Origin of the sequence: Rhizobium sp. P38BS-XIX (assembly GCF_012641435.1) — a bacterium.
GTDB lineage: Bacteria > Pseudomonadota > Alphaproteobacteria > Rhizobiales > Rhizobiaceae > Rhizobium.
Genome location: NZ_JABAIJ010000003.1, coordinates 456,882 through 514,552, shown reverse-complemented (window position 1 = coordinate 514,552; position 57,671 = coordinate 456,882). Strand labels below are relative to the sequence as shown.

General features: G+C 57.2%; 48 protein-coding genes and 2 pseudogenes (2 of these 50 cut by a window edge). 26 read left to right on the top strand and 24 right to left on the bottom strand.

What is annotated here, in order from left to right; all coding sequences use genetic code 11:
- From HGP17_RS14410 to HGP17_RS14385, 6 genes are all read left to right on the top strand, one after another.
- Positions 1 to 326, top strand: the final stretch of a protein-coding gene (locus tag HGP17_RS14410; RefSeq protein ID WP_168810012.1) for a hypothetical protein. Its footprint begins 571 nt before the window's first position; the window shows 326 of its 897 coding nt (coding positions 572-897); its start codon lies off the left edge, out of view; its stop codon occupies positions 324 to 326.
- A gap of 340 nt (positions 327 to 666) precedes the next feature.
- Positions 667 to 1,164 carry a spore coat U domain-containing protein gene (locus HGP17_RS14405; RefSeq protein WP_168810010.1) on the top strand — a complete coding sequence of 166 codons (498 nt, stop codon included), beginning with the start codon at positions 667 to 669 and terminating at the stop codon, positions 1,162 to 1,164.
- A gap of 25 nt (positions 1,165 to 1,189) precedes the next feature.
- Positions 1,190 to 1,909, top strand: coding sequence for a molecular chaperone (locus tag HGP17_RS14400; RefSeq protein WP_168810008.1), 720 nt, complete (start codon positions 1,190 to 1,192; stop codon positions 1,907 to 1,909).
- Positions 1,881 to 4,295, top strand: coding sequence for a fimbria/pilus outer membrane usher protein (locus tag HGP17_RS14395; protein WP_168810006.1), 2,415 nt, complete (start codon positions 1,881 to 1,883; stop codon positions 4,293 to 4,295). The genes HGP17_RS14400 and HGP17_RS14395 overlap by 29 nt, the downstream gene beginning before the upstream one ends.
- 15 nt (positions 4,296 to 4,310) lie before the next feature.
- Positions 4,311 to 5,276, top strand: coding sequence for a spore coat protein U domain-containing protein (locus HGP17_RS14390; protein WP_168810004.1), 966 nt, complete (start codon positions 4,311 to 4,313; stop codon positions 5,274 to 5,276).
- Between the two features lie 62 nt (positions 5,277 to 5,338).
- On the top strand, positions 5,339 to 5,644 hold the full coding sequence (locus HGP17_RS14385) for an Imm42 family immunity protein (RefSeq protein WP_168810002.1): 306 nt from the start codon (positions 5,339 to 5,341) through the stop codon (positions 5,642 to 5,644).
- A 286-nt stretch (positions 5,645 to 5,930) separates the two neighbouring features.
- Here HGP17_RS14385 and HGP17_RS14380 read toward each other — a convergent pair whose 3' ends face one another.
- A complete protein-coding gene (locus HGP17_RS14380; RefSeq protein ID WP_168810000.1) occupies positions 5,931 to 6,236 on the bottom strand; it encodes a hypothetical protein in 306 nt (101 codons plus the stop codon).
- A 423-nt stretch (positions 6,237 to 6,659) separates the two neighbouring features.
- Here HGP17_RS14380 and HGP17_RS14375 point away from each other — a divergent pair, with 423 nt between their 5' ends.
- The 4 genes and pseudogenes from HGP17_RS14375 to HGP17_RS14360 all read left to right on the top strand — a co-directional run bounded on the left by HGP17_RS14375 (position 6,660) and on the right by HGP17_RS14360 (position 11,933).
- Positions 6,660 to 7,271, top strand: a complete 612-nt coding sequence (locus tag HGP17_RS14375; RefSeq protein WP_246704087.1) for a GNAT family N-acetyltransferase — start codon at positions 6,660 to 6,662, stop codon at positions 7,269 to 7,271.
- A gap of 79 nt (positions 7,272 to 7,350) precedes the next feature.
- Positions 7,351 to 8,310, top strand: coding sequence for an acetylxylan esterase (locus HGP17_RS14370; protein ID WP_168809998.1), 960 nt, complete (start codon positions 7,351 to 7,353; stop codon positions 8,308 to 8,310).
- Positions 8,307 to 9,005, top strand: a pseudogene (locus HGP17_RS14365) (alpha/beta hydrolase-fold protein); the annotation flags it as partial. The gene HGP17_RS14370 and the pseudogene HGP17_RS14365, both read left to right, overlap by 4 nt.
- A gap of 591 nt (positions 9,006 to 9,596) precedes the next feature.
- On the top strand, positions 9,597 to 11,933 hold the full coding sequence (locus HGP17_RS14360) for a glucose/quinate/shikimate family membrane-bound PQQ-dependent dehydrogenase (protein ID WP_168809996.1): 2,337 nt from the start codon (positions 9,597 to 9,599) through the stop codon (positions 11,931 to 11,933).
- A 26-nt stretch (positions 11,934 to 11,959) separates the two neighbouring features.
- Here the strand turns inward: HGP17_RS14360 and HGP17_RS14355 are convergent, their stop codons facing one another.
- Entirely contained in the window at positions 11,960 to 13,219 is a 1,260-nt protein-coding gene (locus tag HGP17_RS14355) for a DUF763 domain-containing protein (protein WP_168809994.1), read from the bottom strand.
- 88 nt (positions 13,220 to 13,307) lie between these two features.
- The gene (locus HGP17_RS14350) at positions 13,308 to 14,444 is read right to left on the bottom strand and encodes an aminotransferase class I/II-fold pyridoxal phosphate-dependent enzyme (protein WP_168809992.1); all 1,137 of its coding nucleotides are present in this window, start codon (positions 14,442 to 14,444) and stop codon (positions 13,308 to 13,310) included.
- 120 nt (positions 14,445 to 14,564) lie between these two features.
- On the opposite strand from HGP17_RS14350, the gene HGP17_RS14345 reads away from it, so the two are divergent.
- Positions 14,565 to 15,239 (top strand): PAS domain-containing protein, encoded by a 675-nt coding sequence (locus tag HGP17_RS14345; RefSeq protein ID WP_168809990.1) that lies wholly within the window; start codon positions 14,565 to 14,567, stop codon positions 15,237 to 15,239.
- Between the two features lie 48 nt (positions 15,240 to 15,287).
- On the opposite strand, the gene HGP17_RS14340 is transcribed toward HGP17_RS14345, so the two are convergent.
- Complete coding sequence (locus tag HGP17_RS14340; protein WP_168809988.1) at positions 15,288 to 15,428, bottom strand: hypothetical protein; 141 nt, start codon at positions 15,426 to 15,428, stop codon at positions 15,288 to 15,290.
- Between the two features lie 888 nt (positions 15,429 to 16,316).
- On the opposite strand from HGP17_RS14340, the gene HGP17_RS14330 reads away from it, so the two are divergent.
- The 6 genes from HGP17_RS14330 to ugpC all read left to right on the top strand — a co-directional run bounded on the left by HGP17_RS14330 (position 16,317) and on the right by ugpC (position 22,397).
- A complete protein-coding gene (locus HGP17_RS14330; protein WP_168809984.1) occupies positions 16,317 to 17,012 on the top strand; it encodes a FadR/GntR family transcriptional regulator in 696 nt (231 codons plus the stop codon).
- On the top strand, positions 17,009 to 18,175 hold the full coding sequence (locus tag HGP17_RS14325) for a PLP-dependent transferase (RefSeq protein WP_168809982.1): 1,167 nt from the start codon (positions 17,009 to 17,011) through the stop codon (positions 18,173 to 18,175). The genes HGP17_RS14330 and HGP17_RS14325 overlap by 4 nt, the downstream gene beginning before the upstream one ends.
- 39 nt (positions 18,176 to 18,214) lie before the next feature.
- A complete protein-coding gene (locus HGP17_RS14320; RefSeq protein WP_168809980.1) occupies positions 18,215 to 19,474 on the top strand; it encodes a sugar ABC transporter substrate-binding protein in 1,260 nt (419 codons plus the stop codon).
- Between the two features lie 90 nt (positions 19,475 to 19,564).
- A complete protein-coding gene (locus HGP17_RS14315) occupies positions 19,565 to 20,500 on the top strand; it encodes a sugar ABC transporter permease (protein ID WP_168809978.1) in 936 nt (311 codons plus the stop codon).
- Between the two features lie 3 nt (positions 20,501 to 20,503).
- The gene (locus HGP17_RS14310; protein ID WP_168809976.1) at positions 20,504 to 21,334 is read left to right on the top strand and encodes a carbohydrate ABC transporter permease; all 831 of its coding nucleotides are present in this window, start codon (positions 20,504 to 20,506) and stop codon (positions 21,332 to 21,334) included.
- 4 nt (positions 21,335 to 21,338) lie between these two features.
- Positions 21,339 to 22,397 (top strand): sn-glycerol-3-phosphate ABC transporter ATP-binding protein UgpC, encoded by a 1,059-nt coding sequence (gene ugpC / locus HGP17_RS14305; protein ID WP_168809974.1) that lies wholly within the window; start codon positions 21,339 to 21,341, stop codon positions 22,395 to 22,397.
- A gap of 18 nt (positions 22,398 to 22,415) precedes the next feature.
- Here ugpC and HGP17_RS14300 read toward each other — a convergent pair whose 3' ends face one another.
- Positions 22,416 to 23,561: a Xaa-Pro peptidase family protein gene (locus HGP17_RS14300; RefSeq protein WP_168809972.1), complete on the bottom strand. Its 1,146-nt coding sequence runs from the start codon at positions 23,559 to 23,561 to the stop codon at positions 22,416 to 22,418.
- A gap of 292 nt (positions 23,562 to 23,853) precedes the next feature.
- On the opposite strand from HGP17_RS14300, the pseudogene HGP17_RS33720 reads away from it, so the two are divergent.
- The 4 genes and pseudogenes from HGP17_RS33720 to HGP17_RS14280 all read left to right on the top strand — a co-directional run.
- A pseudogene (locus tag HGP17_RS33720) lies at positions 23,854 to 23,988 on the top strand (DUF1127 domain-containing protein); the annotation flags it as partial.
- 69 nt (positions 23,989 to 24,057) lie between these two features.
- On the top strand, positions 24,058 to 24,909 hold the full coding sequence (locus HGP17_RS14290) for a helix-turn-helix transcriptional regulator (RefSeq protein WP_168809967.1): 852 nt from the start codon (positions 24,058 to 24,060) through the stop codon (positions 24,907 to 24,909).
- Between the two features lie 83 nt (positions 24,910 to 24,992).
- Entirely contained in the window at positions 24,993 to 25,154 is a 162-nt protein-coding gene (locus tag HGP17_RS14285; protein WP_168809965.1) for a hypothetical protein, read from the top strand.
- A gap of 242 nt (positions 25,155 to 25,396) precedes the next feature.
- Positions 25,397 to 26,017 (top strand): hypothetical protein, encoded by a 621-nt coding sequence (locus HGP17_RS14280; RefSeq protein WP_168809963.1) that lies wholly within the window; start codon positions 25,397 to 25,399, stop codon positions 26,015 to 26,017.
- 725 nt (positions 26,018 to 26,742) lie between these two features.
- Here the strand turns inward: HGP17_RS14280 and HGP17_RS14275 are convergent.
- The 9 genes from HGP17_RS14275 to HGP17_RS14235 all read right to left on the bottom strand — a co-directional run bounded on the left by HGP17_RS14275 (position 26,743) and on the right by HGP17_RS14235 (position 37,233).
- Entirely contained in the window at positions 26,743 to 28,017 is a 1,275-nt protein-coding gene (locus tag HGP17_RS14275) for an ATP-binding protein (protein WP_168809961.1), read from the bottom strand.
- Complete coding sequence (locus HGP17_RS14270) at positions 28,014 to 28,745, bottom strand: response regulator transcription factor (RefSeq protein ID WP_168810090.1); 732 nt, start codon at positions 28,743 to 28,745, stop codon at positions 28,014 to 28,016. Before HGP17_RS14270 ends, HGP17_RS14275 begins: the two co-directional genes overlap by 4 nt.
- A gap of 237 nt (positions 28,746 to 28,982) precedes the next feature.
- Entirely contained in the window at positions 28,983 to 30,038 is a 1,056-nt protein-coding gene (locus tag HGP17_RS14265) for a hypothetical protein (RefSeq protein ID WP_168809959.1), read from the bottom strand.
- 18 nt (positions 30,039 to 30,056) lie between these two features.
- Positions 30,057 to 31,382 carry a glycosyltransferase family 1 protein gene (locus HGP17_RS14260; RefSeq protein ID WP_168809957.1) on the bottom strand — a complete coding sequence of 442 codons (1,326 nt, stop codon included), beginning with the start codon at positions 31,380 to 31,382 and terminating at the stop codon, positions 30,057 to 30,059.
- A gap of 30 nt (positions 31,383 to 31,412) precedes the next feature.
- Positions 31,413 to 32,276, bottom strand: coding sequence for an FkbM family methyltransferase (locus HGP17_RS14255; protein ID WP_246704086.1), 864 nt, complete (start codon positions 32,274 to 32,276; stop codon positions 31,413 to 31,415).
- Between the two features lie 124 nt (positions 32,277 to 32,400).
- A complete protein-coding gene (locus HGP17_RS14250; RefSeq protein ID WP_168809955.1) occupies positions 32,401 to 33,573 on the bottom strand; it encodes a polysaccharide biosynthesis/export family protein in 1,173 nt (390 codons plus the stop codon).
- A gap of 57 nt (positions 33,574 to 33,630) precedes the next feature.
- Positions 33,631 to 34,560 (bottom strand): helix-turn-helix domain-containing protein, encoded by a 930-nt coding sequence (locus tag HGP17_RS14245; protein ID WP_348648935.1) that lies wholly within the window; start codon positions 34,558 to 34,560, stop codon positions 33,631 to 33,633.
- Between the two features lie 736 nt (positions 34,561 to 35,296).
- Positions 35,297 to 36,031 carry an ATP-binding cassette domain-containing protein gene (locus HGP17_RS14240; protein WP_205925963.1) on the bottom strand — a complete coding sequence of 245 codons (735 nt, stop codon included), beginning with the start codon at positions 36,029 to 36,031 and terminating at the stop codon, positions 35,297 to 35,299.
- Positions 36,028 to 37,233 (bottom strand): capsule biosynthesis protein, encoded by a 1,206-nt coding sequence (locus HGP17_RS14235; RefSeq protein WP_168809952.1) that lies wholly within the window; start codon positions 37,231 to 37,233, stop codon positions 36,028 to 36,030. The genes HGP17_RS14240 and HGP17_RS14235 overlap by 4 nt, the downstream gene beginning before the upstream one ends.
- Before the next feature lie 813 nt (positions 37,234 to 38,046).
- Between HGP17_RS14235 and HGP17_RS14230 the strand changes: the two genes are divergently transcribed.
- The 3 genes from HGP17_RS14230 (at position 38,047) to HGP17_RS14220 (ending at position 42,495) form a co-directional block, all read left to right on the top strand.
- On the top strand, positions 38,047 to 39,993 hold the full coding sequence (locus HGP17_RS14230) for a capsular polysaccharide biosynthesis protein (RefSeq protein WP_246704084.1): 1,947 nt from the start codon (positions 38,047 to 38,049) through the stop codon (positions 39,991 to 39,993).
- Positions 39,990 to 41,354, top strand: a complete 1,365-nt coding sequence (locus HGP17_RS14225) for a glycosyltransferase family 1 protein (RefSeq protein ID WP_168809947.1) — start codon at positions 39,990 to 39,992, stop codon at positions 41,352 to 41,354. Before HGP17_RS14230 ends, HGP17_RS14225 begins: the two co-directional genes overlap by 4 nt.
- A gap of 88 nt (positions 41,355 to 41,442) precedes the next feature.
- Positions 41,443 to 42,495 carry an FkbM family methyltransferase gene (locus HGP17_RS14220; RefSeq protein ID WP_168809945.1) on the top strand — a complete coding sequence of 351 codons (1,053 nt, stop codon included), beginning with the start codon at positions 41,443 to 41,445 and terminating at the stop codon, positions 42,493 to 42,495.
- A gap of 354 nt (positions 42,496 to 42,849) precedes the next feature.
- On the opposite strand, the gene HGP17_RS14215 is transcribed toward HGP17_RS14220, so the two are convergent.
- The gene (locus tag HGP17_RS14215) at positions 42,850 to 43,659 is read right to left on the bottom strand and encodes an ABC transporter permease (protein WP_348648934.1); all 810 of its coding nucleotides are present in this window, start codon (positions 43,657 to 43,659) and stop codon (positions 42,850 to 42,852) included.
- 151 nt (positions 43,660 to 43,810) lie between these two features.
- Between HGP17_RS14215 and HGP17_RS14210 the strand changes: the two genes are divergently transcribed.
- Entirely contained in the window at positions 43,811 to 45,013 is a 1,203-nt protein-coding gene (locus HGP17_RS14210; protein ID WP_168809943.1) for a capsule biosynthesis protein, read from the top strand.
- A 45-nt stretch (positions 45,014 to 45,058) separates the two neighbouring features.
- Here HGP17_RS14210 and HGP17_RS14205 read toward each other — a convergent pair whose 3' ends face one another.
- The 9 genes from HGP17_RS14205 to HGP17_RS14165 form a co-directional block, all read right to left on the bottom strand.
- The gene (locus HGP17_RS14205; RefSeq protein WP_348648933.1) at positions 45,059 to 45,829 is read right to left on the bottom strand and encodes a tetratricopeptide repeat protein; all 771 of its coding nucleotides are present in this window, start codon (positions 45,827 to 45,829) and stop codon (positions 45,059 to 45,061) included.
- Positions 45,830 to 45,900: 71 nt separating this feature from the next.
- Complete coding sequence (locus HGP17_RS14200) at positions 45,901 to 46,878, bottom strand: hypothetical protein (RefSeq protein WP_168809939.1); 978 nt, start codon at positions 46,876 to 46,878, stop codon at positions 45,901 to 45,903.
- The gene (locus HGP17_RS14195) at positions 46,856 to 49,174 is read right to left on the bottom strand and encodes a glycosyltransferase (protein ID WP_168809937.1); all 2,319 of its coding nucleotides are present in this window, start codon (positions 49,172 to 49,174) and stop codon (positions 46,856 to 46,858) included. Before HGP17_RS14195 ends, HGP17_RS14200 begins: the two co-directional genes overlap by 23 nt.
- Before the next feature lie 156 nt (positions 49,175 to 49,330).
- The gene (locus tag HGP17_RS14190) at positions 49,331 to 50,521 is read right to left on the bottom strand and encodes a Hint domain-containing protein (protein ID WP_168809935.1); all 1,191 of its coding nucleotides are present in this window, start codon (positions 50,519 to 50,521) and stop codon (positions 49,331 to 49,333) included.
- 48 nt (positions 50,522 to 50,569) lie between these two features.
- The gene (locus HGP17_RS14185; protein ID WP_168809933.1) at positions 50,570 to 51,265 is read right to left on the bottom strand and encodes an outer membrane protein; all 696 of its coding nucleotides are present in this window, start codon (positions 51,263 to 51,265) and stop codon (positions 50,570 to 50,572) included.
- An 865-nt stretch (positions 51,266 to 52,130) separates the two neighbouring features.
- Positions 52,131 to 52,628, bottom strand: coding sequence for a DUF982 domain-containing protein (locus HGP17_RS14180; RefSeq protein WP_246704083.1), 498 nt, complete (start codon positions 52,626 to 52,628; stop codon positions 52,131 to 52,133).
- 442 nt (positions 52,629 to 53,070) lie between these two features.
- A complete protein-coding gene (locus HGP17_RS14175; protein WP_168809931.1) occupies positions 53,071 to 53,316 on the bottom strand; it encodes a helix-turn-helix transcriptional regulator in 246 nt (81 codons plus the stop codon).
- Between the two features lie 247 nt (positions 53,317 to 53,563).
- A complete protein-coding gene (locus tag HGP17_RS14170) occupies positions 53,564 to 54,094 on the bottom strand; it encodes an NUDIX hydrolase (RefSeq protein ID WP_168809929.1) in 531 nt (176 codons plus the stop codon).
- 299 nt (positions 54,095 to 54,393) lie between these two features.
- Positions 54,394 to 55,722, bottom strand: a complete 1,329-nt coding sequence (locus tag HGP17_RS14165) for a dicarboxylate/amino acid:cation symporter (RefSeq protein WP_168809927.1) — start codon at positions 55,720 to 55,722, stop codon at positions 54,394 to 54,396.
- Between the two features lie 220 nt (positions 55,723 to 55,942).
- Between HGP17_RS14165 and HGP17_RS14160 the strand changes: the two genes are divergently transcribed.
- Positions 55,943 to 57,671, top strand: partial view of a sensor histidine kinase gene (locus tag HGP17_RS14160; protein WP_168809925.1) — the 5' portion only. The gene runs 149 nt beyond the window's last position; the window shows 1,729 of its 1,878 coding nt (coding positions 1-1,729); it begins with the start codon at positions 55,943 to 55,945; the stop codon falls past the right edge of the window.

Sequence of the window (57,671 nt, the reverse complement as noted above, 5' to 3'; positions counted from 1 at the left end):
ACTATCTGATTTCGCGCATAACCTCGATCGACTTCACCGCTGACAAGGTACTGATCGGCCCGCTTTCCATGAAGTTGATGCAAAGCCAGTTCATGATTTCCAGAACTCATTTGAAGCGCCTGTTCAAGCGCGCAGCCGAATTCGGCAGTGTCGGTTGGGTGGGCGCACCTGGGAAGAGCAGCTTCTGGCTTTCACATACATTCGTATCGGAATACTGGAATTATCAGGCGGAAAAATACGCCATGATCGACGCCATGAGCCATGAGGTTCTCCATGCCGCCGCCGATATTCGGATGCCATCGAACGCGTTATTTCTGAGCTCATGATCGCCTGCGAGCGCCACAGACGCTATTCTATCGATGCATGGACCTTTCGGATCTGCGGTTTATACAACTAAAAGCGGTTCTTTTTGCAAGTGGAACTGGCATTTCTGTTTGATTTTAATAATCAACAAGCGATTTTTTTAATTCGCCGTTAACCACGATTTCCAAAATATGCATTCCTACTCAAGTAAGGTTCGAATAATTCCGCCAGATAAACTTCAGTAATGCATTTGATACTGTCTCGGGGTGATCGACCGCCTTCTGCAGCATTGCCAGAATCAAGAACATATGATTATCTCCTTATATTCGTATGTTTTTAATAACCTGGTGAGGGGAAGTGCGAATGCTGAGAGTACTGCGCGGCGCCATTTTTTTCGGTGCTGCTATGATCATAGCGACACCGCCCTCCATGGCAGCCGTTGCAACCGGCAATATGACCGTTCGCATTACGATCCAGGCACAATGCCTGGTTCAAAGCGCCAGCGATCTTGACTTCGGCACCACGGGCATCATCACCGCAAATATCGACCAGACCAGTACCATCGGCGTGCAATGCACGGCGGGGCAAACATACAATGTCGGCTTGAGCGCGGGTGCTGGCACCGGCGCCACAACAACCACCCGCCTCATGACTGGGCCGGCGGCGGCAACGGTGAGCTACGGCCTCTATCGCGATACCAATCGGACGCAGACATGGGGCGTCACGATCGGCACCGACACCTTGGCTGGAACTGGCAACGGTACTGTGCAGAACATAACGGTCTATGGCCGCGTTCCACCGCAGTCGACACCGGCTGCCGGTGTCTACACCGACACAGTGGCGATCACCGTCACCTACTGACAATCGATAGGTCCAGGAGGCTGCTATGCAACGCAGGTTGCCACGCATTGCTGCGACTATACTTTTGCTTTTAAGTCCCTATGGCGCAAACGCTGCATCCCTACGTGTGGCACCGACCAGTCTTGATCTCGTTGCCCCATCCGGCACGGCCGTTCTCAACCTTGGCAATGACGGCGACCACCCCATCAATGTTCAGGTGCGCGTGTTCAAGTGGAGCCAGACCGGCGGAACGGAACGGCTTGAGCCGACCAGAGACGTCGTCGCCAGTCCCCCTTCGGCCAAGATGAACCCGAATGGCCAATATGTCGTCAGGGTGGTGCGTACGAGCAAGGCTCCCGTCAAGGCGGAGGAGACCTATCGCGTGATCGTTGACGAATTGCCGGACGCGTCGCGTTCGCGCGCGGGAACGGTCACGCTCATCATGCGTCACTCCATTCCGATCTTTTTCAAGAAAGCGGATGTCACGCCTGCTGATGTCGCATGGAATATCAGCAGGCAGGGCAACAGCTTGCTTCTGACCGGAAAGAACAATGGCGGCAGCCGTTTCCGGCTTTCGAACGTCACACTAGTACAGGGAGCTACGAAGATTGGTGGTCGCAACGGCCTGGTCGGATACGTCTTGAGTGGCGCAACGATGCAATGGCCGATCACGACCGCAAAATCCCTCTCCGGCGGTGCGGTTACTTTGCAGGGCCAGAGCGATCTTGGGCCATTTAATGCGAACATCGCCGTTACCAAGCGTTAGGACCGGCACCGTTGTTATAAGCATCCTTCTCTCGGTTTCGGTGCTGCGTGCTCAGGAAGTCCCCAATCTGCCGGCAGCCGTTGCTACCGCCGACCAGCCTGTTGGCACGCGCGACATTTATCTTGAGGTATTCATCAACAATGTCTCAATGAAGATGATCGGCAATTTCAAGCAGCGCCCGAATGGCTCGCTTGCGGCAACGGCGGAGGAACTGCGCGAAGTCGGGATAAAGCCGCCTTCGGATGCAGGTGACGCACAGCTGATTGAGCTGAGTGCCCTTGCGGACCTTTCTTACCAAGTCGATGAAGAGACTCAGCGAATCTATGTTCAGACGACAGACAAGGGCCGCGCGCCACGGGTCATCAATGTCCGGCAACAGGAGGAGAACAAGATCCCAACACCGCAGTCCGGTTATGGTGCGGTGCTCAACTATTCGCTTTATGCCAGCTCCAACAGCCTGTTCAAAGACGACACAAATCTGTTTCAGGGGATTTCCGGTTCCTTCGATGCACGCATATTCAGCCCCTACGGCACGCTCAGCCAATCCTTCATAGCCGGATATTCGAATGGAAGCCTCGACGGGCTGACCCGCCTCAACACGACGTGGAGCTATTCCGATCCGAAGAATCTGGTTACCTACCGCGCCGGAGACCTTACGACCGGCGGCTTGTCATGGACGCGACCCGTCTATTTCGGCGGGATACAGTTCCAACGTAACTTCACGCTGCGCTCCGACCTCGTGACCGAGCCGCTTCCTGCTTTTGCCGGAACGGCCGCGGTCCCCTCTACCCTTGAGATCTACACACAGAATGTCAGGACCTATTCCAGCGATGTTCCGGCCGGGCCGTTCGAAGTCACCAACCTGCCCGTCTTTTCCGGAGCCGGGCAGGCGACTGTCGTCCTGCGCGACAGCCTTGGACGGGAGACCACACAGACACTGCCCTTCTATTCCTCCAACCTCCTGCTACGGCGCGGTCTTCTGGATTTCTCAGCCGAGCTCGGTGTTCCTCGGCGCAACTTCGGAACGGAATCGAACGACTATGACGATCGCATCATGGGTGTCGCGACTGCTCGCTACGGCCTGACCGACTGGCTTACATTGGAGGGACATTTTGAGGGCGGCGCGGATCTCCTGAATGGCGGCGGTGGCGCGGCCTTCCCGCTTGGCTCCTGGGGTGTCGCTTCCGTTGCCGGCGCGGCAAGCAAAAGCGGCGACCGCTCCGGCGCCCTTTTTAACGCCTCAGTCGAAATGAGCCACGATAGATGGGCGATTTATGCGCGCATGCAGCGCGCCTTTGCCGACTATGATGACATTGCTTCCGTTACGGCCAAACCGACCAGCAACGGCACCGGGGAATTCACGATCTTCAGCGCCGGCGTGCCGCGCGCGCTCGACCAGGTGACGGTCAGCGTGCCAGCGCCGCTGGATCTCTCCAGTCTCAACCTCTCCTACACGAGGCTCGAAGCTTCCGATGGTACGAAAAGCAACATCGCCAGCGTCTCCTACAGCCAGACATTCAAGCATGCGACGCTTTATGCCACGGCCTTCACCGATCTCGACCACCGTAAGAATTTCGGGATTTTCGCCGGGCTCTCTATTCCATTCGGGGGTAACGTCAGCGCCAACACAGGCATTGAAAGCGGCCCGAACGGGCTCAATGTCGTCGCAGACGTCTCCAAGTCGCTACAGCAGGAAGATGGTAGCTTCGGCTGGCGGTTGCGCACATCGGAAGGCAAGGACGCAAACAGGGAAGCGGCCGTCAGCTATCGTGCGCCATTTGCTCAAGTCGAAGCCGGCGTTCAGCAACAGGGTGGAGACGCCCGCGCTACGGCTCGCATCGATGGAGCCATCGCAGTTGCCGGCGGTGGCGTCTTTGCCACCAATCGCATCGACGATGCCTTCGCCGTCGTGGATGTGGGCGCGCCGGATGTCGAAGTCCAGCAACAGAACAGACCGATCGGCAAGACCGGTCAAAGCGGTCGCATCCTTGTGCCGAATCTCAATTCCTATGAACCGAATACCGTCTCCATTGATCCCAAAAACCTGCCGGTCGATGCCGACGTGCCAGCGACAAGAGAAGTCGTCGTCCCTGCGGATCGCAGCGGCGTCGTCGTCAAGTTTGGCGTCGCGGAGGCGCCTCAGGCAGCTCTGGTGACGCTCTCTGACAAGAATGGCACGGTGCTCCGCGCTGGCTTGAGCGGCAAGCTACAGGGGTCAGACGAGGAATTCGTCATCGGCTACGACGGGCAGGCCTATATTCGCGGTCTGCATCAGCAAAACTCGGTCGAAGTGTCCCTGGAGGACGGGACGAAATGTCATGCCGAATTTGGATACAAACCTCGCCGGGGAGAGCAGGTCGTGATCGATAATGTCCGGTGTTTTTAAGAGGGAGCTGAAAACATGCTTCGTTCATTTACCTTTTTGTTGGTCTTTCTGCTGCCCTCCCTTGCTTTTGCGCAGTCGTGCAGTTTCAGCATGACCAACATGAACTTTAATGCCGTCGACACTTTGTCCAACAACCCGGTCAATACGACCGCGACGTTAAGCGTAACCTGTACCGCGGGATTGCTGGATCTTGGCAAACGTCTGCTGATCTGCCCGAATATCGGCGCCGGCACCGGCGGCGCATCGTCGGCAACAGCGCGGCAGATGCTGAACGGAACCAAACCATTGAACTATCAACTCTATTCCGACTCCGGCATGAGCGTTGTCTGGGGATCGAACACATGGGCCTATCCATCCCGAGCACCGGCCTATGCTTTGACCATGGCTTTGCTTGGCGGCGGCAATCTCGTCGGAGCCTCAGGCAGTCTCACCATGTATGGCTCTGTTCTCGGCTTCCAACCCACAGCGGCAACGGGAGCATTTACGTCGAGTTTTGCGGCCTCAGACACTACATTCCTTTATGGGTACAGCAGCGCCACCACCTGCGCCACTCCGTCAGGCACCTCGGGCTCGGCCCCTTTCAGCGTCAGTGCAAGCGTGGCGGCGAATTGCCTGATCAACATTCAGAATATCGATTTTGGAACACGAGGCGTTTTGACCACGAACACTAATGCGACGGGGTCAGTCACGGCAACCTGCACGCCGAATACGAGCTACACGATCTCGCTAGGCGGCGGCACGGCAAACGCCGCGCCAACAGCGCGAAAGATGTTTAAAGGGACCGAAAGCATCACTTATGGTCTATACAAGGATCTAAACCACCTGCAGCCATGGGGAGATGCGAGTACCCCTGGTAGCACGGTGGCTGGGACAGGCACTGGATTACCCCAAGTGCTGACGGTCTACGGACAGGTGAAACCTCAAACCACACCATCCCCGGGCGTGTACACGGATACCGTGGTCGTCACGCTCACATATTGACACGATCCAGGGTTGGCGTGCTTGATTGTCTTACCCGATACGCAACGAAATGGGGACACAGCATGATCGTGGGTGACTACCGCGTTTTCGCAGTTGAAAGTACGGTTGCCGACGTGATTGAAAGCCCTTCACAATTGGCTTTGGGTTCGTTTGTCATCCATGTTGGTGGACGATCGTTCGGACTTAGTCAACCGGACGCCACAATGCTTGGATGCTCATTCTATGAAGTCCAAAATAGGTTGCAGCGGCGGGGAACACATCTGCTTCCACTTCTCAATGAAGTTGTAGCGACTGAAGATGGAGCCTTCGTTTACGAGGAATGTCTAGAACACCCTCGGCGCTATAACGGCAAGTTCATCACCGACTGACGAGATCAGAGAATTTAGGCCATGGTATTTAATGTGCCACAAGGCCATTTTTCGGCATTCGGCGTCATGGTTGATCCGATGGCCACATAGTCGCCGCCAGCCGTCATGTGAAAGGGCAATCCTTTCGGCCATCAATAAATCTACAGCTGATATCGTGCGAATTTGCTTTATCAGCTCCGGCCAAGATACTTTCTCTTGAAAGAGCCTATCGACCAGAGCTTTGGTGACGCCTTGCATTTTTGGGTCGCCTATCAGTTCAAAACCAGCCGAAATGCTTCAACCGAGCCTAGTTTCCGACAAAAGCGGAAGGCACGTAGTGCGCGCGCACGGAATAATGCGGCTGGCCGACAACGTGGGAAATCACCAGAGCGTAAACAAGGATGGACCCCACGACGATAGCAATACCGTTAAATGGAATTCTGATTTTGGACGATGAGGCTGTCGCGTCGGTATCGGCCAGGTTCGCGTTTGGCCGGGGTCTATGTTTGGCATCCTGCACAAAAGGAAGCTGCAACTCCCTTTCGATACGTCCCTCCGGATCCATGTGCCTTGCATGCAGCTTAGCGGGCCTAAATTGAATAACTTCGCCCATTTTTCTTGCGGTCCCTTTACCGCTGGCGGCTATTGGCCATTTTGTGGGTTGGTATCGGTATAGTCTATCCGAATGACGACCTTCTCGGGTCGTTCCTCTCCGTGAGGAACAATCACGGTGACCGTGCAGCGATTCTCGCGCGGCCTCACCGAAAGCAGCCATCCTTTGGTTTTCGACAGAACCTCATCGGCCGCATCCGAGCAATCCTGGATTTTAGCGTGGACATGGGCAATCTGCTCCTGACCGGCAAATGCGGAGCCCGCAAGCAATAGTCCAACGGCGACTGTTGATATCCTTATCATCGGCGCAGTATACCCTAACCAAAGCTTAAACGCGACCTTGGGTGGCCAGAATGCCGGCCTATTTGCGTCATATTTTCATAGGGTGTGGCGGTGTCGCACGCTGTTTGCAGCACATAACCCGATGCACTGGATACCGCACGTAAACGTCGGTTTCCGCGGCCTCGAACGAATTGAAGATCAGACGACGATGCTTACTCTGGAGACGTCACGACTTGTTTTGAGGCCCTGGCAAGATAGGGACCGCGCGCCCTTTGCCGTCATCAATACCGATGAGCAAGTGAGGAGATATTATTATCCGAGCGTGCTGACAGCCATGGAAACGGATGAAATGATCGATGAGATCAACGAACAACTGGCGCGGGAGCCGTTTGGTTTTCTGGCGATCGAACGGAAGAGCGACGGCGCGTTGATCGGCGGCGGCGGCCTATCACGCCCAGGCCCGGAGGTTCCCGGTAATTTCCCCCTGGAGATCGGCTGGATTTTGGGGCGCGACTATTGGCGGCAGGGCTACGCCACCGAAGTCAGCCACCGCTGGCTTGAGTTCGCGTGGCGTAATTTGGAAGCCGAATGTGTGATCGGTTACACTTCAAGCATCAACGTCCCCTCGCGGTGCGCCATGGAAAAGATCGGGATGCGTCGGGTGGAGGACGGCGATTTTGACGACACGACCGTACCGGTGGGAAATGCGCTGAGGCCGCACGTGCTTTATCGCATCGACAACCCGATGCGATAGCCACAGGTCGCGTCAATGGCTCGCTGCGATCACAAAGGTTCGTCTTGCGTCGTCGATACTTTCACGCAACAACGCTGCCATGAGTATACCGACCGTTCATTCCTTCGCCTTCGATCCAACCTATGGCATGCATCTGCAGGAGTTGCAGGCCATTGCCGTGCCGGAAGCGCCTGCGGGTTTCGATGATTTCTGGCATGGGCGCTACCAGCGCGCCATTGCTGTCGACCCGCAGCCGCGGCTTCGCCACAGCAAATTGCGGCATGACAATTGGCATGTTTTCGGCATCAGCTACATCACGACGGATGCGCTGCAGATTAACGGCTGGCTGCTCATTCCCCGTGAGGGGCAGGTCCGCAGAGGTCTGGTCGTGGGACATGGTTATGGCGGGCGAGATCAACCGGATTTTGATTTGCCTCTCGAGGAAACGGCAATTCTGTTTCCTTGCTTTCGCGGGCTCTCTTTGAGCGCCTGCCCGGCAATACCACCGGATGCGCCCGGCCATGTGCTTTGTGGGATCGAGCATCGCGACAGCTATGTGATCGGCGGTTGCGTCGAGGACCTTTGGCTTGGTGTTTCCGCGCTCGAAACCCTCTACCCCTGGGTTGCCGGCCAGATTGGCTATAGCGGCATAAGCTTCGGCGGCGGCATCGGCGCTTTGGCTATCCCCTTCGATTCACGCATCGATCGCGGCCATTTGGTCGTCCCGACCTTCGGAGACCGTCAGCGATGGCTCACGTTGCCGACCGTCGGCAGCGCTCAATCCGTGCAGATGTATCAGGAGACGCACGGCAGCGTCCTCGAAACCCTGCGCTTTTTCGACGCCGCGATCGCCGCAAGCCGTATCGACGTGCCGATGCTGATCGCACCGGCCTTGTTCGATCCCGCCGTCGCTCCTCCTTGCCAGTTTGCCGTCGCAAATGCGACGCAGAAATTTAATGAAACCTTCATCCTCGACGCCGGTCATTTCGAATACGATGGGATGGATCAGCAGAATGCAATTCTGCGTGACAAGGTAGGGCAATTCTTCAAGGCATCATGAACCGCGAATACTTGCGTTGGTACAGCCCGCGGCTGGAGCGAGAAATGGAGTTGCTGGTGTTCGGCCATGCCGGCGCCAAGGTCTTGATGTTTCCAACGCGAGACGGCCGCTTCTGGCAATACGAGCAGATCGGGATCGTCGGTAGCCTTGCGGAAAAACTGAATGCCGGCCAGCTGCAACTCTACTGTATCGAAGGACTTGCCGGCGAAACATTCTACGGATGGGGTCGACATCCATCAGAGCGTATTCGCCGTCATAGAGCGTTCGAAGAATATATTCTGAATGAAGTCCTGCCGCTGATGGCGCAGAAAAACGGGCATGAATGCACCATAGTTCAGGGCTGCAGTCTGGGCGCGTTTCAAGCCGCCAGCCTTGCGTTTCGCCACCCTCACCTCTTTCGCAAGTTGGTCGCGTTTTCAGGCCGGTACGATCTGACGATGCGGGTCGAGGCGTTCAGCGACCTGTTTGACGGCTATTACGACGATGAGATTTACTTTCACACGCCAACGCACTTTTTACCGGGCCTCGCCTGCGAATGGCAGCTGGAAAAGCTGCGGCAGCTTGAGATCGTCCTAACGATCGGCGACGCCGATCCCTTTTTAGACAACAACCATTATCTGAGCCGGCTACTAGCCGACAAGCAAATCAATCACCGCCTGCATGTGTGGGATGGCCGCGCCCACAAGGCCGGCGCGTGCTCTACATCTGAGCGCCATCCTGTTCTTTCGAAACCCGTCTGTTTAAACGAGACCGAGCGGGATCGGCTTGATGGTCTTGTGCGCACCGTAATCGCGCTCATGCGAGCGACGATGCTGCTGTTCGTGGCTTGCGGAAAAGTCGATCAGCATGCGTTCCACCATGCCGTCGGGATAGGTTCCGGTGTCATCCGTCTCGACTTCCGACTGCGCAGTCACGATCTTCAAATTCATCTCTAGTCCTCCGGCTTGGCACGGAAACCCTTGATTCCATGGTTTGTTCCATTAGTATCCGGACAATTGTTAAAAAATTAACTACGTCCGTTAATCAATTCGGTCAGTGCCGCATCGAACTTGAACGAGCAAGCGGATTGGAACATTGTTTCAATCCTGGCGTTCAATCTCCAACAAGATTGGGGGGCTTGATGTATCGATCCAAATCGCCATCGGCATGCGGTCTACCGCTCGCTGCCATCCTCACTCCCCTCGCCTCCGACATGATGCGGCGCCACGCCGCTTTGGGAATTGCGTTCTAAGCCAGCATGCCTTCGATCAACCGCCGTCCGATCGACGGCCAGACTGGAGCAGATCATGGCCATCGTCATCACCTCAATCATTCTGGCGCTGATCGGCTTGGCGTTGGGCGGCGGCGGAGCCTGGCTTGTTTGGCTTGGCGGAAGTCCGTTCTATGTGCTTGCCGGCCTCGCCTTCCTGTTAACTGCAATCCTTCTCGTCATGCGCAAGCCTGCCGCCTTATGGCTTTACGCGCTGTTTGTGCTGGCTGCTCTCGCTTGGGCGATATGGGAGGTGGGCTTCGACTGGTGGCAGCTCGGGCCGCGTGGCGGGCTGATTATCATTATCGGGCTCTGGCTGCTGACGCCATGGATCAGACGGCCGCTCGGCTTTCGCAGCCTGGACGGTGTTCACTATGGCGCCAATCCCTGGCCCCTCGGCCTCGCAGTCCTCATCGGAGTTTTGGCGGCCGTCTATTCGATGACGACCGACCCTCACGATCTCGCGGGCGACCTGCCGACCACGGCGATAGCCAATGCGCCGATGGGCGGCAACGTTCCAGAGGGCGAATGGCACCAATACGGCCGAACCTCCTACGGCCAGCGCTATTCGCCCCTCGATCAGATCAACCCGCAAAATGTCGGCAATCTCAAAGAGGTCTGGCGCTATCAGACCGGTGACGTCAAGCGTCCGGACGATATCGGCGAAACCACCTATCAGGTCACGCCGCTGAAGGTAGGCGACACGCTATTTCTCTGCACACCGCATAGTCTGGCGATTGCTATCGGCGCGAAAGACGGCAAGGAAAAATGGCGTTACGACGCCAACGCCGGCATGAACCCCAACCGCCAGCATCAGACCTGCCGCGGCGTGTCCTATTACCACGACAACGCCGCTGCGGCAGGAGCTCCATGCGCCGACCGCGTCTACCTGCCGACATCGGATGCGCGCCTGATCGCGCTTGATGCAGGCAGCGGCAAGGTCTGCCCAACCTTTGCCGACCAGGGCACCCTGCACCTCGAAACGGGGATGAAATACAATCCCGCCGGCTATTATTACTCCACATCACCACCCGTCATCGTCGCCGACAAGATCATTATCGGCGGAGCCGTGAACGACAATTATTCGACCCAGGAACAATCCGGCGTGATCCGCGCTTTCGATGCGCGAACAGGAGCGCTGCTCTGGAACTGGGATTCCGGCAATCCCGACCAAACCGCGCCCATACCCGTTGGCCAGACCTACACCACCAATTCGCCGAACAGCTGGTCCGTCTCCAGCGCCGACCAAACTTTGGGGATGGTCTACGTTCCTCTCGGTAACCAGACACCCGATCAGCTTGGAATGGGGCGCGATGCCAATGTCGAGCGGTTTTCCGCCTCCGTTGTGGCGCTGGATATCAACACCGGCCAGCTGAAATGGGTCCAGCAGTTCGTCCATCACGATCTCTGGGATATGGATGTTCCGGCTCAGCCCGTGCTCTTCGATCTCACCAAAGCAGACGGAAGCGTCGTACCCGCCCTGGTCGCCTCGACCAAGCAAGGCGACGTTTACGTTCTCGATCGCCGTACCGGCGCTCCGATCATTCCCTTCAAGGAAATTCCGGCACCGGGAGGCACCATTCCGGAGGATCATGCATCTCCGACGCAGCCCATATCGGATCTGACGTTCTCGCCGCCGCCATTGCAGGAAAAGGACATGTGGGGCGTTTCGCTGTTCGATCAGCTCGCGTGCCGCATCTCTTTCCATCTTCATCAATATGAAGGCCGCTATACACCCCCATCGCTGCGTGGCTCCATCATCTATCCCGGTAATTTCGGCACATTCAATTGGGGCAGCGTTGCCGTCGATCCCGAACGCCAAATCATGTTCGGAATGCCGACCTATCTTGCGTTTACCTCACGGCTCGTACCTCGCGCCGAAATCCCGCCAAAGGGTGAGGGCGACAAAGGGAGCGAGCAAGGCCTGAACCGCAACGAAGGCTCGCCGTACGGCGTCTATATGGGGCCATTCCTCGGACCGCTCGGCGTTCCCTGCCAGGCGCCGCCGTGGGGTTACGTCACCGGCGTAGACCTCAAGACCGGAAAGATCGCCTACAAGCACAAAAACGGCACTGTCTACGACATGACGCCGCTGCCATTGCCCTTCAAAGTCGGCGTCCCCGGTATCGGCGGTCCGATCGTCACCAAAGGCGGGGTTGCGTTCCTGGCTGCCGCCGTGGACGATTATCTACGCGCCTATGACGTGACGACGGGCAAGCAGCTTTGGCAGGCACGTCTGCCCGCCGGGGGCCAGGCGACGCCGATGACCTACACCGCCAGCGACAACAAGCAGTATGTGGTGACGGTTGCCGGCGGCCATGGCTCCATCGGCACCAAACCCGGTGATTATGTGATCGGCTACACGTTGCCGTAACCAGCAACAGGCGGGACGTGCGAAGCCTAGCTCTTGCGAGTTTCGAAATTTGCTGGAGGTTCCCATCCGAAGACGCTCCGACCGCCATACGAGAAAGATTGGTCGAACTCGCCGGCAACGATCTCCTTGAGATCCGGTCCGGTGACGTATCGCTCCAGGATGCGTGATTGATCGTCCAGTCGCTTCAAGGCCGCGAGTTCCTCATCCCGGCCAAGGCGGCCTTTCCTGACGGCTGATTTCATGACGCTGATGGTCTCGTCATAGACTTTCAGCGGCACCGGAAAGGGATGACGATCCTTACCACCGTGGGCCAGCGAGAAGCGCGCCGGATCGGAAAAACGGCACGGCGTACCATGAACCACCTCTGCGACCATCGCCAACGCTTTTACGGTTCGCGCGCCAACGCCCGGAGTTAAAAGCAGATCTTCGAAATCCACCGGACCACGATCGGCAGCGGCCGCCAGGTTTCCGTGCAGACGGCGCATGTTGACATCCTCCTGGCGCACGTCATGATGAGCCGGCATGATGAGATGCGGCAACATGGGCTGTGCATCCAACTTGCTGGTTGCTGGGGGATGTCCTTCCAGCGCATTGAATTCGCGAATAATTCTGTCCGGCCCGAGCGAACCCAAGAGATCTAGCTGCCGGCTGCGGGAACGTTCGGCGCGCCGATCGGCAAGGTTGATGATCTCCCCTTGATCGCGCCCTTCTATGGCCGCGTGCGGCGAGTCCAGAAAGCTGGTCAAGCCCTCGGACAGCCAATGATATCGCCTGGCCTGACGCCGATCGCCGTTCATGCCCTGCTGGATCACAACCCATTTGCCATCATCGGCCACGATGAAACCATGCAGATAAAGATCAAACCCATCCTGGACAGCCGCGCTGTCCACCTTTGCGATCAGGCGACTGGTGCTGCCAAGCGATGCGCCGTCTATCCCGACCCGATCGCCGATCAAAAGCAGCTCTTCCGGTGTCTTGCGGGAATGCGAGCCTCGACCGCCGCAGACATGAATGCCGAGCTCACCGGAAAGCGGCGTCAGACCACGCTTCAAGGCTCCGAGCACGCTGGTGGTAATGCCGGAGGAATGCCAATCCATGCCCATCACGGCGCCGAACGACTGGAACCAGAAGGGATTTGCCAGGCGGCGGAACAGCTCATCGCGTCCATAATGTTGAACGATCGCCTCGGTGATCACCGCGCCCAATCGTGTCATGCGCTCGCCAAGCCACCGCGGCACGCGGCCGCCATGCAAAGGAAGATCAGCTTTACCGGTTCTCTGCGCCAAACAGGTCACTCTCGCTTATGAGGAATCCCATTGTAATGCGCAGCGCTTCATTACGCCAACTCATTCGGAACAGACAGCCGAACGGCTATCAAGAGCCGTTGCGCAACAGATAAGAGCGCATCGCCGCGATCCCTTCCTCTATATTCGCGCGACCGAAACCGATGCGGAATCGATCGAGTGGAGTGGGATTAAGGTCCGAATGGTAGAGACTCGCCGGCAATAGAAGCACACCGGACCGTTCGACGAGATTGCGCGCGAAAGCTTCAACGCCGTCCTTACCCTTGTAGCGCGGGTAGCAGACACAACCGCCATCAGGCGTATACCAATCGAAAAGATGGTCGAATTCCGCAAACAGCGTCTTCAGCTTTTCAAGATTGGAAGCAACCAACCGGTTGTTGCGATCAAGAATCCTGTCGGCATTGAGCAGCGCAATCTTTGCCAGGCTTTCGCCCGGCCCCGTATTGCAGATGGAGAGATAATGCTTCATCCGCTCCATCTTGGAAATAAGGTGATGATCGCGGCAAGCGATCCATCCGATGCGCAGGCCGGGCAGTCCGTAAGCTTTGGACATGACCCCGAGCGAAAGGCCGCGCTCGTAGAGGTCGGCCGCGGCAGGCAGGACCGGCTTCTTGTCGACCGTCAAGCCGCGATAGACTTCATCGCTGAAAAGCCAGATGCCATGCCGTCGGCAAAGATCCACCAACGCTTGAAACCGTTCCGCCTCAAGCACCTTGCCCGTCGGATTGTGTGGAAAATTGATCGAGATCAGCTTGGTGTTCGGGCGGATCGCCTTGCTGACAGCATCGATATCGAGCGACCAACCATCGTCAGGATCGAGCGCGACCGCGGACACATCGCAGATGCTGAGCGGAATGGTTTCGGAAGATTGATAGTTGGGCGTGACGACGATCGCGTGGTCACCCTTGTCGAGAAGCGCATGCATGGCGATATAGATCCCCTCCTCCGCACCGGCAAAGCACAGGATCTCAGGTTGCTTCATCTGGGTATAGAGGCCGGCGATGATATCGCGTAACTCGGGATCTCCGAAAGTTTCCGTGTAGCCAAGCCAGAGATTGTCATGAGCATTTCGCTGCTCGGGCGTTGCCATGGCAAGCAGCTCGGCCATCGTCATGCTCTGCGCGTCCGATGCCGTCATGTGATAGCGCGCAGTGAACTCCCATTTTGAAAAATAGGTTTCGAGCTTGAAATCTGGCAGGACCGGCATGGCACACTTCTCCAAAGGGGCGGCGCTTATTCACGCCAGCTGAATAGCTCGAACTTAGAGAGAATTTGACAAACTGTCAAATATAGACACAATGTAAATTAATGCGGTGGATGTGAAGCGATGCCAAATAAAACGAACGCGAGACAAGAAATATCGGGTGCGAGGGAGGAGCTGCTTCGGTTCGCTCCCGTCGCCGAAGCCGTTGCGATCCTGCTGAAACCACATGCGGAAGTCGTCATCCACGACCTGACGACACAGACCATTGCCTACATCGCCAACAATTTGTCACGGCGCGAAGTCGGCAACTCGTCGCTTGCCGACTTGAAGGATATCGGAGCGCTCGATACGGATGTTATCGGGCCCTACCGGAAAACGAACTTCGATGGGCGGCAGCTCAAGTCGATAACCTCGGTGCTGCGTGATCCAGCGGGTGATCCGCTCGGCCTGCTCTGTATCAATTTCGATATTGCGCCGATCGAGGCGGCTCGCGACGCATTAAGCCTTCTTGCCGCGTTCCAGGATGGCGGTGCGCAGCCGGCTGCCCTTTTCCGAGCCGATTGGCAGGAAACCGTCAATGCAGCGATAGCGGATTTTCTTGGTGAACGGGGGCTTGCAGCATCAGCCCTGGCCAAGGACGATCATGCTGCACTCATCGAGATGCTCGAGCAGGAAGGCTATTTCTCCATCCGCAATCTGGTGCCCTATCTCTCGCGCCTTCTCGGCATTTCACGAGCGACCGTTTACAAGCACCTGCGCGAGGCACGGCAGACCAAGATCCGCAAAACGATGTCCTGATGATAGCAGCAAGCAATGGTAGTGACTTGAACGCCACCCGTTGCGTCTCTATCGCTTCAGCTCGCGCTCGAATTTCTCGATCTGCTGCAGGACCCAAGGATCATCAGCCGAATATTGGATCGTCTCGCTCTCCAGCCGCTTTTGACGGCGACGCCGAATCCAGTCGATGAAGGCGAGAAGCAAACGCATGCGAATATCCAAATTCTCTAAGTATCTGCGAGGTCCGGCAACCTGACGGGAAAGCCAATCGGCAACCGGACCTCGAGGACCGCAAGGCGTTGCGGCGGTTGTCTTTCTGCCCGCGCAAAAATGAACGGTAGCTGAACACATATGCACGTTATAATGGATTTATAAGGCGGCGCAATGCCACATTGAGGACGTGCATTTCCTCTTCAATTGCCCGCAAAATGGTCATCCAACACGATTTTCATCAGTATCGACGCGCAACACTTCCAACTTGCCGGGCTTTTTTGTGCAAGCGTACCGTTATCGCCAAAACTGACCTAGTCTGATTGGGCGACGAATATTAAACAACGCCGCGTCGCTTCCGATTTCCCCGGAGTGGCACAAGCTTAGCCTCGCCCATGCGAGGCTTTTTTCTTTTTGGAGCTCAACCACCACGACGGCGCGGTTCTCCGCCCGGCGCATAGACAGTGTCTTGCTCGAAGGCAAACACGGCGCCGCACCGGCAGCGCATCATGTGCTTGCGTGGATCCGTCGAGGGCCTTTCGGTCGAAAACCCCTTGGCCATCTCGTCGATCTTGAAGTCGCGGCTTGGCGCCCGACGATTATCGGTCTCGGAAACCTCTGCAAAACCGGCGTGCCCGCATCTCGCACATTCCAGCTTCCGTGAATATCGATCTCGTGCAGCCATTCTCTTCCAACTCGGGGACTCAGATTTGAGCCCTTTCTATCAGCGCCACCCGAACTCTTGAAGGCCAGGACGCGCGATCTCGGGTTTCCGTGCTCCCGAAACCTCTCCAACCTGACGTCAACCACAGAAAAAAGCGCGGCCCTCGAAAAAGAGATTGACCTGATGGCAGATGTCAGACCAATTTAGGTCTCATGAGGAGACCAATGCTTACCCCCCTTCCGTCCATCGACCGGACGCAGCAGGTGATCGATGCGCTGACGACGTTTATCGAATCGTCGAAGCTGCAGGCTGGCGAAAGACTGCCGACCGAACGCGAGCTGATGGCGGCGCTTTCCGTGGGGCGCTCGACCATCCGCGAGGTCATCACCTATTTCCAGGCACTCGGCGTCATGGAAACGCGCAAGGGCAGCGGCACCTATCTGCTGAAGCCAGTTTCCAAAAGCACCATCCACATGCCCCTGTCGCTCGACCCGTCGCACTTGCGCGATGCGTTGCTGCAGACGCTGGAGGTTCGCAGAGGCATCGAATGCGAGGCCGGCATGGTCGCGGCCCAAAAGCGAACCGACGAGGACATGGTCATCATTGAGCAGAAGCTCAACGAGATGGAGCGCGTCCATATCGCCAAGGGCACGTCGGGACCGGAAGATCTGGCGTTTCATCTCGCCGTCTACGACGCCACCCACAACCCTTTGTTCCGCCAGCTCCTCGAACAGATGCGCGAAACCTTCGAGCGCTTCTGGTCACACCCTTTCGACCGGCAGGATTTTGCACGCCGGTCCTTCCCCTATCACCGCACGTTGTTCAACGCGATCGTTGACCGAGACCCCGAAGCAGCGCGCGCCGAAACACTGAAAATTCTCGACGTTGTCGAGGAAGACATCAAGGAAATGTCCAAATGACTGACGGGCTAGAGCCGTTCGAACTTGCCTCGCTTATCACGGCCCATGACGAAGGCAACTTCGCCGAAGCCGTCGTGCCGCCGATCTTCCAGACGTCGCTGTTCACCTTTTCCAGCTATGACGAGATGATCGCTTCCTACCGTGGCGAAAAGGTGCGGCCGATCTATACGCGCGGCCTCAATCCGACGGTGCGCATGTTCGAGGAAATGCTCGCCAAGCTCGAGGGTGGCGAAGACGCGCTCGGATTTGCCAGCGGCATGGCGGCCATCTCATCCGCCGTCCTGAGCTTCGTCGAGCCCGGCGATCGGATCGTCGCGGTCAAGCATGTCTATCCCGATGCCTTCCGCCTGTTCGGCACCCTGTTGAAGCGCATGAAGGTCGAGGTGACTTATGTCGACGGTCGCGATGAAGAGGCCGTTGCCAAGGCACTTCCCGGCGCCAAGGTCTTCTACATGGAAAGCCCGACCAGCTGGGTCATGGAAGCGCATGATGTCGGCGCGCTTGCGGCGCTTGCCAAGCAGCATGGCGCCATCTCGATGATCGACAACAGCTGGGCGACCCCCTATTTCCAGCAACCGCTGAAACTCGGCGTCGATCTCGTCATTCATTCGGCCTCCAAATATCTCGGCGGCCACAGCGACGTTGTTGCCGGCGTCGTCGCAGGCTCGAAGGAGATGATCGCGCGCCTGAAGGCGGAGGCCTACCCCTATCTCGGCGGCAAGCTTTCGCCCTTCGACGCATGGCTTCTGATCCGCGGCCTTCGCACGCTCCCGATCCGCATGAAGGCACATGAAGCTGCGGCGATGACGATCGCCAAACGGCTGCAGGAACTCGATGTCGTCGAGCAGGTTTGCCACCCCGGTCTCGCAAATCGGCTGCCGGCGGGTCTCAACGGAACCTCGGGCCTGTTCTCCTTCATCTTCCGCGAGGGCGTTGACGTCAGGGCTTTTGCCGATCGTCTCAAGCTGTTTAAACTCGGCGTGAGCTGGGGCGGCCATGAAAGCTTGATCGTGCCCGGCGAAGTCGTGCTGCAGCAGAAGGCGCAGCCGAACTCCGCGCACACATTCGGCATCAATCCGCGCTCGGTCCGTTTGCATATCGGCCTCGAGGGTGTCGAGGCGCAATGGAAGGAACTCGAGGAGGCGATCGCCGCCGCCTCGTAAAATCATCAACTTAAGAGGAAAACCTAAAGGGGAACCAACATGAAAAGACTGATAACAGCAGCACTCTTTACCGCCCTGATGGGCGGCACCGCCTTTGCCGATACGACACTCAAGCTCGTCGAAGTGATCACGAGCCCGGAGCGCACCGAGACGCTGAAGTCGATCGTCGCCAAGTTCGAAGCCGCCAACCCCGGCACCAAGGTCGACATCATCTCCCTGCCCTGGAACGAAGCCTTCCAGAAGTTCGCCACCATGGTCTCGGCCGGCGATACGCCCGACGTGATGGAAATGCCCGACACCTGGGTATCGCTTTACGGCAACAACGGCATGCTCGAAAGCCTGGAGCCGTATCTGGCGAAGTGGGAGCACACCAAAGAGCTGACGCCACGCGCGCTCGAGCTCGGCCGTTATGTGAAGAACACCGCCTATATGCTGCCTTACGGCTTCTATCTGCGCGCCATGTTCTACAACAAGAAAATCCTGAAGGATGCAGGCGTTTCCGAACCACCGAAGACGATGGACGAATTCGTCAAGGCATCGGAAGCCATTTCGAAACTGCCCGGCAAGTCCGGCTATTGCATGCGCGGCGGCCCGGGCGGCCTCAATGGTTGGATGATCTTCGGCGCCTCGATGGCAGGCGACAACAAATACTTCAAGGATGACGGCACCTCTACGATGAACAGCCCTGGCTGGGCCAAGGGCATCGAGTGGATGGTCGATCTCTACAAGAAGGGCTATGCGCCGAAGGATAGCGTCAACTGGGGCTTCAACGAAGTCGTCGCCGGCTTCTATTCCGGCACCTGCGCCTTCCTCGACCAGGACCCGGACGCTCTGATCGCGGTTGCCGAGCGCATGAACAAGGATGATTTCGGCGTGGCCCCACTGCCAAAGGGACCGGACGGCAAATCCTTCCCGACCATCGGTTACGCCGGTTGGTCGATGTTCTCGACAAGCCAGAACAAGGATCTCTCCTGGAAGCTGATTGCGACCCTTGAAGGCCAGGAAGGCAATCTGGAATGGAACAAGAAGATCGGCGCCCTGCCGGCTTATACGGCCGCGGAAAAAGACCCCTTCTATGCGGGCGATCAGTTCAAGGGCTGGTTCCAGGAACTCGCCGACAAGGATACCGTTCCTACGGTCATGCCGACCTATCTTGAAGAATTCGCTTTCTTCAAGGATTCGCTCGCCATCAAGACATCCCAGCAAGCATTGCTCGGCGATATCTCTGCGAAGGATCTGGCGGACCAATGGGCCGATTACCTGACGAAGGCCCAGCAGAAATACCTGGCCAAGAAGTAAGTAGCTTCTGCGGCGGCGGAGCGCTCCGCCGCCGCGTCTGCCCATTTGAAACATATGGCGGTCCAGCGCCGCGAACGGGAACACTTGCAGATGACTTCGATCCCCGACACGCTCGACAGGCGTCATGACCGCAGGTCATGGCTGAAGCGCCTCGCCGACGCCTCGGAGCCCTATCTCTATAGCGCGCCTGCCCTCATCCTCATCATTGCCGTGATGCTGGTGCCGCTGGCCATCGGTATCTCCTACGCGTTTCGCGATATCCAGTTGCTCAATCCGTTTTCGGGCGGCTTCATTGGCCTCGAGCACTTTCGAGATCTTTCCAAGGATACCGCCTTCTATTGGGCGCTGAAGAATACGCTTTGGTGGACCGGCGCTTCCGTGGCGCTGCAATTCGTCTTCGGTTTGATCCTCGCGCTTTTGCTGGACAAGCCGTTTTACGGTCGCGGACTTGTACAGGCGCTGGTGTTCCTGCCCTGGGCCGTCCCGTCCTTCCTTGCCGGTCTCAACTGGTCCTGGTTGTTCAATCCGGTGATCGGTCCGATCCCGCATTGGCTTTATGCCATCGGCCTGATGAGCCAGCCGAGCAATATTCTCTCCGATCCGAATTATGCGATGTGGGGACCGATCGTCGCCAATGTCTGGTGGGGAATTCCCTTCTTTGCGATCACGCTTCTGGCAGCCCTTCAGGCGATCCCGCGTGACCTTTACGAAGCCGCCTCCATTGACGGCGCCGGCTGGTTCGAGCGCTTCCGTTCCATCACGCTGCCCTTCCTCGCTCCGACCATCGCCATCACCGTTCTCCTGCGTACCGTCTGGGTTTCCAACTTCGCCGATCTGATCGTTGTCATGACCGGCGGCGGCCCTGCCGATCGCACACAGATCGTCGCCAGCTATATCTTCACGCAGGCGTTCAAACGGCTGGATTTCGGCTATGCCTCAGCCATCGCTCTGGTGCTGCTTGTGCTGCTGCTTGCCTACTCGATGTTGATCATCCTGCTGCGGCAGACCCTGCTGAACAAGGATTGAGCCATGAGACGATCCATTCTTCCGACAATCGCGCATCGCCTGGCAATCCTTTGCTACATCGTCTTTGCGCTGTTTCCGCTCTTCTGGCTGCTCAAGGTTTCGGTGACGCCGAACGATCTCCTTTACACGGAAGGCGTCAGGATGTGGCCGTCCCGCACCACATGGGAGCATTATGCTTTCGTGTTGCAGCACAGCGACTTTCCGACCTTTTTCGAGAACAGCTTGATTGTGTCGGGGTCGACTGCCATCGCCGTGACCATCTGCTCGTCACTCTCGGGCTATGCGCTATCGCGCTTCAACTTCCGCGCCAAATACTGGATCGTGGCGTTGATGCTGCTCACCCAGATGTTTCCGCTGGTCATGCTCGTGGCGCCGATCTTCAAGATCCTGACGCCGCTGCATCTCACCAACAGCCTGACGGGTCTTGTCATCGTCTACACGGCCTTCAACGTGCCCTTCGCGACCTTCCTGATGCAGTCATTCTTCGACGGCATTCCGAAGGATCTGGAAGAGGCCGCGATGATCGACGGTGCGACGCAGTTTACCGCCTTCCGGCAGATCATCTTGCCGTTGACCTTGCCCGGCATCGCCGCGACGCTCGGTTTCGTCTTCACGGCGGCATGGAGCGAACTGCTATTTGCTCTGATGCTCATCAACGGTAATCAGGCCGCGACCTTCCCCGTCGGCCTTCTCACCTTCGTCTCCAAATTCTCGGTGGATTTCGGACAGATGATGGCGGCTGGCGTCATGGCGCTCATTCCGGCCGCGCTCTTCTTCCTGCTCATCCAACGCTATCTCGTGCAGGGCCTGACGGCCGGCGCGGTCAAGGGTTAAGCCAATGGCATCGATCGATATCCAGAACGTGAAAAAGGCCTATGGCCACGTGCAGGTGCTGCACGACATCGACCTGCGGATCAAGGACGGCGAATTCGTCGTTCTCGTCGGCCCATCCGGATGCGGCAAGTCCACGTTGCTGAGGATGATTGCCGGTCTCGAGGACATCAGCGGCGGCGAAATCCGCATTGCCGAGAACCGCGTCAACGAGTTGCATCCGAAAGACCGCGACATCGCCATGGTCTTCCAGTCCTACGCGCTCTACCCGCATATGAATGTGGCCGGCAACATGAGCTATAGCCTGCGGCTGCGGAAGATGGCGAAGGATACGATTTCCAAGGCGGTCTCAAATGCGGCGGCCAAGCTCGGCCTCGATCCGCTGCTCGAACGTCGCCCGAAGGCGCTCTCCGGCGGTCAACGTCAGCGTGTCGCCATGGGCCGCGCCATCGTGCGACAGCCGAAAGCCTTCCTGTTCGACGAGCCGCTTTCGAACCTCGATGCACGCCTGCGCGAGCAGATGCGCGCCGAAATCAAGAAGTTGCATGGCGACCTTAAAGCGACATCCATCTACGTAACCCACGACCAGATCGAGGCGATGACGCTGGCTGACCGTATCGTTGCCATGCATGGCGGCGTGGTGCAGCAGGTGGGTAGCCCACTCGAACTCTATGATCGCCCCGCCAATCTCTTCGTTGCCGGCTTCATCGGCTCACCGGGCATGAACTTCCTGGACGCGACCTATGAAGGCAATGCCGTCAAGCTGAACGACGGCACAGCTATCGCGCTGCCCGGAACGCTGAATTTGGCCGCTGGAGCCAAGATCACGCTCGGCATTCGCCCGGAGCATGTCGTGCTGTCGTCAAATCCGTCCGATATGGCCGCCAGGGTCGAACTGATCGAACCCACCGGTTTCGGCATCATTCTGCATCTTTCGCTGCATGGTCTGCCGTTCAAGGTGTTCACCTTGGATCGCAATGCACTCGGCTCCGGAACGCAGGTAAACGTCTCCTTCCCGCCTCAGCATCTGCATGTCTTCGACGAGAATGGAAAAAGGGCGGCCTGACGGCCGCCCCATAAATTCCTAGCTTGCAAAGGGCTCCGTCGGCCCCTTGGATGGCCGCGTGAACCAGTGCGCGCCATCAGCGCCCATATAGATGTGATCCTCGAGCCGGATGCCGAATTTCTGCGGAATGACGATCATCGGTTCGTTGGAGAAGCACATTCCGGCAGCAAGTGGCGTCAAGTTGCCGCGAACGATATAGGGTTCTTCGTGGATCGCCAGCCCCAGGCCATGACCGGCTCTATGCGGCAGTCCCGGCAATTTGTAGTCTGGTCCCAACGCGTGCTTGGCAAGAACCGCACGTGCTGCATCATCAAGACTTGAGCAGGAAGCCCCGAGCTTGGCCGCATCGAACACCGCCTGCTGCGCTTCGCGCTCAATCGCCCAGGCATTTTCAAAGGCGTTGTCGCCCGACTTGAGCTTATAGGTCCGTGTCAGATCCGAATGATAGCCGTCGATGCGGGCGCCGGTATCCACCAGAATGACATCGTCTTCACCGAGTATCTGATCGCCATCGGCGCCATGCGGCAACGACGTCGCCTCGCCGAACGACACGATGCAGAAGCTGGAGCCGCCATGCGCGCCGGCCTCACGGTGCCGCCGATCGATGAAATCAACCACTTCGGAGGCGCGAATGCCCGGCTTGAGCATGGCATGTGCCTGCTTGTGAATATCGAGCGTCAGGTTCATGGCATATTGAATGAGCGCGATTTCGGCAGATGATTTGATCCGCCGCAGCCGGTTGATGATCGGGCCGCCGTTAGTCAGCCGTTCCGCTCCAAGCTCAGCGGCAAGCGCATGATAGAAGAAAAGCGGCATGTTGTCGTCGATTGCCAGAGTACCGCGCTCACCCAGCAAACTGGATACCAGCGCCGCACTGCTTTCCTCTTCCTGCCATTCCAGGATCTCTGCTTCCAGGTGCGGCAAAGTCTCGACTCGACTGCGCTCGAAGCCAGGCACGATGTAATAGAGTGCCGAGGGCGTGACCAAAGCACCGAGAAAACGCTCACTTGCATGCCAGACGAGGCCCGTGAAGTAACGCAGGCTTTCGCTCGGCCCGAGCAGGATACCCGCCAAACCCTCAGCATCTAGCAACCGGCGGAGCGACGCGAGGCGCTCCTGACGTTCCGTTTCCGTGATCCGAGGAACTGGATGTTGCCACGACATGATTGCTTCTCCTCAAGTCTTTGTCAGATGCGGTCAACGCCGCGTCGCACGATAATGGCGACACTAATAGCCTTGTAGGCAAAATGTCGACAAGGGAAAACAGGCGCACTGCCAACCCACGATCGCTAAATTATCTGACAGCGAAAACGCGCGGCCAGTGATTGATTGTCGTCATCGAAATCACAGATCGAGGACGACAATGCAAATGCAAAACGGCATAATTCCATTCCAGCGATTTCGTCTTGCCGAGCCCCGGCGGATGAGGCTGTTTTCGGTGCTTTTCAGAACAATCCAATTGCTTGGACGCAAGATGGCGGAACGGCGCAATCGTAATGCGCTGATGGAACTCTCGGACGATCAGCTTAAGGATATCGGCCTTTCTCGCAGCAAGTCCAGCAGCGGCGCGCATTTTTACAGTCGCTACTAAAAACCTCACGCAAAGCGTGTTACGGTTCAATGGCGCGGCTTGCCTCCGCGGGGGGATGGGGATAGCGGCATGTCAATGATCTCAACGGCTCTGCTGCTGAAAACGAATACCGTTATCATTCGTGATGTCGTGTGCACTGGCGAATGCAGGCACAAGAGCGATGAGGAATGCGCACACAGGACAAGCCTCGTCTATCCCTATCGCGGCGTCTTCAAACGCCATGTCGGCCAGAATGACGCGGTTGCCGAGGCCAACCAGGTCCTCTTTTTCAACGCCGGACAGGGATATCGGATCAGCCATCCCATCGATGGAGGCGATGCTTGCCTCGATCTTTCGATCGACGAGGCTATCCTGCAGGAGCTTGTGCCACGGGAGCAGATGCAGGCCGGTGAGAACACTATATTTCACCGCCAGCGTCGCCGTATCGATCCACGGGCACAGGCGCTCGTTGCACTTCTTCGGCATGGGTTAAGCCGCAACATAGCCGAGAGCCTGGAGGGAGAAACGTTGGCTCTGACGCTGGTGCGCCGTTCGCTTGGCGAGCGTACATCGCATGCCGCCGGGGCAAGTTTTGGCCGACAGAAACTCGTCGACCGCGCCAAGCTTGTCCTCTCGTCCGATCTTGCCCGACGATGGACGCTGGCTGAGATCGCCAAGGATGTCGGCGTCTCCCCCGTTTATTTGACCCAGGTTTTCCAGCAGGTCGAGGCAATACCGCTGTACCGCTATCAGTTGCGCTTGAGGCTCGCTCGCGCCCTCGATCTTCTCGGCCAATATGACGATCTTACGATGCTCGGTCTCGATCTCGGTTTTTCCAGCCACAGCCACTTTAGCGCCAGTTTCAAGCAGACTTATGGACTGACGCCTGCCGAATTCCAGCGCTCGGTTCAATTGAAATCGAAGCGCTACGCCGTTCGCTAAAGATTCCGACAGCGACAGCGGAGAGATCGGTGCTCTGATGATCCCGCGCTCAATTGAAGAGCGCTTTAGAAGAGGATCAAGCGATGAAGAAAACCACATGTGCTGCCTGCGATTGCGAACTGGGCGCCGACGTCATCAAGGTCAATCTCGGTGGCAAATCGGTCGAGGTCTGCTGTGAAGAATGCGCCACGGCTCTGCGCGAGGCGGATCAATCGACGTCCGCATCTTCGGCAAGTAAGGACTAAAGACGCAACTACTCACGCATCAGGCGTACCGAAACGATCCATCAAAGAAGCCGCGTACAATGCGTGGCTTCTTTCTGTGACGAGATCTATGTCCGGAGATTGTAATGAAGTGTTGCCGGAGCGCGCTCAGCAAACTTGGTTCGCAACATTCTCCCGCCAGGAAATATTCGGAAATATCGGGACGTACCTCATTCATAAGGCCTTACTAGGCTCGCCATCGGTGAACTTGAAAGGCACTGATCATGAGTAAACGTCACATCGTCACTACATTGCTGGTCACAGCTATTGGAGGAATTGCCGTTTCGGCCTTTGCCGCCCAAACGCCTCCGACACCTGACGCGCAACAGCCCGCGCCCGTCGAAGCGACCCAACACATGCCGGGCCCGATGCCGCAGGACGGCTGGCCATACCCCGGTCCTCATCCGGAAGGCCCGATGATGGGCTTTGGTGAAGGCAGGCCCATGCCGCCTTTTGGGCCGCCCGGCCGCTTTCCTCACGGGCCGAACCCGGCTCTTGAGATCGCAGGTAAACTTTCAGCCTTGGAAACCCTGATCGGCATCCGCAGTGCACAGCTCGATGCCTGGAGAGACTATACCGGCGCGCTCACTGACTTCCTTGCATTTCCAATGCATCAACCGCATCAGACGGGGGCTGCGACACCGCCGCAGCCCGATCAGGCGCCCGACGGTCAGAACGAGCTCTTTGGCGAGCGCATTGCCGATCGAGCGCTTGAACGCGCGGCCAAGGCAACGGTCCTGAAGGAGAAAGCCGCCGCACTTCGCAACGTCCTCACAAGCGACCAGTTGGCCAAGCTTGAGGATGTCGAACATTCTCTGATGCCCGGCCCTCATCCGTTTCGCTGATGGCCTGCTAGACGTTAAATCGGCGTCGTTTGACGCCTGATCAAACGTGATCACTTCCTCTCCGCCTCAAGCAGATCGAGATTCCCTCCGGATGCCCTCATCTGCTTGAAGGAGCGGCCCACAGGGGTCGAATGGTCCGGAAACGCCCCGCCCGGCGCTTCCGGACCAATAGTTTATGCGTCAACCGTCAGTCTTCCATCGTGAATGGGTGCCGACTGCTCGCAACAGCCCTTTCGTCACCTGGCGAGGCAACGGCAGACCGCGATCGCCGGAAATAAATGTTCTGAAGAGATGAGAACCTGTGATGGCGGAAACCAGTCGCGTTCAATCTGCTTGATTGTGACCGCTCGATTGTGATTGCCAATCCCGCTTTGGAGAATGCGATGTCATGCATCCGATAATCCGGCTTCGCCAGTCGTGTTGGGGGCGTCATGGCGAAGCCGGGTATGCGGGGCGATCAAAGCCTGCTCGAGTCAAGCATGAGATCGGCTGTAATTTTACATCAGCGGGCCGCCAGAGCATTTCCAAACATTGCTGGAAAGGGGCATTTTGGCGAAATTTAATGTCTCGGTTTTTCTGCCTCAAACGCCATTTAATTCGTAAGTTTCATGAACTTAACACTACGTCGACATTCGGCTGCTTTTTGCAACGGACTGTCGAGAGCCGATCCAATTCTGGCGTAAAATCAGGGATCCAGTTGAGGTGTTAAGCAGCCAATTCATTGCTTATGCCGGCTCGACGGATTGCGACACCGCTGGCGTTCTGAACGATACGACTTGCTCCAACCCCTTCGGTTGGCGATTGCGCACAATGATCTCGCCATCGAAGCGGGTGACGATTTCATGCGCGATGGCCATACCGAGCCCCGCGCCCGGAAAGGATTTCTGCCTGGCAATATCGATCCTGAAGAAAGGTTCGAACACCTGATTGAGCCGCTCCTCGGGAATGCCGGGGCCTGTGTCGATAATCCGCACTACGGCCCTGTTGCCAAGATGCGTGACCGTCACGGTCGCGGAATGGCCATGCGTAGCCGCGTTGATGAGCAGATTGCGCAGCGCGCGCGTGACGGCGAGAGGCCCGGCGCAAATCGTCGTCGGCTCCAGCTCGCCGCTCTTCACGTCCATGTCGATGGCTTTCAGCTCCGCGACGATATCCTTGACAATCTCGTCGAGCCTGACGCGCTCGAGGCTATCTTTTGAAATCTCTTCGCGGACCAGCCCGATGGCGCTGTCGGCGATCCGGTCCAGTTCCTCAAGGTCGGACAGCCATTTGTGCCGCTCCTCATCGTCCTTGATGAATTCTGCGCGCAGACGCATGCGCGTCATCGGCGTTCTGAGATCATGCCCTGCGGCTGCCACGAGCCGCATCCGGCTCTCCGTCGCAGCTTTCACTCGGGTCGACAGGCCATTTAGCGCCTGCGCCGTTACGCGAATTTCGCCGGGACCGCTTTCCGGTATATGCGGCAGCGTGCCATCGGCATTGACCGCGGCCACCGCCTGTTCGAGGAGACGCAAGGGCTTCATGATCTTCGACGCGGCAAAAATGGAAACAAGCACACTGCCGATGATGATCAGCCCGAGCCATCCGGCAAGGATCTTCCAGCCTCCCGGCGGAGGCCCGTGCTGCGGCATTGGCATGATGAGCCAGCTGCCGTCGCTGAGCTTCAGGGATGCGACAATCTCGCCGGCCGGCAGCCGGGAAATGATGGCTTCGTGCATGCCGGAAATCCGCAGCATTCTTTCCATCAGAAAACGGGACAGTTCCTCGTCTCGCAGACCGTCGGCAGGCATCGGCGCAAACATCAGTCCGGCGGATGCAGCAGCGCCTTTGTCCTTCTCAGCAAAGCTTGCCATGATCGACAGCTCTCGCGCCATTGGCTCGATCATCATGTGAGGGCGAGGCCCGCGCATGACGAGGCTTGCCACGAAGGATGAGGAGATGACGACCAGAACGATGGCTGTCAGCAGCAGCAACGCCAGACGTGCACCCAGCGATCTCATGCGTCGCCCTTTATCGCGACGACAGGCACGACAAGCTGATAGCCGCCATTGCGGATCGTTCTGAAGATCGGCTCTTCGGCGGTCTCACCAAGCTTGCGGCGCAAGCGGCTCATCAGGACATCGATGGAGCGGTCGGCCGGATCGCGGTCACGCCCCTGGGTCAGATCGAGCAGTTGATCGCGGGACAGCAAACGCCCGGCGCGCTCCAGAAAAGCCTTGAGCAAGTCGAATTCGGCGCCGGTCAGCGAGATGACCTCGCCATTGTCCCTCGCGACGCGGCGAAGCTGGGGATCGAGTGTCATGTCCGCGAACTGGTAGCGCTTTTGCTCCGGTTCGGGCGAAATATCTTCATTGGTCCGGCGCAGAACGGCGCGGATACGGGCGGCAAGCTCACGCGGATTGAACGGCTTACCGAGATAGTCGTCTGCGCCGATTTCGAGGCCGAGAATCCGGTCGATATCCTCCTTGAGCGCGGTCAACAGAATAACGGGAACGCGTGGCCGGCGATTGCGCAGGTCGCGGCAGAGATCGAGACCCGATCCATCCGGCAACATCACGTCCAGCACAAGCAGATCTGGCTGGCGTCGGTTGAGCACCTCGTTGCAGCCGCGAAGATCGCTGGCCGTGGACACCCGGAAGCCCTGCTCCTCGAGATAACGGCTCAATAGCGAGCGGATCTCGTGGTCATCGTCGACGATCAGAATATCGGGCGCAGCGGTCGCGTTCATGGGCTTCATTCCGTTTTCCCAATCCTTATACAAACTATCAATTCTCTGAAAAGAAGGCTTTTGCGGCACTAATACGGAAATACCCGCAAGGGAAATGTTGATTTACAAAATTCCCGGCACTGGAAATGTTAAGCAATAAAATTACGTCATCGAACCAGGGTCATGCCGACGCTCAGGCATGATAGTGACGTCTGACGTCGAAGCCAGGTCAGCCAAAGGCGCAGAAGCGTCCGCTGATCAGGCGGCCCGAAGCCATTCGACGCTCCAGGATGAAAGTCGGCCTTCGATAGCGCCACTATCCATCATCAGTCGGATTTCGATGGGAGCGCGTGGGTCGATGACCTCAACGGGAACATCCGTCTCGAAAGAGCCGACGCCCTGCGGGCAGACGCGCAGCTTTCCAAGCAATTCGGCCGCATGGATCTCCAGCGTGAATATCTGGCCATAGCAGTCCTCCTCGACATCGAAGAGAAATCTGGCGTTCCATCGGCCGGTCGGCAGATGGAGATAGGGGCCGTAAATGAGGCAGCGGGCGCCACCGGTCAGATCGAGACTGCTATCCAGCCCCTCGCCCAATCTGTCGCCCGAGAGAAAGGCTTCGCGCGGCCAGAAGATCTCCGACAGCGAGGGCCTGCCACGGGCAAACTCCAGAGGCCTCAAAACCTTTCTGGCCGTCTCGCGCAGAGTGCCGCTGAGTTCCGGCACCTCTTCCTCAGGCGTCAAATACCCCGCAATCACCGCAGCGGCGGCGTCTTCCAGCTTGGGAATATCTGTTGTCGGCGTTTCTATGGAAGGCGTCATGCCGACATGCAGCAGCGCGCTCGTAATCTGATCCAATGTCAGATCGATGCTGAAATGCTCGTCTATCTTCTTCAAGAGAAGGTCGATGCTGCTTCGGTGCCCGACATCGTTGCGACGCAGGACGAGAGCGCCGGATGCCTTTGCCAGAGGTTCAAGACAGGCAAGGCTGGCGGACACGGCCCGAACCAGACCAAAATCCCGTTGCTCCGTGGCGCGCGCCAGATAGGAGACGGCATCGACGGGATCTTCCAGGCATAGCAGAAACGGCACGTTGATCTTGAGAATGAGGTCCGAAAGCCGCGTTTCGGGGAACTGGGAAACAAGGACGGCGTGGGCGTCCGAGCCACTGCGAACGTGCTGTTTGAGATCGTCGACGGTATCCGTTGCGATGACGGTGTAATCTCCGAAAGCTTCACGCGCCAGGGCATGAACGGCAGCCACGCCCCAGGAGGACATGACGCCCGGCATTCCGAAAGCAAAAAGGATGGTCATGGCAAACCCCTCCCATTTTCAGCCGTTGAAGAGAGTATCATAAAAGGCACTCACCTTCTGCTCGTACCGTTCCGGCGAAAAGCGCGCGGCCTGTCGCGGTCCAGCCTTGGAATATGACGAGCAGAGATCGTCATCCTGATCGAGACTGACAATCGCCTTGCGCATATCCTCGGTATTATAGGGATCGACCAGAAGCGCCGCCTGCCCGGCAATCTCGGGGATCGACCCTTCGGTCGAGCTTAGAACCGGCGTTCCCAGTTGCATGGATTCCAGCACCGGGAGGCCAAAGCCTTCATAGAGCGATGGAAATAGCACCGCCCGCGCCCCGCGGATCAGGCTGATCAGCAGCGGATAAGATACGAAGTCGAAGCGCTGGATCTGGCGTTGCGGCAAGATCCGGTCTTCGGATTGGAGATAGAAGCGGAAGCGATCGTCATCGATCAGTAGCTGGGTCTCCGCGCCTTTCCAACCGGGGGCGCCGACGATGATCAGCGGCTTTGTCGTCTTCGAAGAGAGGTAGGCCTCAATCAGTCGCGATATGTTTTTCTTTGGCTCGAAGGCGCCAAAGAACAGGAAATAGCCCTTCCAATCGAGATGAAAGATCCCGGCGATCTCGTCTGCGACGATATCCTCCGTCTTGTTACGAAGCGTCTCAGGCACATGCACCGCCTGGTAGGTGTTGGTGATCTTCGTCTCGTCCACACCCAACACCTTGATGATGTCGGCGCGCGACGTCTCGGACACCGTGACGATATGATCCGCACGCCTCACCAGCGAGCGCAACATCTTGTAATGATAACGTTTATCGTCTTCCGTCAGGTAAGGCAGGCGCAGGGGAACCAGATCATGGATCGTGTAGACGTTCAATGCCCTCTTCGCGGCGACCGGCATCGGATAGGTGCAGTGCAGCAGGTCCGGCTGCGCCTCGAACTTCATCGGCAAACTGTTGCCGTAGCGTTTGAAGTGATGACGAGCGAGCTGAAAAAGGTCGTTGGACGCGTAGACAAGATCGGAATCGCCGAACTGGGACTGCAGCGATTTCATGATAACCGTCCCGTTCAACGGTATCGGCACCGGCTTTATGCCGAAAGGTGCTGCAATCCGCCGGCGCAGCCAGCGCTTTGTGGTGAACATCGCGCTCGGCGTGCGGTTGCTGGCGTCATCGAACAGCACCACCTCGCGCAATATCGGATCACGCGGAACATTTCCCGTGATCCCATGGACCACACCGGTCTCGTATCCAAGTGAACGAGCCGTCGACATCAGACCTCTGGTGTAGGTGGCAACGCCTGTGCCCTTTTTCAGCGAGAGATTGAGACCGTCGTAAAGGATCGTTCTGCTCACCTATTCCCCCTTGCTTTCTATTTTTAGATCTCAGGCAGGTCGGTTGCGTGAAAGAACCAGCAGCGAGTCGTCGCCTGCATATTTCGAAAGCAGATCTTCGCGACTCACCGACACAGCCTCGCTAGTGAAATCGAGGCGCCGCAATGAACCGTAGATGGCGGCAAGTCGGTCGAGAAAGCCGCCGGCATCGGTATAACGGGCGGGATTGAACTCAACGACGATCATGGGCTGATGGCGGTTGATGGTCTCGCTCATTCCGTCGAAGATGGCTTCCTCGGCGCCTTCGGCATCGATCTTGATGAAATCGACGCGCTCGCAGGACGCGCTCAAACGATCGAGGCTCGTCACCGGAACGCGCACGATGCTGCCATCCTGTGCAGAGGGCAAAAAGCCTTCGTCGACGATCAGAGCGTTTTTCGGTTCGTTGTGAGGAACGTAAAGCGATGCTTCACCCGAAGCGCTTCCGCCAAGCGCCACTCTTTCGATGCGTGTCCGCCCGATCATGCCATTCAGCTCCGCACTGTAACGCAGGAAATCCGCGGCATGCGGGTTAGGCTCGACGGCAATCAGCGCGCCCCTATCGCCGACAAGCTCGGCAAGCAGGACAGAATAATAGCCGAAGTTCGCTCCGACATCGACGGCGGTCATGCCGCGCTTGACATTGCGGATGCAAAACAGGGTCAGCCAGATTTCCCAGAATCCATCGAGCATGACGTGAGATCCAAAACCTCTGTCACGCGTGTCGACATAGAGCTTGTAACGTCCAAGGATGCGAACCAATGCCGTATGATTTCCGAGATAGGCACTGTTCACACGCTGCAGGATAGCCGCTTCGGCCTGATATCGATCAAAGGCCATCAACTCGTGGAGATGCAGCAGCTGCGACATACCCATATCATCCTTCCCAAACCAGCCTGTATTGAGCGCAGTCCGCAAGCCGGACAACATCATGAAGGCCCTCGATCTTTTGCTTTACCGCTTCCGATGCCAACCGGTTGCCTGGCATCGGATATGATCGTCAGTTTGCCGTGGAGGCCGCGATGCCGACGGAGGCCGCGGACAACGCCGTTCCGGTCAGACCCTGGAAGAGGCCCATGAACTTCTGGATATCGATCGAAGAAGCATTGGAGATATAGATGATATCCCGAGGCTGAACCTCGAAGGTCTGCATGGCAAGCAGCGTGGCCCCGCTCTTCATGTCGAAGCGATAGACGATCGGCACCAGGCCGCCACGCCGCAAGAGCGGATTATTCGGTGCGACTATGCGTCGGGCAACATCAAGCGGCTCGTAGCGGAAGAGAAAGACGCCGGACACATCGGCGCGGCTGTCCTGCAAGCCACCCGCACGCGCAACCGCATTCGCCATCGTCAGATGCTGCACATTGAACGGTACTTCGCCATTCTGACCCGAGGCGCCGAGGATCGTATACGTATTCGGCTCGCGGACCACGGTAACGACGTCTTCAGGCCGCAACCTGATATTTTCGCGCGGATTCTGAACGATCGCCGTGAAAGGCAGATGCATCGTTCTGCCACGTCTGGTCAGATAGACCACGCTGTCATTGACGCCGGCGCGCAACCCACCGGCCGCGGCAATCGCATCCAGAACGCGATCACCGGCGGGCGAAAGTGCGACACGCGCACCGCCAGCCACTTCACCGGTAACGGTGACGGTGTTTGCGGCACTCTGCTGGACGGTCACCAGCGCCTGCGGTTGCACCGCTTTGCCCGTTAAAGCCGTGATGACGGCCCGCTCGACTGCGGCCGGGGTCTGGCCGGCAGCCGTGATGCGGCCGACATAGGGAATGCCGATGGTTCTATCGCTGTTGACCGTCTGCGGCGGAATGCTCACCGAGCTACCGGTTGGCTGCTGCTGGCCGGAGGCAGCCGACGCCGATCCGAACAGGCTGCCGGGCGGCGCCTCCCACAGGCTGACGGAAACCACGTCACCCACGGCGATCCTCAATCCGGGATCCCTTTTGCCTTCGCCGAAATAAGCAGCCAGGCTCGCTTCGGGTCGCTCAGCGGTCCTCGCCATCGCCGCCGACCGCACGTCGACCAGGGCAAATGGCGGCACGGACCGCGACGCCGCTTCATCCAGAATACGGGAGGCCTTGGGTCCGGCCTCCGGTAACGCACAGCCCGTAAGAACGCAGGCGAGAACGCACAATAATCCGAATTTCAATTGCATCGATGATCCTGAGAGGCATGGAGAGAGTTTTGACTGGGCGTGGACATGCCCAGTGCGCTATGCCGTTCCGGCATCGTCGCCATGCTCCCGGGTGAAACGAAGGATGGATGAAGGACTGAAACCGTAGGCGTGTTTGTAAAGAACCGAAAAACGCCCGGGATTGGAAAACTGAAGGCTCATCGCCAGGTCGGTTATGCTCTCGGCCTGACCGCCCTTGATGGCGCCATGCGCGGCCGCAAGGCGATAATTGCACAATATCCCCATCGGCGTGTCGCCGCGGTAAGTCTTGAACATGCGTTGCAGCGCTCTCGGGCTGCAGCTTGCTGCGTTGGCAAGATCCTCCAGCATGACCGAATTGTGCAGATTGTCCCGCATGAACGCTTCGGCCCTCAAAAGCTGCCGCGGCGCATCTTCCAAGGCACCCCGGTTGAAGGCATCAGCCAGATTGTGAGGCAGCTTCGCGAACAATTTGACCAGCAAGAGTTCGCTGTAGGCCTTTGCGAGCATCATCCGTTCGGCAGGCCGTGCGGTCATCAGGTCCTTTTCGGCCTGTCGAAGTGTCTGGTAGAGGCCTTGAGCACCCCCTTGCCGGAAGCTGACGGGTAGAAGGCTGAACTCCTGGACGTACGGCTTGCCCGTCAACTCCTCGAAATGCTGTCGGATCACCGGTTCGGGAATCTGAAAGACCAGCCAGGAGCTGCGCGGCTTGATATCCAGCCGCTTGCCGCTGCGGTCGGTGATGCTGGCAACGCTGTTGGCGGGAATACGCAGTGTTTTCTGCGTGCGTCTGTGGCTGACTTCGATCTCGCCAGCGAGCACGAACACGATGCTGACGCGCGGCAGATCATGCTTGGCTACGGCTTCGAGACCACCAGAATGTTCCGCGCTGACGATGGATGCAGATTGGAGGGGTTGCTTGCTGAATTTGAACGAATAATCGCCACTGGATTCTGAGGGAACCGACCATTTCCAATTGGGCTCAAGCACGTCAAGATTGCGAATTATTGCATCGCGAGAATATACCTCGAAAGTGCCCACGCACTGTTCGACAACTCTTCCTAGCATCGCCATCCGCCACCCTACTCAAAATCTCAAGTTGCACATTAGAAAATCCTCATAAGGAATTTCTATCAAGGTCAGATTTTTTCGTGTCCGTTAGGATGACGACATGATATCGCCCCTTCGTTCATCCTAATGGGGTATAATCATTCAGCTTAATGTACATTACCTATTATTAAATTAGCATATCAATTTTCAGCGGGGCAGTACAGATCGTGACGATGTTATACAGAATCTTATTGCCTCCGGCTCCCGCAGAAGGCGAAATCGCGATGACGACAATGTCGGACAAAATGCATGCCTATCTCAGGTCATGCGAAGAAGAGATACTTCCGATAGTTGAATACTATAGAACTAATTTAGATATTGTAACTATCTCGCTAAGATAGTTAAGACCCGAGTTGGCGAACAACCAACGACGTGGCAGGGCGCCATCGCGCGTCTGCGGAGATAACTTTGAACGACGATGGCTTTTCCACAATTTTAGAAACTGCGCCCGATAGAATCGGCTGATACTGCCGGGTTGAAGCCGTTGGTCCGCCTTCAAACCTTGGTTGAATTCCGACACTGAAGCGAGAATTGTCACGCGATACCGCGCGTTCCAGGCGCGTTACGGATCGCGCCAACAGTGATTCGATCGGCCATTGGTTGATTGATATCAAAATTACAATGTAGAGTAGATTCTAAACGCCGCTTCGATGTCGTCAAACACGCGACCGCGGCCATTTTTCAGCACCAATGCTGTCTTGCAGAGGTCGCCAATCATATTGAGATTGTGTCCCACAATGATCATCGCGCGATCCTTGCGCTTGACGAAAAGCTCCTGGAACGACCGCTCCTGGAAGCGTTTATCCCCAACTGCGAGCACTTCGTCGATCAGATAGCAGTCGAAATCAACGGCAAGCGACATGCCAAAAGCGAGTCGCGCGCGCATGCCCGACGAATACGTCCTCAGCGGCATCCGCAGATATCTGCCAAGCTCGCTGAAATCCTCCACCTGTTGCAGGATCTCGGCAAATGGCTTGTCGTAGATTCGCGAGAGGAACCGCATGCAGTCATAGCCGGTCATCGAGCCGCCAAAGCCGCCGCTCAATGCGATCGGCCATGACATGGACATATTGCGCACGACCCTGCCCGACGTTGGCTCTTCAATACCGGCGATCATGCGGACAAGCGTCGATTTGCCGGCGCCGTTATGTCCGAGCACGGCAACCTTCTCACCGCGACCGACCTTGAAGGAGACTCCATCGAGCACCCGACGCATTTTGCCATTCACCTCGTACTCTTTGACGAGATCGAACACGCCGACAATACCATCCTCCTGCCAAGGCTCGACAGGTGTCGGCGCCGGCGTTTCCGGCGATACATATTGCGTGATGCTGGGAGGGAGACCGCTCATTGATGCGCCGCGTGCTCGTAAACCTGGTTGATGAAGAAGCGCGTAATCCAGAAGCAGGCAATGCAGATGGCGACCAGCATGAGGAACGAAATGATCCGTTTCGGATAGAGCGCATGATCGGGAAGGTTTGGATCAGCGATGCGCTCCAGATACAGCTGCTGCCGTTGCGCGTCGATCTTTGCGTTTTCGAGAGAGACCGTGGCCGAGGTCAACATTTTGGCAGCCATTTCGCGCTCGAGGAGAAGCTGCTCGTATTGCGCAATGCGCGGGGCCATCGATCCATCATTGCCAACAATGCGTGCCCTCTCATCGCTGATCTGACGTTCCATGGCTGTAACCCGCGCCCGCAAGGCCTCGACCTGTGGGCTCTGGGGAGCCTGCTCCTCGAGCGCGGCAAGACGCGCCTTGCCATCTACGAGATTGTCGGAAAGCCGGGCGATCATATCGAGCGCCGCCGATGATTGCTTTGTCGGATCGACAAGCGCCTCACGATTGCGGAACTCCGTCAGTGTCTTCTGCATATTCGACAGCCTGACCTGACTGTCTGCCACCTCGACCTGCGTGTAGCGAATAGCATCCTGGCGTGCACGATCGTTGAGGCGGTTGATCAGTTCCTCCGCGTGCTGAACGAGTGCGTGCGCGAGACGATAGGAATCTTCCGGTCGGAAAGCACGAACCGAAAGCGTTGTGACACCGCTGCCGCTATCGGTATGAACATCGATGATGCGAAGATAATGCTTGAACATGTCTTCGCTGTTGGCTTCACGCCAGGGCATCGGGTAGCGGCTGAGGAAATCTGCCTCGGGGCGCGAAAGCATCGCTTTCAGATCGTCGTTCTCGACGAGCTTGTCCACGGCTGCGCGCGACTTGATGAATTCCGTGACGATATAGCTATCGTCCTGAGCACGAACGAAGCCGGTGCTTTGAAGGAAACCACTGAGCAGGCCGGCGGCATTTCTGTTGGGGCTGCGCACGACGAATTGCGTTTCGGAGATGTACTGATCGCTGCAGACATAGCCGTAGTAAATGCCGCCGAGCAGGGTGGGAATGATCACCATCAGGATCAGCAGCAATTGCGAGCGCAGCCAGCGTGCGATCGATCGAGGCCTGGAAACCGGCCGGCCGATAACGACACTCGGGGCTCTCGCCGTCACGAGCGTGACGAAATCAGCAAACTCTCTGTTGTTCTCAATGCGGCTCATTCAAAAACCATAAACCTCTTCTTTCCGAGAACAGCGAACGCCATTTCCAGTCTTTCCGAGACGTTGGGAAGATCACAAAAAATCATGTTCCCAACACAGTCCAAACCGCCGTTTCACGCATGCGTACAACGATTGCGGAATGCTTATTTTTGATAGAGAATTTACAAATATCCTTTTATTGTCAAATATAATTCTCTGACATAGAAAATTTAATCTAACACTTACAGAATAATTGCACCGCTGTCGCATTTAATACTTTAGCGACGTGATCCGTATGGCGACGGGAAATCGCGGCGGCGATAACTGCCATTGAATTCGCCATTTCTCCCTCATTGCTGGTTCAAGGAATTCGGAATGGGAAAATCTGGAGGCACCTCTAGCCTTGATAGCAAGATCACCAGGCAGGACTGCGATACGACCATATCGCTGACCGTCCAGGCCAATTGCTGCTATCGCTTGTCACGAGAGTTCCTCCAATCCGTTTTTCAGGCCCTTTCGACCCAGTTTGCGGCCTTCTTTCCTGCCCCCAAGAAAGCGATTCCTCTCGTTCTTCCAGTCGAAGCGACGCGTCGGCAGATGCATCGCCTTCGTTGCTACGATCATTCGTAACGAGGACGCGTTCGGGGGGCACATATGTATTCGGATTCGACAATCTTTCCCCAAGACATGCGATCCTCGCAAGGAGAGCCGGGTGCACGCGCCTCGTGGTTGCCGCCGGTAAATTCGAGCCTTCTTGCCTTTCTGTCGACACGCCAGCGCTTCCCACTCATAGGCCCGGCAATTTCAGCATCGCTGCGACCGATAGAGTTGACGATGGGGACGGCCGATGGCGTGGTCGGATGGGGCGATCGCCCTCTGTCCCGCCTTGCCCGCCTTTATGCCCGCATGCACCGGCTCCCATTCTGGACGGTTACGGACGGCTTTCTCCGGTCCGTCGGCGGCACGTCGGCGCCGTCTGTCTCGATCGTTGCGGATGACATCGGCATCCATTTTTCGGCTGAAGGTCCATCCCGGCTTGAATCGCTGCTCCAGAACGGATCTGGTGAAGACAATCAGGATCGCGCCCGAAATCTACGGCAATGGATCGTTAGTGAGCGGCTTTCAAAATATAATTACCTGCCCGAAACCACCGTGCGGCTGCGCCGAAGCAGTCACAAGCGCATATTGCTCGTGGATCAGGTCGTGGGCGATCGATCGGTCGTGTGTGCAGGCGCCGATGAGGCCAGCTTCGAGAGAATGTGGAATGCTGCACTAGCCGAGAAGAACGCCGACATCGTCATCAAAGGCCATCCCGATGTCGTGGCCGGTCCTGCGAGAGGTTTCCTGACCGCACATGCCGACGACAGCCGAGCGCAATTCCTCGACAATGCGGTTTGCGCCCAGTCCGTGCTTGATGTCGTGGATGAGGTTTGGACGGTGTCCAGTCAACTCGGCCTGGAGGCGCTGCTGCGCAATATGCCCGTGGTGACATTCGGCATGCCTGCCTATGCCGGCTGGGGGCTGACACAGGATCGAGCCGAAGGTTCGATCGCGGTCGCAGCAAGAGCTCGCCGCAGCCGACGCGTGACAATCGACGAGTTTGCGGACGCTGCTCTTCTTCAGTATTCCCGTTACGTAGACCCCATCTCACGCAAGCCGATTACGGCGGAGCGAGCAATCGAGCGTCTCGTCGAATGGCGTAACCGCGAACAGTCACTGTCGGGCCGCTATCTCTGCGTCAATTTCTCGCTTCACAAGCGCTCCGTGATGCGCCGCTATCTGAGCAGCCCGCGATCGGAGGTGCGGTTTGCGACCAATCCGACGGTCGAGCAAATAGAGGACGCGGATACGATCGTTCTATGGGGTAATTCGGCAGCGCCGGACGAAAGTCTGCTTAGAAAGCAGGACAGGACATTACAGGTTATCCGTGTCGAGGATGGCTTCATTCGGTCTGCCGGCCTCGGCACCTCCCTCGTCCCGCCATCGTCGCTCTGCTTCGATTCCGAAGGCATCTATTTTAATGCCACGGCCCCGAGCCAACTTGAGACAATTCTCAACGAGACGGACTTCGATGCTAGCCTTCTGGAGCGGGCGCGGCGCCTGCGGCAGGCCGTCGTTTCGATGGAGATCACAAAATACAATCTGCCGCCGCAACCCGCTCCCGATTATAGAAATCTGGCAGCCGGACGCGCCATCATTCTGGTGGCAGGGCAAGTTCCCAACGATGCCTCGCTGCGGTTCGGCATGGCGAAGCATAGCTCGGACGTCGAGTTGCTGAAAGCCGTTCGGCGAATCAGGCCAAACGGATTTATCGTCTACAAGCAGCACCCCGACCTTCTCGCCAAGGGCGATGCGCACCATCCGGATAAGCCGCTTCCTGCGACGGAGGATGCGGATCTCATCATCGGCAATGTCAATCTGGATGAACTTCTGGCTGCGGTCGACGAAGTGCACGTCGCAACCTCCCAGATCGGATTTGAGGCGCTCCTGCGGGAGAAGCCCGTCTGGTGCCATGGCCTGCCATTTTACGCCGGTTGGGGCCTTACGCGCGATAGCGTGGTTACTTTGCGGCGCAAGCGCATGCTCACCCTGGATGCGCTCGTCGCAGGTACCTTGATACTCTATCCCAGATACTGGTCGAATATCGCCAACCTCCCCTGCACGCCAGAAGACGTGATCACCGAGCTTTACAATGCGCGGCTGGGCACGGCGCCAAATCCCTCGCGTCGCCGCTTGCTGGCGCGGATCATTCACATGCTCGAAGCGAGAAAAGCCCGATGAACCCCATCGTGATGGACATTTCGCGATTGATGGAGCGGGCTCATTCCCCGACGCCAACAGGAATTGATCGCTACGAGCTGCATTATGCGCATTGGCTCAACGAGCGCCGTAAGATCGTGTTGGCAAAACGCGACCGACCCTGGCCGCAATATCCGTGGTTTGTCGAAACCGGCCATCATGGTGCGATTTCCGTCGAGGGTGAGCGGGCTGATCGACTGGTATCAACGCTCAATGGCCGTTGGGCAACAACCGAACTCTCTGGGCCTCAAGCCGCGCTTCTCGAGCGCATTTTCGCTGCAGTTGATGGCAAGATAAGATGGCAGCCAAGCTCGGTTCCCAAAAGCAGCCCGACATACACACAAAGACTGCGCAAGATGGCGCATGTCGTGACCAGTCATTTCAATAATGGAATGCTGCTGCCCAGCAACGCGTCTCTCATTCATGTCTCTCACAGCCGCCTGGAGAGAACATCCGCTTACTCTTGGCTTGGAGAGACCGGCAGGAACGGCGTGTTCTATGTTCACGATCTCATTCCATTGTCCCATCCCGAATTCGTACGCCAGGAAGAGCCCGAAAGGCACCGGCGTAGAATGGAAACCGTGCTGAAACACGCAAGCCTCATTCTATGCAATTCGCAGGTTACGGCGCGCGCCATGCGGACCTATGCGCAGGAGAACAACAAGAGATTGCCCTCCATTGCGGTGCTGCCTCCAGGTGTCGAACAATGCTTCCTTGAACCATCGAAGGATATCGCCGCTCCGAAAACACCTTACTTCGTGGCAATCGGCACGATCGAACCTCGCAAGAACCACATGCTGCTTCTGCGCCTATGGCAATATCTGGCCGAACGCGATGGCGCAAATGCGCCGCGGCTCGTCATCGTTGGCAAAAGAGGTTGGGAAAACAGCCACATATTGGCGATGCTGGAGCGTTGCCCGGCTCTTCCCGGGCTCGTCATCGAAGTTCCCGGCCTCGAGGATGCCGCTTTGGCAAGGCTGGTGGCTGGCGCGGCCGCATTGCTGTCACCATCCTTTGCGGAAGGCTACGGCATGCCGATTACCGAGGCGATCGCCGTCGGCACTCCCGTCGTTGCCTCGAATATTACAGCCCATCGCGAAGCCGCCGCCGGTCAGGCCGCAGTCTTCCTTGACCCGTTGGACGGGATGAGCTGGCGCGCCGCGGTCGACGCGATCGCCGCCGCTCCGCAACGTCGCTTCGGACAATATGCCGCGCCAGGATGGGACGCCCATTTCGACGATCTGGAGGCATTGATCGCAGCGGATTTTTCCGCACGGCATTATGCAGCACAGCGTGTGCGCCAACGCCTATCCGGCTTGGTGCCGAGCACCGCCTTGCGCTGACAACTTGAGAGACGGTGAACGCCGCAATGCAGACGCAACAAGAAAACGGAATTCTGGTTTGTCTCAGTGTTAAAAAGGGGCTGGAGAAGTGACGAGCTTTTACGATATCGAAAATTGTTACAAATTTATCCTCGGTCGACAGGTCAATGCGGATGAGCGCGATGCCATCGCGCAAGACCTGCTAAAGCTCACGGATATACCGCTTGAAGAACATCGGCATCGCTTTCTGCGCTCCGTGGAATTTCATCACCGTTATGGCGAGCTGCTTTTCGACAACTTCGTTCCGAAATCCATTTTCGTCCTTTATGAGACGAAAAATAACTTCAAAGTGCATTTGGATCTTCGTCAGTATCATATGTCTTTCGGTATCATGAACGGCGAATATGAGCGGTTCGATATCGATCTCGTGAAGGCAATCCTTCCCGATAACGGGCAGTTCATAGATGTCGGCGGCAATGTCGGATACTACTCGCTTTCCGTTGCCGCACATCCTTCATTCCGAGGAAATGTGCTCGCATTCGAGCCGCTGCCGAAACTCTGGAATCTCTTCAACCGGTCCATCATGGAAAACGGCTTCGAAGATCGTGTCACCGTCCTGCAGCTGGCATTGGCGGATGAACCCGGCCAGATGCACCTCAACGACGCCGAGGACACGGTCAATGCCGGCGCCACACGCCTCGTCGTGAATGCAGCAGAAACCAAAGTCGGCAGGATGACAAAGGTCGATACGCTTGATCATGCCATCGGCAGTTTGCGGCCTGACGTCATCAAGGTTGATATCGAAGGGGCGGAAGGGCTTTTCCTGAAGGGCGCGGAGCAGACTCTCACTGCGCACAAGCCGACAATCCTTATGGAAATCAACCGCGATATGCTCGCGTTCCTCTCGAGGGAATCGCCGGGCGGAATTTATCGTCAATTCACCAATCTCGGCTACCAGATATGGGTCAGCGAGCATGAGCAATTGGCCCGGATTGCCACGCCGGAAGAGCTCGATCAGACCTTTCCGTATGGTGCGGTTGCCAACATATTAGCCGTTCACGAGAGCCGCATAGAGCAGGTGAACGACCGCCTCCAGCGGCTTGGCCTAAACCTGGTGACACCGAAAACGAGCGCGGAGCGCTTGAAGGAGATCGCGGTTTAACCGCGATCATTGACGAGCGCGGCCTCGACAAAGGAACCGGGATGCCCGGTAACCGAACGAGGCCGTAGCGGACAACGGGTCGATGACATGAATACGAAGGCATATGACGGCTCAGGCTCCATCGGGATGTCTGCCAAGGACGCGCTTCCGCTGAACACGGTGATGCTGAGCCGTCACATCCGCGCGACCGCCCAGGTCCACGATTGGAGGGCACAGGTTATGTTGGAACGGCGTCCGCTAGATCGCCTTCCGAAGACAGGAGCTTTTGAGCCGGGCAAATGGAATATGTCGGCCGCCGGTAATGGCCGCGCGGACGTTGCCGGCGAAACCACAAACGGCGAGACGGCTATCGGTCTATTCGAACTTTATATGGCTGCGGGCATAGTTGACCAGAATGAGCCCGACGACCGTGGTGAACAGGCACCATTTGAAGATGTAGCCCATATCGAAGAATGTCTCGACAGACTCGCCGAAAACGCCCGCGCGAAACATCTCGAAGCAATGAACGGTGGGAACGTACAAGGCCAGCTTCTGCAGTCCGCTCGGAAGCCATGCCACCATGAAGAACATGCCGCCGATCGGCAGCGTCAGATACTGGAATGGCGCAATGAATTTTTCCACGAATTCGAAGCGTTCGGCGCCTGCGGCAAAAACCAACCCGACGGCGAACGAGAACCAGGCCATGAACAGCCAGCCCGCAAGCAGCAGGCCGAGATCCTGATAGGGCGGTACGATGCCGGCCAATCGCGAAATCGTATAGACGATGATGAGGGCAGCCGTCGTACCCGCAATTTCCAGAAGTGCCCGCGCAATCAAAGCATCGGCCAGGCGAATCTGTCGATGATACATCAGCGGCAGGTTTTGACGCAGGCAGGTGACGGCGTGGCCGCTTACATGGCGCCAGAGGGTCAATGGCATATAGCCGCTGAGAACGAAGGCGACGACCGCCAATCCATGGGCTTCGTGGCGCATCAGGCTCCACATCAACATCACGCCGCTCGTCAGAATCATCGGTTCCAGCGCGACCCAAAGAAACCCTATGTTTTCACGGCCATAGCGCATCAGCATTTCACGCATGATCAAGGCGCCCAGAACTCGCCCCTGGATTTTCAGCCCTTCGATGAAGCGCGAGCCGGTACGAGTGTTGTTGGAGATATGATCCACGCGACAGCTCCTTTTAGGTATTCGGTCCTATTCGAACCACGGCCCAACGATACCGGCGAAGATCACTCGCTCAATCTTCATTGCGTCAGCTTCGGACAATTACCGCAGCGCCGGCACGCAGTCGCAGCCAATCAATAGGAAAGGTGAAGGCATGGCTCTCATAAACTCCGAGACCAAAGACAAGGAGTTGGACTCAAAGCCAAACCGAGAAGCGTCACGCACAACGATTGCGCGCTCTTTTGCAGTGCCCGTCAAGAAGCGCCGGAAGCGCTCCCGTCGTCATCTGGTTTATGTGCTGACGGTTATCGCACCTACTTTGGCGGTCGGTGCCTATTATGCGTTCGTTGCTGCGCCGATCTACGTCTCCGAAGCTTCCTTCGTTGTCCGCATGGCGGCGCCTCCGTCCTCGAACGTCTTTGGGTCGCTGTTGCAAAACAGCGGTATCACGCGTTCACAAGACGACACTTTCTCGGTGCAGGAATATATCCGCTCGCGTCAGGCACTGAAGGAACTTCAAGGCCAGCTTCCCGTCCGCGCGATCTTCGGCAGCCCGCAAGCGGACTGGCTCACTCGTTTTCCTCGCCTTTGGGAAAGCAACAGCGAGGAAGAGCTCTATAAATATTATTCGGATCGGGTCTCTGTCATCCACAACGACACCACCGGCATCACCGTGCTGCGCACGACTGCGTTCCACGCAAAGGACGCGGCCGACATGAACGCCACGCTGCTGACGCTCAGCGGCAACCTTTTAGATCGACTGAACGACCGCGCGCGCAATGACGCGGTGCGTTTTGCCGACAATGAAGTCCAACAGGCGCAACAACGCGTTATCGACGCACAAAAGAGTATTACAAACTTCCGAAACAAGGAGTTGATGATCGACCCCAATGCAAGCTCGATGTCGATGGTCGAGCTGATCACCAATCTCAGTGCCGAACTCGCGACCACGCGGGCGCGTCTCGCAGAAACACGCAAGACGGCACCTGACAGCAGCTCCATCCCGTTTCTGACGAGCCAGATCGCAGCACTGGAGCAACAGATCGAAAGTGAGCGCGGCAAGATGGTGGGGAGCGATAATTCCGTCGCGCCGCGAATTGCCGACTATGAAAGCCTTGTCCTGATGCGGGAGTTTTCCAACAAGGCGCTGGTGTCGGCGCTCGATGCGCTGGAAGCAGCAAGGGCGGACGCTCGCCGTCAGCAGCTTTATCTCGAAGTACTGGTGCCGCCGCCGCTGCCTGATGAAGCGGAGATGCCTTACGCATCCAAGAATATTCTGATCGTTTTTCTGTCCTTGAGCCTAGCATACCTGCTTGGCTGGCTCATGATCACGGCCATCAGGGATCACGAAAGCTGATAAGGCAAGCGAGAGCGATGCTCTCGCGCCAATCGGAGGCTGGGATCAATCCGGACGCCAGAAACAGGTATATATTTGTCCCATGCAGGATCGAATTTCCTGGCCGGAAATCGAATCCGGCGTGATATGGCCGTATAGATCGAACTCCACATCCCGCGCCCGGATATAGTGATGTAAAGCCGAACGAATATCACGCATGGCCTTGTAGAGATGCGCGGTCTGGATTTCGACATCGATCATCGATGCAGCATCGTGATTTTTCGCGTAATCGCGATAGATATCATAAAGCCGCAGGGCCTCGTCGAAATCTCCAGCTTCCTTGGTCACGTTGGCATAAACGGCAATCAGATCCTCTTCGCCATCATTGACAACGAGGTCTCTCAGTTGCTCGCGTGCCGGCTGCCAGCGCCTGGATTGGACAAGCTCCATGGCCCTCTGGCGCTTGTTCTCCACATCGACACGCGACACCCGCTGGCGTGCCTTCTCGGAATGCTGCGCTATTTCGGTGTCATTCGGCGAAAGTTCATGCGCACGGTCGTACCATTGAAGGGCCGTCTCCAGATCGTGCATACGATTATAGAGATGTCCCAGCTGCAAATGGATATCGGGATCATCGGGCTCTTCTTCAAGAAAACGCCGATAGGCTTCGAGAGCAGCCTCAAAATCTCCGCTCTCTTTGTAGGCATGACCAAGCTGCACGTACAGGCCGATGCGGCCGGGCTGCTGCTCGACCGCCTGAGCATAATAATAGGCGGCGCTCGGCCAATCCCGGCGATTGCGCGCGGCATCCGCCTCGGCGAGCACATTGATCGGCACGGGCGCATCTTTCGCACTATTTGCGGGATGCCCAACTCGCAGAAAAGTCGACGCAAGTCTGAACTCTCTGATCATGATACCAGCCGCATCGAGATATTGCGGGGACGCAGCCAGGAATCTTCGGGGCTGCGCTCATGGATACGGACGCGCAACTCGAGAAAACGATGTTCTCGCTTGATGGCCACGCACAAGGTTCCGGAAAACGAACCGACCAAAGTGATCGACTGCAGGAAATCCAGCCCTGAGTTCGCAACAATCTCGACATCGAGCTTCGCGGTCGGCGGCTGGATGAGATCGATATCCAGCAGCCAGTCACCATCGGCAAAACTGCGCTTCGGGCCTGTCAGCAGCCAACCAGGCTGAACGCTCCAATTGCCCTCGTGAATCTGCAGCGACTGCCGCATAAGGTCGGGACCGATCATCCAACCGACATTCTCGACCTCGCGCACGAAAACGACTACCGCCTGCCCGGCTGTATTGACCAGCAATCCGGAGGGCGTGATGCTGGCGTTCGAGACATCGGCGCTCTCCGAAGGCTCGTTTTCGTCGTCCGGCAGCAGCGTATCCCAATAGGCCGTCTGGCCATCTCGCCGCGCGATAGCAACGATCCGTTTTACGATGGCGGCGCGAGTAAGAACACCACGCCTGAGATCGAACTCAAGCTCCAAGCGTTCCGCCGATGTCGGATCGCGCCCGCAAATACGCGAAAAGGCAAAGCGCAGAAACGCGGCGTCGTCTTCAGGTGAGAAGCGAACGAAATTCTCCACCATGGCGAACTGATCGGGCTCGCGGCGAAGCGCTTGCACCCCGGGAAGACCATCGAGCGGTGACGGAACAGGACGACGCGCCTTCAAGGCATCGATGACGCGCAGCCTGTTGGTTCCGCCTCGAATGGCATTCGCAAGCGAAAGACGATCGTCCGAACTGAGATCGCTTTCTGTCAGATCGAGTGCCTTTGCCCAGGCATCGATGAAGGATTCAGCCGGCAGGGAGAATACATCTTTCGGAGGAGTGTTGAGTGGGTGCCTATGCAACTCGGCGATGGTCAATTTTGCCCCCTAACATCTTTTCAATCGCAGTGACGTGTCTCGCGGCAACGCGCGGATAGGAGTACCAATCTGCAGCACGGCCTCTGTCCCGATCCATCATCTTCAGAAGGTCGGGATTCTGTGCGAGGCTCAACAGGGCCTCGGCGATGCAGTCGATCTCGGTGCTTTTGACGACATGGCTGAAGGGCCAGAGATCCCGGAGCACCGGCGAGCGAGAACACAGCAGCGGGCGGTTGACGCTCATGGCGATCCGCGCAGCGCCTGTGGCCGTTTCTGTGGAATTTCTATATAGGAACGACAGCACATCGCATGTCATGAGTTCGCGCCTGAGTTCACCCTCTGGCACGAAATCGAAACGCGTCGTGACCTTGTCCGATAGACCGAGATAGTCGATGAGATTTTCGACCATGGCGCGTGTCGCACGGGACTCATCATTGGGCACGACGCAATTGAAGAGCTTCAGCCGCAGTCGCGGATCGTATTTGACGGCCTCGGCAAAGGCCAGAACCAAACGATCGATGTTCTTGTGCGGCATCAGGAACCCGAAGGAACCAATGGTGAAATGTTCGGCGTCCGGTCCGGCCGTATCCGTCGGCTCGGACAGCACTCCATGAGGAATGACAACAGGGTTGGGGTGCCCGGCAGCCGAAAGTGCCGCCGCATCTTCCGCAGAATGAACGAAGACCACATCGAAGGCATGCGTCCAGTTCAATGTGCCGCCTCGCAATGCTTCCTTAACACTGTGCATAGTCAACGCACGCAGACGATGAGCGGTGGATGCAAGCGGCTCCATCAGCAGTTCCATATCCGGTGTCGAGAAGAATCCCGGATGGTGCTGCATCCACAGAACATCTGCCCGCCCCTGCTCCAGCCGGCCCGCAAATCGTTTCAGCGAAGCAAGATCATATCCCCAGAGTCTCGACATGCTGCGCGGCGGCGCTTCGCCGACCCCGGATGTCACGTCCGGCAGCGCGTCATCCATGATCCGCCGCGCGAATATATGATCTATCCTGTCCGCAAAGGCAGGCGTGCCGTAAAGATGTTGCGAGTAGGTGGCGATGCCGCATTGCTGCTGCCAGGACGAGATCAGATCGATCGTCCAATCCCGCCGGGGCTGGGCGGAGGATCGCATCGGCTTGGCAAGAGCCGCCAAGGTGCGGATGGCAACGGACCGCCAGCTGAAATGAGCCTTCAACAACGCCTTGGCCCTCTCGGTTTTATTCCGAGCCTCGTCAGTGCGATCGAGAACCGCGCGCATCTGTGCACCGAGATGCTCAATCGACGGCTCTGCCCAGAGACTATGGGATCCGGCCACATGTGCCTGCGAGGTCGACATATGATAGTCGACAAGCCACGCCGTTTCGGGTCGGCAGAAATCGAGTTGCCCGCTGTAATTCGTTGTCACGACAGGCACATCGAGAAGCATGGCTTCCGCAAGCGGCAAGCCAAACCCCTCGCCTCTGCTCGGCGCCACCAGCATGGCAGCGGAGCGATAGAGCGCGCGGAGCTGAGCGGGCGTGTAGTGCTGCTCGATGACCGTTATCGGTGGAGCATCAATGAGACGGTCTCGCTTCTCTGCTAGCACCGCCTCCAGGATGTTGTTCGGATTGGGGAAGGTCTTGATCACGAGTTCGACAGGGTCGCTTGCGCGGAAACTGCGCAGGAAAGACTCGACCAGAACGTCGATCCCCTTTCGGGCAAAGCACGAGGAGACATGGACAATGCGTCGGCGGCCATTTTCAGACAGCGGGTTTGGCGCATCGTCGGATACGGTCGATAGATGATCGCAACCGTTGCCAGTCACCTCCACGGGAATTGTGATGCCGGAGCGTTCAAAGCTGTCGTGAACGAAGTTTGAAATTACTGTGACGAGGTCAAGATCACGATTGAAGCGATCGACCAGGTATTGCGGGAATTCCATTTCCTCCCAGGCAAACGCCACATAGGCATTCAATCGCCCACGCATATTATGCGTGGCCGGAGGCCAAGTGTTGCGCAGGTGGATATCGAAGGTTTCACCGGCCGGATAGTCGTCACGCATGCGACGGACGATATCGGTCGCAGCCGTCAAATTGGGGTCGGTATGCCAGTCGTCTTCGCCAGTATGGCAAACCAGATTGACGCCAAGGTCGATAAGCGCTTGCGCAAGGTGGCGATTGACGATCGCAAGGCTGTAGTCGCCCTTGAAGACCCCGTCGAAGAAAACCGTTTTGCCAGCGAATTTTTCGATCAGAGATCGTTCGTCGATACGTGCAGCATCAAGCGAATAAGGCGAAACGCTTTCGTCATAACGCATTCATTACTCCCAAGCGCTGAAAACAAACCGGACGGTCTATGGCCTGGGGATATCCGTGAATGCGAATGAGCGCAGACAGGTTGATCGCCCTGGCCATAGTGCCTAGGCAGGTTGCGGGCAGTCATGACCGCCCGCAACTAAGTTCGCTAGAGGGTATCAGGAGGCCTGTGCGTTCCGGACGGCATAGCCCAGTTCTTCCGCGCGCGCTTCGAGAGTCTCGCGGGCCTGCTCGAGAATCTTGCCTGCATAGACCGGAGGATAGCACCAATCGTTCCAGGTGCGTGTCGCCCCACCGGCAAAATCGCCGAACCGCAACACGCCCGGCTCAAGGAAGGACAGACGGCCGCCGAGATCGAGATAGGTCTCCGTCTGCGCCCCTTCCGCAAGCACGATGGAGTGCTGCTCGAGTTCGATATGGAAATACTCGAACGGCACCAGGGTTGTTTCCTGCGTGACCGTAGTTCCATTGATCAGGAACTTGGCCGGGATCAGCGACTCCTCCAAAAGCATGCAATGATCGGGGGAAACATAAAGATCACGAGCGGGAACGTTTTCGGCCAATGCGCCGGTTTGAATACGAACGGGAAGAGTGTCACGCGGCTTGTCGATCGCTTTCGGATCGATCCGTCGGCGACCAATCCATTTTATTTCCGCGATACCATTATGAGTGACGACGACGTCTCCTACACGAAGATCCTCAATCGGCAACTCACCTTCCGGCGTTCTGATGAGCGTGCCGCGAAGGAAGCAACTCGTGAACGTTAGCGTATCAGTGTTGGCATCATAGGTATAAGTTACACCGGGCGGAATGGTGTAAGAACCAAGCGGCACTGCATTGAGAAGACCGCCAAAGAATGTCACCGTGTTACCGGTCTGCGATATAACGTTGGAGCCAGCGACTTCAATTCTGTCGCCGCTCTGGACGTTGATGACGTTCGGAGGCGTGGACAGATTGAGATTAACACCTCCCGGATTATAGGCGAACAAGCCGCTACCATTGGCGCTGGCAAAGTCGACGGTAACCCCATTCAACAAGCCGACATTCAGCAAGTTTGAATCGACGGTGATGCTTGAGCCTGCACCAATCTGATAGACATAGGTCGAACCCGCGCCAATGTTTGCAAGACCTGCATTAATCGTCACATTCGCACCGTTGACGGCCTGAATAGTCGTGTTCGAAAGAGCACCGGTACCAACGAGATTGCTGATATTGACGTTGACGCCGTCAACGATAACCGTGCCGTTGCCGACGAGATTGAGCTGGATCGTGTCCGAAGCCGTCCCGGCGTTACTGCTATTTATGGTCGTCGTACCGTTGTTAACTAGATTAATGCCGATCAAAGCCATGTTATTATCCTCTCCATTAGATTAACACGTTGTCTTTCAAGGCAATTTTCAGAATTTGTAGTTCAGGCCCACACGAATTGCGTGGAAGTCGGGACTTGCTTTGGTGTTCAGTACGTCACCACCCATGTTGCTGCTTCCGAAGTCGACGTATTGATATTCGAGTTTGGCCGTCACATGATCGGTAAATGCATGTTCGATACCGGCACCGACAGTCCATCCGGCTCTGGTCTTATCGTCGTCAAAGCTACCGACGCCGGCGACCGATCCCTTGTATTTGATATGACCGTAGGCAAGACCGCCGGTGGCGTAGATCATCGTCGTATCAAATGCGTAACCAATACGAGGACGAAGGGTGCCATACCAATCGACGCGCGACGAAGCGCTTGAAGTCGCCGTCCTGAACGAATCGCTAACGCCGGCGCCCTGGAAATCGGCTTCCAGACCGACCACCCAATTCGGATCGAACTGGTAGTTATAGCCAATCTGACCGCCGCCGACGAAACCCGATCCTTCAAGCTTGCCAAAGTTGCCCAGGTAGCTGCCGAAAGAATGGAAGCCAACTTTGTCATTACCGCCAAAGCCGTAGCCGGCATTCGCACCAACGTAGAAGCCCGTCCACGTAAATACTGGCGCTGCTTCCACCGGCGCCTGTGGCGGCGTCTCGACAGAGAGGTCAGCCGCATAACCAGCACTCGCTGCAATCGTTGCCAGAAGAAAGGCGGTAGATCCCAAAATCTTACGCATTCGAAAATTCTCCTCAAGGAATTCGCATGATTCAACATGTAACTTGCGAAAGCTCACGTCGAAGCCATAATATAGGCGTGTTTATCGCTGTAAATACGGATTATCTAATAAATATTATTGGATTGTATGCTTTTTTTGTATGAATTTGTCGCAATATGTATTGCCATAATACTTGAGCCATACAGTCGCAGCGATGATAGACTGGAATTACAACTTTCCGTCGCGTTATTAACATGAAGGCCACCGGAACCGACGCGTTAAAACGTGACCGATTCTGTACGGAACAGCTGCTGTTTGATGAATACGATCAAGCCATCCGGCGACCCGAATATTGACGGAATTCGATGCATCATGTCGCTTTTCAAATAGACGCACCTGCCTCAAGGCAGCAGGCTCTTGCGATTGCTGCAGACCTCAATTGCTGCAGCGGGAGGCTCGACGAGGCGGACCATAGTAGGACGTCGAGCCTCCTAATTCCCCGCACAAGATTCCCGCCTCTCCTCACCGTAGTCAAACGAGCAACCATGCGATGCATTGCCGTTGCAACGATATGGCACAAACGCAACCTTAGGTTAATTCATCATTTACTCTTGTCGCGCCTTTTCGATAGGTGGCGCGATATGTCCTGCATTGTCGCTTCTCGCATGGACGATGATACCCTACCGGGCCACATCTCTTGGACTATCGCAACCGCCAATTTGCGATGGTCGGGAGGTCCGGACGTCTTGCCTTTGGGCAGCGAACGGACCTCCTTGTTCATTCCCCCAAAACGCCTGACACGCTTCAACCGGCGCCACCCGTAAAGCATTGAAACAAATAAATTATGGGAAAACGGCCAGAGTTTGCTGGCGACCTGGAGATGATGTCACGCGGATACGAGGATGCCAGCGACATCGGCCGCGCGGACCAGAGCCAGCCGTACCTGCATGGGCGAGGCCCTACCCTTGATCTCATCGATACAGGCTTGAAGCGCCCCTTCGAAGGCCGCGCCATGTGCGACAGGCCATAGAGTGGTCAGGCATTCGATGGCACCCTCAATCGAAGCCACCATATGGACCTTGTCTCGACCGCCGAGTTTTATGGCGACCGGCGTGAACGCTGACGCGTCTTCAGAAGCGCTGCAGTCGTGGCTGGGAGACGTGGTGTAGCCTCGATCGATCGCGTCCTGCTCAACCGCGGATCTGCGCCTCATGACAACATCGGCCAAAAGCGTCATATCGCGTGGGGCGCGGTATCGCTCTGGCGAAACGATCATAGCGTCTTCAACCTCTGGTGGAGCCTGAGGACTTTCGGTTGGTACAAAGCTGGTGATTTGCTCGCCATTGGCGGCATCGACCCCGACGACCTTGCTATTGCGCCGCATGCTTCAAATTTCCCAACGCCTGCCCAGAATAGTCCTTCGAGCGGACCCGGACAGCGCGATATGTTGCGCCGACAGAAATATTCTTAATCAAGGAAATTACTGATTCACATTAAAGCTTTTAGCCTGACTTGACTAGTATCTCGTCAACAGACAGCGCTTATACGCGGATATTGGATCATTTTTGGTCTATACTCAATGTATAATCAGGCCAAATACCAATCCGAAGGTCGCAGGAACGTTTGAGTTGGGGGGCCACGCATGAACGTATTCGCCGGCGTGCAATGAGAGCGAACATGTCACGTCAGGAATGACGAGGCGCCTCTCGCGGCCGCCGCTATCACCAGGCGGCCGAGTCCCCATCAAAATATCCGTGGAAATAGCGCCAGTATAAATAGAGGAGCGCACCCTTCGCAGGATGCGCTCCTTGTTTAAAAAATAGACGTTAAACTACGAAAAAAGTCGAAGGCGGGACCTGCAACGCAGCAGCAATACGCCGCAGCTTTGCCGGATCAGCCTCGCCGCCAGCCTCGATTTCATCAATTTCTTCGACCGTGAGACCACAGGTTTCAGAGAGATCAGCGACGGTATAACCAATGGCTTCACGCGCCTGCCGTACGGCAGCTGCAATTTCGCCATGGGGAACGGTGGAAGCGTTTGCACTATCGATATTATTCTGAGTAATGGACATGAAATTTCTCCTTCCAAAGTCCGCCGGCAAATAAGTGCCGGGTGAAGGCAGCTATTGCAGCCATGGTGCAGTCGACCCGAGCAATTGCGGCCGAATGCTGGGTCAATATAGGCATCAATGCGGCGTAGGCAAGCATGGAAGCGCATAGCAGCCAATCTCCTGGCTCGGGGCTGCATCGCGGATTTCGAATAGCTCTGGGGAGAATTTACTATCTCAGCGAGCAGACTGTTGTTCGTTGCTGCGTTCGCTACTTCTTGTCTCGCGCTTTCCTCAGCTTTCGCTCGGCGGCGAGAAGAAGTCCCTTGAGCTCCGGCTCGCGCACGCGGCTTGCGGCCTCGACGAATGAAACCCATTCGCTGCTACGTTGGCCGCGCTCGGGAAAATCCTGCACCATCTGCTCGACTTCGAGCAGATGCAGCTCAACGACACATGGTACACGGCTGCCGTCCGCCAGTTGCTTCAGATAGGTGAAATAGCCAAAGGGCTTCTTTTTCACCTTGCCACGCGCTCCAGCCTCCTCAAAGGCCTCGATGGCGGCAACCTCATGCGGCTTCTTGCCCTTGATCGGCCAGCCCTTGGGCACGATCCAGCGCCCAGTCTCACGGCTCGTGACGATCAAAACCTCGGAGGGACCGCGATCTGGCGCCCACCTGTAGCAGATGGCGGCATATTGCTCGTAAACACGCCCCTGAAACAGCGCATCAGCGTGAGCAAGCTCGGAGAGAAAGCTCTCCGAACGCCTCAAAGCTTTGTGATGCGCTGATACTGAAGACGTCATTTATCGGCTACCCGCGATTACGTCGCTCGACACTGAGTCTCGCAATGGCGGGTTTCCGTGCGCTCACAAATCTGATCTGCGACACATCGGCCTCCTGTCCTGCACATGGCTTTGTCGAACTCGCAATTCTCACGCGAATGCTGTGAGCCGTTGTGGTGACACTTTTATGAAGCTGGCTGTTGATGGCAGAGGGCGCGACGATCTCGTCCGGCGCTACACGAAAGTTTTACCTGCCAGGTGCGCAAACTGAAAACGGCCCCCGAGGGGGCCGTTTGCGTTGGGAGGATGATTGGCTAGGCTTATTCGGCCGGTTGCAATGCCGGCACTTCTATATCTTCGCTTAATTGCCCCGCCATGGCAGCGGCAAACTTCGTCTGGTCGAGTTCATTTTCCCAGCGAGCGACAACGACAGTGGCAACAGCGTTCCCGACAAAGTTCGTCAGCGCACGGCATTCAGACATGAAGCGGTCGATCCCGAGGATCAATGCCATGCCGGCGATCGGAACCGAGGGGACCACAGCAAGCGTCGCGGCAAGGGTGATGAAGCCGGCACCGGTAATGCCTGCCGCGCCCTTGGAGCTGAGCATGGCCACGAGCAGCAACAAGATCTGGTCGGCAAGCGACAGTGGCGTGTCGGTTGCCTGCGCGATGAAGAGTGCCGCCAGCGTCATGTAGATGTTGGTGCCGTCGAGGTTGAAGGAATAGCCCGTCGGGATGACGAGACCAACGACCGAGCGCTTGCAGCCGGCGCGCTCCATCTTGTTCATCAGGCCGGGCAATGCAGCTTCCGACGATGACGTGCCAAGCACGAGCAGCAGCTCTTCCTTGATGTAGCGGATCAGCGCAAGGATCGAGAAGCCGTTGTAGCGTGCAACGGCGCCAAGCACGACAAGCACGAATATCAGCGACGTCGCATAGAACGTGCCGATCAGCAGCGCAAGATTGGCGATCGTACCGATACCATATTTGCCGATGGTGAACGCCATGGCACCGAAGGCACCGATGGGCGCAAACTTCATGAGCAAGGCAACCATGCGGAAGATCGGTGTCGTCAATGCCTGCAGGAAGTCGAGGACAGGTCGCCCGCGCTCACCGGCAGCACCCAGCGCAATACCGAAAACCACCGAGAAGAACAGCACCTGGAGAATATCGCCCTTGGCAAAAGCGCCGACGATCGTATCCGGGATGATATTCATCAGAAAGCCGACGACGGACGCGTCATGTGCCTGTGCGGCGTAATTGTTGACCGCCTTCGTATCCAGCGTTGCCGGATTGATGTGCATTCCGGCGCCTGGCTGCACGACGTTCGACACGATCAGACCAACGATCAGGGCCAGTGTCGAGAACACCAGGAAATAGATGAACGATTTCCCGACGACGCGCCCGAACTTCTTGAGATCGGCCATGCCGGCGATGCCGGTGGCGACTGTCAGGAAGATGACCGGCGCAATGACCATTCGCACGAGCTTGATGAAGGCATCGCCGAGTGGCTGCAGCGACGTGCCGATCTGCGGATAGAAATGACCAAGCAGAATGCCGGCGGCAATGGCTGTCAGGACCTGCACGTAAAGGTGCCGGTAAAAGGGAACTTTGCCGCGCGTTTCAGCGGCAGTGATGGGAGCAATCATATTGTCCTCCGTTAAGCCCAACCGATCTCTCGGCCCTCCGGGCGACGACTAAAATTCAAACAGCCTCCGACTGTTGTGATTTCAACTGCAACGGGTGTGCCAGATTGCTCAGGGGCAATTAACTATTTGATTTTTCTTCATTTAAATTCTGTGCAGAAGTCATGAAGCGCCCTATTTGTGCGGTAATCCACACAGATCCAATTGCGGTGCGCGCGAAATCATGCACAATACGTCAATGCTGCAGCGCCCAACGACCGAACGATTTCTGACGCCCGAGCAACTCAGCCGGCGTTCCCGCCGGGTGTGGATGATATTCGCTTTCGTGTGCGCGGCCGTGATTTCGGCCGATCTCTATGGCGCCAGCCTTTATGGGCGAATTGCCGCCATCGAGACCCTGCAGCGACAGGGGCATACGGATGCAAACCTCAAGGTCGCATTGCTGAGGGCGGTTCTTGAGAGACCGCGCGCCCTGCCACTGCTGCTAGCGGACGACCAGCAGGTTCGTGACGCGCTTTCGAGCCGCAACCCGGATGCCGTCGTCGCTCTCGACCGCAAGCTGGAAAGCCTCGTCTCCGGCACCAGCGCCTCGGTTCTCTACGTGACCGGCAAGGACGGCGTTGCCCTGGCGTCAAGTAACTGGCGCGAACCCTTGAGTTTCGTTGGCAATGACTATTCGTTTCGCGATTATTTCAGCAAGGCGATGGAGACAGGCACAGCGGAACACTATGCGCTGGGCACGGTCAGCAATCGGCCGGGCCTCTATATTTCCCGCCGCGTCGGCGACGCCAATTCCGCGTTAGGTGTCGTGGTGGTCAAGATGGAATTCGATCAGCTGGAGTCCGACTGGAGCGAGACCGGGCGCCCCGCCTACGTCGCCGACGAGCGTGGCGTCATTCTCATTACCAGCCTGCCGTCATGGCGCTTCATGACCACCGCGCCTCTCTCGCGAGATCAGGCCGTCACCATCCGCAAAAGCCTTCAGTTCGGCGTCGCGCCGCTCTCACCGCTGCCGTTCAGCCGCCCGGAGCCAGTCGGAGCGGATGCGACGATCTTGCGGGCAATCCTGCCCGGAAACAGCTCAGCGGAATATCTGAGGCTGACGACGCCGATCCCTTCCACGCCGTGGCAGCTTGGTTATCTGGTTCCGACAGATCAGGCTATCGCATCCTCGGTGCGTGAAACACGGTTCGTGACCTTGACCGCGCTCCTGCCCATCCTGGCGTTCGCCGCACTCTTGTTGCGCCGCCGCGATGTCTCACTGATGCAGATCGCCGTCAACAGGCTTGCGCGTGAGGAGTTGGAGCGACGGGTTCTCGAACGCACGGAGGATCTTAGCCAGGCGCGCGACCGTCTCCAGGCCGAGATCACCGACCATCGAGCGACTGAGGCTAAACTTCAGGGCGTGCAACAGGATCTGGTGCAGGCCAACCGTCTTGCCATTCTCGGCCAGGTCGCGGCCGGTGTCGCTCACGAAATCAACCAGCCTGTTGCAACCATCCGAGCTTATGCGGAAAACGCCCATATCTTTCTGGAGAGACGGCAGACCGATCCGGTCAAGGAGAATCTCTCGGCCATCGCGGCGTTGACGGAGCGCATCGGCACGATCACCGAGGAGCTCAAGGCTTTCGGCCGCAAAGGCCGTACGGCGCCCGAACCGGTGGATCTGAGGAGCGCTATCGAGGGCGCCGTGGTGCTGCTGCGAAGCCGCTTTGCCGGTCATCTTGACGCTCTGAAGATCGAATTGCCGCCGGTGGGGCTCATGGTTGTCGGTACCAGAATTCGGCTTGAGCAAGTTCTGATCAACCTGTTCCAGAACGCGCTGGAGGCTCTGGAGGGACGCGAGCGGGCCAAGGTCGAGGTGTCCGTTCAGGACACGTCCGAAGAGGTCGAAATCATCGTATCGGATAACGGCCCCGGCATTCCGTCCGCAATCCTCGATTCGCTCTTCA

Excerpts from the sequence above, each read along its gene's own strand:
- HGP17_RS14340 (WP_168809988.1), bottom strand. The coding sequence starts at position 15,428 with ATGCGTTTGCTTCTCGCCTTCATCGACTGGATTCGGCGTCGCCGTCAA.
- HGP17_RS14190 (WP_168809935.1), bottom strand. The coding sequence starts at position 50,521 with ATGGCTTTGATCGGCATTAATCTAGTTAACAACGGTACGACGACCATA.
- HGP17_RS14360 (WP_168809996.1), top strand. The coding sequence starts at position 9,597 with ATGGCCATCGTCATCACCTCAATCATTCTGGCGCTGATCGGCTTGGCG.
- HGP17_RS14375 (WP_246704087.1), top strand. The coding sequence starts at position 6,660 with ATGCACTGGATACCGCACGTAAACGTCGGTTTCCGCGGCCTCGAACGA.
- HGP17_RS14390 (WP_168810004.1), top strand. The coding sequence starts at position 4,311 with ATGCTTCGTTCATTTACCTTTTTGTTGGTCTTTCTGCTGCCCTCCCTT.
- HGP17_RS14315 (WP_168809978.1), top strand. The coding sequence starts at position 19,565 with ATGACTTCGATCCCCGACACGCTCGACAGGCGTCATGACCGCAGGTCA.
- HGP17_RS14170 (WP_168809929.1), bottom strand. The coding sequence starts at position 54,094 with ATGACGTCTTCAGTATCAGCGCATCACAAAGCTTTGAGGCGTTCGGAG.
- HGP17_RS14350 (WP_168809992.1), bottom strand. The coding sequence starts at position 14,444 with ATGCCGGTCCTGCCAGATTTCAAGCTCGAAACCTATTTTTCAAAATGG.
- HGP17_RS14400 (WP_168810008.1), top strand. The coding sequence starts at position 1,190 with ATGCAACGCAGGTTGCCACGCATTGCTGCGACTATACTTTTGCTTTTA.
- HGP17_RS14255 (WP_246704086.1), bottom strand. The coding sequence starts at position 32,276 with ATGGGTATGTCGCAGCTGCTGCATCTCCACGAGTTGATGGCCTTTGAT.
- HGP17_RS14325 (WP_168809982.1), top strand. The coding sequence starts at position 17,009 with ATGACTGACGGGCTAGAGCCGTTCGAACTTGCCTCGCTTATCACGGCC.
- HGP17_RS14225 (WP_168809947.1), top strand. The coding sequence starts at position 39,990 with ATGAACCCCATCGTGATGGACATTTCGCGATTGATGGAGCGGGCTCAT.
- HGP17_RS14185 (WP_168809933.1), bottom strand. The coding sequence starts at position 51,265 with ATGCGTAAGATTTTGGGATCTACCGCCTTTCTTCTGGCAACGATTGCA.
- HGP17_RS14300 (WP_168809972.1), bottom strand. The coding sequence starts at position 23,561 with ATGTCGTGGCAACATCCAGTTCCTCGGATCACGGAAACGGAACGTCAG.
- HGP17_RS14320 (WP_168809980.1), top strand. The coding sequence starts at position 18,215 with ATGAAAAGACTGATAACAGCAGCACTCTTTACCGCCCTGATGGGCGGC.
- HGP17_RS14240 (WP_205925963.1), bottom strand. The coding sequence starts at position 36,031 with ATGAGCGGTCTCCCTCCCAGCATCACGCAATATGTATCGCCGGAAACG.
- HGP17_RS14165 (WP_168809927.1), bottom strand. The coding sequence starts at position 55,722 with ATGATTGCTCCCATCACTGCCGCTGAAACGCGCGGCAAAGTTCCCTTT.
- HGP17_RS14175 (WP_168809931.1), bottom strand. The coding sequence starts at position 53,316 with ATGTCCATTACTCAGAATAATATCGATAGTGCAAACGCTTCCACCGTT.
- HGP17_RS14280 (WP_168809963.1), top strand. The coding sequence starts at position 25,397 with ATGAGTAAACGTCACATCGTCACTACATTGCTGGTCACAGCTATTGGA.
- HGP17_RS14285 (WP_168809965.1), top strand. The coding sequence starts at position 24,993 with ATGAAGAAAACCACATGTGCTGCCTGCGATTGCGAACTGGGCGCCGAC.
- HGP17_RS14405 (WP_168810010.1), top strand. The coding sequence starts at position 667 with ATGCTGAGAGTACTGCGCGGCGCCATTTTTTTCGGTGCTGCTATGATC.
- HGP17_RS14385 (WP_168810002.1), top strand. The coding sequence starts at position 5,339 with ATGATCGTGGGTGACTACCGCGTTTTCGCAGTTGAAAGTACGGTTGCC.
- HGP17_RS14370 (WP_168809998.1), top strand. The coding sequence starts at position 7,351 with ATGAGTATACCGACCGTTCATTCCTTCGCCTTCGATCCAACCTATGGC.
- HGP17_RS14235 (WP_168809952.1), bottom strand. The coding sequence starts at position 37,233 with ATGAGCCGCATTGAGAACAACAGAGAGTTTGCTGATTTCGTCACGCTC.
- HGP17_RS14290 (WP_168809967.1), top strand. The coding sequence starts at position 24,058 with ATGTCAATGATCTCAACGGCTCTGCTGCTGAAAACGAATACCGTTATC.
- HGP17_RS14210 (WP_168809943.1), top strand. The coding sequence starts at position 43,811 with ATGGCTCTCATAAACTCCGAGACCAAAGACAAGGAGTTGGACTCAAAG.
- HGP17_RS14195 (WP_168809937.1), bottom strand. The coding sequence starts at position 49,174 with ATGCGTTATGACGAAAGCGTTTCGCCTTATTCGCTTGATGCTGCACGT.
- HGP17_RS14330 (WP_168809984.1), top strand. The coding sequence starts at position 16,317 with ATGCTTACCCCCCTTCCGTCCATCGACCGGACGCAGCAGGTGATCGAT.
- HGP17_RS14380 (WP_168810000.1), bottom strand. The coding sequence starts at position 6,236 with ATGGGCGAAGTTATTCAATTTAGGCCCGCTAAGCTGCATGCAAGGCAC.
- HGP17_RS14270 (WP_168810090.1), bottom strand. The coding sequence starts at position 28,745 with ATGAACGCGACCGCTGCGCCCGATATTCTGATCGTCGACGATGACCAC.
- ugpC (WP_168809974.1), top strand. The coding sequence starts at position 21,339 with ATGGCATCGATCGATATCCAGAACGTGAAAAAGGCCTATGGCCACGTG.
- HGP17_RS14275 (WP_168809961.1), bottom strand. The coding sequence starts at position 28,017 with ATGAGATCGCTGGGTGCACGTCTGGCGTTGCTGCTGCTGACAGCCATC.
- HGP17_RS14310 (WP_168809976.1), top strand. The coding sequence starts at position 20,504 with ATGAGACGATCCATTCTTCCGACAATCGCGCATCGCCTGGCAATCCTT.
- HGP17_RS14180 (WP_246704083.1), bottom strand. The coding sequence starts at position 52,628 with ATGCGGCGCAATAGCAAGGTCGTCGGGGTCGATGCCGCCAATGGCGAG.
- HGP17_RS14345 (WP_168809990.1), top strand. The coding sequence starts at position 14,565 with ATGCCAAATAAAACGAACGCGAGACAAGAAATATCGGGTGCGAGGGAG.
- HGP17_RS14230 (WP_246704084.1), top strand. The coding sequence starts at position 38,047 with ATGGGGACGGCCGATGGCGTGGTCGGATGGGGCGATCGCCCTCTGTCC.
- HGP17_RS14395 (WP_168810006.1), top strand. The coding sequence starts at position 1,881 with ATGCGAACATCGCCGTTACCAAGCGTTAGGACCGGCACCGTTGTTATA.
- HGP17_RS14250 (WP_168809955.1), bottom strand. The coding sequence starts at position 33,573 with ATGCAATTGAAATTCGGATTATTGTGCGTTCTCGCCTGCGTTCTTACG.
- HGP17_RS14265 (WP_168809959.1), bottom strand. The coding sequence starts at position 30,038 with ATGACCATCCTTTTTGCTTTCGGAATGCCGGGCGTCATGTCCTCCTGG.